Origin of the sequence: Azonexus hydrophilus (assembly GCF_905120355.1) — a bacterium.
Lineage (GTDB): Bacteria > Pseudomonadota > Gammaproteobacteria > Burkholderiales > Rhodocyclaceae > Azonexus.
Genome location: NZ_CAJHOB010000016.1, coordinates 1 through 57671 on the forward strand (window position 1 = coordinate 1; position 57671 = coordinate 57671).

53 protein-coding genes and 1 tRNA gene (1 of these 54 running past the window's edge) are annotated in these 57671 nt (G+C 61.6%); 28 read left to right on the forward strand and 26 right to left on the reverse strand.

The features are described 5' to 3' along the window. Nucleotides 1-26 precede the first annotated feature (26 nt). Genes JYJ39_RS11925 through JYJ39_RS11940 form a run of 4 tightly spaced genes read left to right on the forward strand, consistent with a single transcriptional unit; the run spans nt 27 to nt 2440 of the window. The gene (locus tag JYJ39_RS11925) at nt 27-182 is read left to right on the forward strand and encodes a hypothetical protein (RefSeq protein WP_205204595.1); all 156 of its coding nucleotides are present in this window, start codon (nt 27-29) and stop codon (nt 180-182) included. A 58-nt stretch (nt 183-240) separates the two neighbouring features. Beyond that, nucleotides 241-684 carry a DUF2924 domain-containing protein gene (locus tag JYJ39_RS11930; RefSeq protein WP_205204597.1) on the forward strand — a complete coding sequence of 148 codons (444 nt, stop codon included), beginning with the start codon at nt 241-243 and terminating at the stop codon, nt 682-684. After that, nucleotides 681-2024: a recombinase family protein gene (locus JYJ39_RS11935; RefSeq protein WP_205204599.1), complete on the forward strand. Its 1344-nt coding sequence runs from the start codon at nt 681-683 to the stop codon at nt 2022-2024. The genes JYJ39_RS11930 and JYJ39_RS11935 overlap by 4 nt, the downstream gene beginning before the upstream one ends. Then, a complete protein-coding gene (locus JYJ39_RS11940) occupies nt 2021-2440 on the forward strand; it encodes a site-specific recombinase resolvase (protein WP_205204601.1) in 420 nt (139 codons plus the stop codon). The genes JYJ39_RS11935 and JYJ39_RS11940 overlap by 4 nt, the downstream gene beginning before the upstream one ends. 249 nt (nt 2441-2689) lie before the next feature. Here the strand turns inward: JYJ39_RS11940 and JYJ39_RS11945 are convergent. The 8 genes from JYJ39_RS11945 to JYJ39_RS11980 form a co-directional block, all read right to left on the reverse strand. Continuing rightward, nucleotides 2690-2765 (reverse strand) — tRNA-Lys (locus JYJ39_RS11945). A gap of 77 nt (nt 2766-2842) precedes the next feature. Further along, on the reverse strand, nt 2843-3781 hold the full coding sequence (locus tag JYJ39_RS11950; protein ID WP_205204603.1) for a carbohydrate kinase family protein: 939 nt from the start codon (nt 3779-3781) through the stop codon (nt 2843-2845). After that, the gene (locus JYJ39_RS11955; protein ID WP_205204683.1) at nt 3778-4830 is read right to left on the reverse strand and encodes a DUF3426 domain-containing protein; all 1053 of its coding nucleotides are present in this window, start codon (nt 4828-4830) and stop codon (nt 3778-3780) included. Before JYJ39_RS11955 ends, JYJ39_RS11950 begins: the two co-directional genes overlap by 4 nt. After that, nucleotides 4830-5723, reverse strand: coding sequence for a 50S ribosomal protein L11 methyltransferase (prmA, locus tag JYJ39_RS11960; protein WP_205204605.1), 894 nt, complete (start codon nt 5721-5723; stop codon nt 4830-4832). The genes JYJ39_RS11955 and prmA overlap by 1 nt, the downstream gene beginning before the upstream one ends. 1 nt (nt 5724) lies before the next feature. Further along, complete coding sequence (gene accC, locus JYJ39_RS11965) at nt 5725-7083, reverse strand: acetyl-CoA carboxylase biotin carboxylase subunit (RefSeq protein ID WP_205204607.1); 1359 nt, start codon at nt 7081-7083, stop codon at nt 5725-5727. A 9-nt stretch (nt 7084-7092) separates the two neighbouring features. Continuing rightward, a complete protein-coding gene (gene accB / locus JYJ39_RS11970) occupies nt 7093-7548 on the reverse strand; it encodes an acetyl-CoA carboxylase biotin carboxyl carrier protein (RefSeq protein WP_205204609.1) in 456 nt (151 codons plus the stop codon). Nucleotides 7549-7611: 63 nt separating this feature from the next. Then, nucleotides 7612-8091: a type II 3-dehydroquinate dehydratase gene (aroQ, locus tag JYJ39_RS11975; protein ID WP_205204611.1), complete on the reverse strand. Its 480-nt coding sequence runs from the start codon at nt 8089-8091 to the stop codon at nt 7612-7614. A 62-nt stretch (nt 8092-8153) separates the two neighbouring features. Then, the gene (locus JYJ39_RS11980) at nt 8154-9140 is read right to left on the reverse strand and encodes a LysR family transcriptional regulator (protein WP_205204613.1); all 987 of its coding nucleotides are present in this window, start codon (nt 9138-9140) and stop codon (nt 8154-8156) included. 295 nt (nt 9141-9435) lie between these two features. Here JYJ39_RS11980 and dtd point away from each other — a divergent pair, with 295 nt between their 5' ends. Continuing rightward, nucleotides 9436-9888 carry a D-aminoacyl-tRNA deacylase gene (gene dtd / locus JYJ39_RS11985; protein WP_205204615.1) on the forward strand — a complete coding sequence of 151 codons (453 nt, stop codon included), beginning with the start codon at nt 9436-9438 and terminating at the stop codon, nt 9886-9888. Nucleotides 9889-9892: 4 nt separating this feature from the next. On the opposite strand, the gene gshB is transcribed toward dtd, so the two are convergent. From gshB to gshA, 4 genes are read right to left on the reverse strand one after another with little or no spacing between them, the layout of a single operon-like run. After that, the gene (gshB, locus tag JYJ39_RS11990; RefSeq protein ID WP_240189648.1) at nt 9893-10903 is read right to left on the reverse strand and encodes a glutathione synthase; all 1011 of its coding nucleotides are present in this window, start codon (nt 10901-10903) and stop codon (nt 9893-9895) included. Between the two features lie 11 nt (nt 10904-10914). Next, on the reverse strand, nt 10915-11436 hold the full coding sequence (locus tag JYJ39_RS11995) for a gamma-glutamylcyclotransferase family protein (protein ID WP_205204617.1): 522 nt from the start codon (nt 11434-11436) through the stop codon (nt 10915-10917). A gap of 4 nt (nt 11437-11440) precedes the next feature. Further along, nucleotides 11441-13807, reverse strand: coding sequence for a hypothetical protein (locus JYJ39_RS12000; RefSeq protein WP_205204619.1), 2367 nt, complete (start codon nt 13805-13807; stop codon nt 11441-11443). Next, nucleotides 13804-15087, reverse strand: a complete 1284-nt coding sequence (gene gshA, locus JYJ39_RS12005; protein WP_205204685.1) for a glutamate--cysteine ligase — start codon at nt 15085-15087, stop codon at nt 13804-13806. The genes JYJ39_RS12000 and gshA overlap by 4 nt, the downstream gene beginning before the upstream one ends. Nucleotides 15088-15195: 108 nt before the next feature. On the opposite strand from gshA, the gene JYJ39_RS12010 reads away from it, so the two are divergent. Continuing rightward, nucleotides 15196-16821, forward strand: a complete 1626-nt coding sequence (locus JYJ39_RS12010; protein ID WP_205204621.1) for an ABC-F family ATPase — start codon at nt 15196-15198, stop codon at nt 16819-16821. Between the two features lie 19 nt (nt 16822-16840). Here JYJ39_RS12010 and JYJ39_RS12015 read toward each other — a convergent pair whose 3' ends face one another. From JYJ39_RS12015 to JYJ39_RS12025, 3 genes are all read right to left on the reverse strand, one after another. Then, on the reverse strand, nt 16841-17356 hold the full coding sequence (locus JYJ39_RS12015) for a hemerythrin domain-containing protein (RefSeq protein ID WP_205204623.1): 516 nt from the start codon (nt 17354-17356) through the stop codon (nt 16841-16843). A 93-nt stretch (nt 17357-17449) separates the two neighbouring features. Beyond that, complete coding sequence (locus tag JYJ39_RS12020; RefSeq protein ID WP_205204625.1) at nt 17450-18310, reverse strand: GGDEF domain-containing protein; 861 nt, start codon at nt 18308-18310, stop codon at nt 17450-17452. Nucleotides 18311-18355: 45 nt separating this feature from the next. Further along, the gene (locus tag JYJ39_RS12025) at nt 18356-18823 is read right to left on the reverse strand and encodes an SRPBCC family protein (protein ID WP_205204627.1); all 468 of its coding nucleotides are present in this window, start codon (nt 18821-18823) and stop codon (nt 18356-18358) included. A gap of 22 nt (nt 18824-18845) precedes the next feature. On the opposite strand from JYJ39_RS12025, the gene JYJ39_RS12030 reads away from it, so the two are divergent. Further along, the gene (locus tag JYJ39_RS12030) at nt 18846-19550 is read left to right on the forward strand and encodes a pseudouridine synthase (RefSeq protein ID WP_205204629.1); all 705 of its coding nucleotides are present in this window, start codon (nt 18846-18848) and stop codon (nt 19548-19550) included. Then, complete coding sequence (locus JYJ39_RS12035) at nt 19550-20467, forward strand: hydrogen peroxide-inducible genes activator (protein ID WP_205204631.1); 918 nt, start codon at nt 19550-19552, stop codon at nt 20465-20467. Before JYJ39_RS12030 ends, JYJ39_RS12035 begins: the two co-directional genes overlap by 1 nt. Before the next feature lie 37 nt (nt 20468-20504). Here the strand turns inward: JYJ39_RS12035 and JYJ39_RS12040 are convergent, their stop codons facing one another. The 4 genes from JYJ39_RS12040 to JYJ39_RS12055 all read right to left on the reverse strand — a co-directional run bounded on the left by JYJ39_RS12040 (nt 20505) and on the right by JYJ39_RS12055 (nt 26507). Then, a complete protein-coding gene (locus tag JYJ39_RS12040) occupies nt 20505-21629 on the reverse strand; it encodes an acyltransferase family protein (protein ID WP_205204633.1) in 1125 nt (374 codons plus the stop codon). 125 nt (nt 21630-21754) lie between these two features. After that, nucleotides 21755-24277, reverse strand: a complete 2523-nt coding sequence (locus tag JYJ39_RS12045) for a DNA topoisomerase III (protein ID WP_205204635.1) — start codon at nt 24275-24277, stop codon at nt 21755-21757. 95 nt (nt 24278-24372) lie between these two features. After that, nucleotides 24373-25473 carry a DNA-processing protein DprA gene (gene dprA, locus JYJ39_RS12050; RefSeq protein WP_205204686.1) on the reverse strand — a complete coding sequence of 367 codons (1101 nt, stop codon included), beginning with the start codon at nt 25471-25473 and terminating at the stop codon, nt 24373-24375. A gap of 2 nt (nt 25474-25475) precedes the next feature. Beyond that, nucleotides 25476-26507: a LysM peptidoglycan-binding domain-containing protein gene (locus tag JYJ39_RS12055; RefSeq protein WP_205204637.1), complete on the reverse strand. Its 1032-nt coding sequence runs from the start codon at nt 26505-26507 to the stop codon at nt 25476-25478. A gap of 160 nt (nt 26508-26667) precedes the next feature. Between JYJ39_RS12055 and def the strand changes: the two genes are divergently transcribed. Both def and fmt read left to right on the forward strand, forming a co-directional pair. After that, nucleotides 26668-27171, forward strand: coding sequence for a peptide deformylase (def, locus tag JYJ39_RS12060; protein WP_205204639.1), 504 nt, complete (start codon nt 26668-26670; stop codon nt 27169-27171). 10 nt (nt 27172-27181) lie between these two features. Further along, nucleotides 27182-28102 (forward strand): methionyl-tRNA formyltransferase, encoded by a 921-nt coding sequence (gene fmt / locus JYJ39_RS12065; RefSeq protein ID WP_205204641.1) that lies wholly within the window; start codon nt 27182-27184, stop codon nt 28100-28102. 20 nt (nt 28103-28122) lie between these two features. On the opposite strand, the gene JYJ39_RS12070 is transcribed toward fmt, so the two are convergent. Next, nucleotides 28123-29007, reverse strand: coding sequence for a S1/P1 nuclease (locus JYJ39_RS12070; RefSeq protein WP_205204643.1), 885 nt, complete (start codon nt 29005-29007; stop codon nt 28123-28125). Nucleotides 29008-29040: 33 nt separating this feature from the next. Here JYJ39_RS12070 and rsmB point away from each other — a divergent pair, with 33 nt between their 5' ends. The 6 genes from rsmB (at nt 29041) to JYJ39_RS12100 (ending at nt 37364) form a co-directional block, all read left to right on the forward strand. Beyond that, nucleotides 29041-30318 carry a 16S rRNA (cytosine(967)-C(5))-methyltransferase RsmB gene (gene rsmB / locus JYJ39_RS12075; protein WP_240189649.1) on the forward strand — a complete coding sequence of 426 codons (1278 nt, stop codon included), beginning with the start codon at nt 29041-29043 and terminating at the stop codon, nt 30316-30318. A 3-nt stretch (nt 30319-30321) separates the two neighbouring features. Beyond that, nucleotides 30322-30915, forward strand: coding sequence for a DUF4390 domain-containing protein (locus tag JYJ39_RS12080; protein WP_205204645.1), 594 nt, complete (start codon nt 30322-30324; stop codon nt 30913-30915). Between the two features lie 106 nt (nt 30916-31021). Further along, a complete protein-coding gene (locus JYJ39_RS12085) occupies nt 31022-33190 on the forward strand; it encodes a sensor histidine kinase (protein ID WP_205204647.1) in 2169 nt (722 codons plus the stop codon). Continuing rightward, on the forward strand, nt 33168-34433 hold the full coding sequence (locus JYJ39_RS12090) for a sigma-54-dependent transcriptional regulator (RefSeq protein ID WP_205204649.1): 1266 nt from the start codon (nt 33168-33170) through the stop codon (nt 34431-34433). Before JYJ39_RS12085 ends, JYJ39_RS12090 begins: the two co-directional genes overlap by 23 nt. 35 nt (nt 34434-34468) lie before the next feature. Further along, on the forward strand, nt 34469-35902 hold the full coding sequence (trkA, locus tag JYJ39_RS12095; RefSeq protein WP_205204651.1) for a Trk system potassium transporter TrkA: 1434 nt from the start codon (nt 34469-34471) through the stop codon (nt 35900-35902). 7 nt (nt 35903-35909) lie between these two features. After that, nucleotides 35910-37364, forward strand: coding sequence for a TrkH family potassium uptake protein (locus JYJ39_RS12100; protein ID WP_205204653.1), 1455 nt, complete (start codon nt 35910-35912; stop codon nt 37362-37364). Nucleotides 37365-37398: 34 nt separating this feature from the next. Here JYJ39_RS12100 and JYJ39_RS12105 read toward each other — a convergent pair whose 3' ends face one another. The 5 genes from JYJ39_RS12105 to JYJ39_RS12125 all read right to left on the reverse strand — a co-directional run bounded on the left by JYJ39_RS12105 (nt 37399) and on the right by JYJ39_RS12125 (nt 42613). Beyond that, nucleotides 37399-37860, reverse strand: a complete 462-nt coding sequence (locus tag JYJ39_RS12105; protein WP_205204655.1) for a nitrate reductase cytochrome c-type subunit — start codon at nt 37858-37860, stop codon at nt 37399-37401. A 44-nt stretch (nt 37861-37904) separates the two neighbouring features. Then, complete coding sequence (gene napH / locus JYJ39_RS12110) at nt 37905-38795, reverse strand: quinol dehydrogenase ferredoxin subunit NapH (protein WP_205204656.1); 891 nt, start codon at nt 38793-38795, stop codon at nt 37905-37907. Next, nucleotides 38792-39646, reverse strand: a complete 855-nt coding sequence (napG, locus tag JYJ39_RS12115; RefSeq protein ID WP_205204657.1) for a ferredoxin-type protein NapG — start codon at nt 39644-39646, stop codon at nt 38792-38794. The genes napH and napG overlap by 4 nt, the downstream gene beginning before the upstream one ends. Before the next feature lie 110 nt (nt 39647-39756). Then, on the reverse strand, nt 39757-42309 hold the full coding sequence (gene napA, locus JYJ39_RS12120) for a nitrate reductase catalytic subunit NapA (protein ID WP_205204658.1): 2553 nt from the start codon (nt 42307-42309) through the stop codon (nt 39757-39759). A gap of 43 nt (nt 42310-42352) precedes the next feature. Next, a complete protein-coding gene (locus tag JYJ39_RS12125; RefSeq protein WP_205204659.1) occupies nt 42353-42613 on the reverse strand; it encodes a chaperone NapD in 261 nt (86 codons plus the stop codon). A gap of 263 nt (nt 42614-42876) precedes the next feature. Between JYJ39_RS12125 and JYJ39_RS12130 the strand changes: the two genes are divergently transcribed. The 12 genes from JYJ39_RS12130 (at nt 42877) to JYJ39_RS12185 (ending at nt 56708) form a co-directional block, all read left to right on the forward strand. Further along, a complete protein-coding gene (locus JYJ39_RS12130) occupies nt 42877-44754 on the forward strand; it encodes a histidine kinase (protein WP_205204660.1) in 1878 nt (625 codons plus the stop codon). Beyond that, a complete protein-coding gene (gene narL, locus JYJ39_RS12135) occupies nt 44751-45395 on the forward strand; it encodes a two-component system response regulator NarL (protein WP_205204661.1) in 645 nt (214 codons plus the stop codon). The genes JYJ39_RS12130 and narL overlap by 4 nt, the downstream gene beginning before the upstream one ends. A 94-nt stretch (nt 45396-45489) precedes the next feature. Next, nucleotides 45490-45867: a winged helix-turn-helix domain-containing protein gene (locus JYJ39_RS12140; protein WP_205204662.1), complete on the forward strand. Its 378-nt coding sequence runs from the start codon at nt 45490-45492 to the stop codon at nt 45865-45867. A gap of 172 nt (nt 45868-46039) precedes the next feature. Further along, a complete protein-coding gene (locus JYJ39_RS12145) occupies nt 46040-48016 on the forward strand; it encodes a TonB-dependent receptor plug domain-containing protein (protein ID WP_205204663.1) in 1977 nt (658 codons plus the stop codon). 193 nt (nt 48017-48209) lie between these two features. Further along, the gene (locus JYJ39_RS12150) at nt 48210-49031 is read left to right on the forward strand and encodes an ABC transporter substrate-binding protein (RefSeq protein ID WP_205204664.1); all 822 of its coding nucleotides are present in this window, start codon (nt 48210-48212) and stop codon (nt 49029-49031) included. Next, a complete protein-coding gene (locus JYJ39_RS12155) occupies nt 49028-50032 on the forward strand; it encodes a FecCD family ABC transporter permease (protein ID WP_205204665.1) in 1005 nt (334 codons plus the stop codon). The genes JYJ39_RS12150 and JYJ39_RS12155 overlap by 4 nt, the downstream gene beginning before the upstream one ends. A 142-nt stretch (nt 50033-50174) precedes the next feature. Then, a complete protein-coding gene (locus JYJ39_RS12160) occupies nt 50175-50930 on the forward strand; it encodes an ABC transporter ATP-binding protein (RefSeq protein WP_240189650.1) in 756 nt (251 codons plus the stop codon). A gap of 8 nt (nt 50931-50938) precedes the next feature. Then, the gene (locus JYJ39_RS12165) at nt 50939-51469 is read left to right on the forward strand and encodes a nucleoside-triphosphatase (RefSeq protein ID WP_205204667.1); all 531 of its coding nucleotides are present in this window, start codon (nt 50939-50941) and stop codon (nt 51467-51469) included. 23 nt (nt 51470-51492) lie between these two features. Then, nucleotides 51493-52110: a molybdenum cofactor guanylyltransferase MobA gene (gene mobA / locus JYJ39_RS12170; protein WP_205204668.1), complete on the forward strand. Its 618-nt coding sequence runs from the start codon at nt 51493-51495 to the stop codon at nt 52108-52110. Nucleotides 52111-52358: 248 nt separating this feature from the next. Continuing rightward, nucleotides 52359-53426, forward strand: coding sequence for a uroporphyrinogen decarboxylase (gene hemE, locus JYJ39_RS12175; RefSeq protein ID WP_205204669.1), 1068 nt, complete (start codon nt 52359-52361; stop codon nt 53424-53426). A gap of 249 nt (nt 53427-53675) precedes the next feature. Beyond that, nucleotides 53676-55658 (forward strand): primosomal protein N', encoded by a 1983-nt coding sequence (locus JYJ39_RS12180; protein ID WP_205204671.1) that lies wholly within the window; start codon nt 53676-53678, stop codon nt 55656-55658. Nucleotides 55659-55709: 51 nt separating this feature from the next. Beyond that, complete coding sequence (locus tag JYJ39_RS12185; protein WP_205204673.1) at nt 55710-56708, forward strand: hypothetical protein; 999 nt, start codon at nt 55710-55712, stop codon at nt 56706-56708. On the opposite strand, the gene JYJ39_RS12190 is transcribed toward JYJ39_RS12185, so the two are convergent. Then, a protein-coding gene (locus tag JYJ39_RS12190) for an MFS transporter (RefSeq protein ID WP_205204675.1) crosses the window boundary here: on the reverse strand, nt 56643-57671 show its 3' portion. The gene runs 216 nt beyond the window's last position; 1029 of the gene's 1245 nt are visible here — the last part of the coding sequence; its start codon lies off the right edge, out of view; the stop codon is at nt 56643-56645. The genes JYJ39_RS12185 and JYJ39_RS12190 overlap by 66 nt on opposite strands.

A 57671-nucleotide genomic window follows, 5' to 3' on the forward strand; every position in this document is an offset into this window, starting at 1 on the left:
TGCAAAACAGATAGCCGCTTAACCCGTTGGACTCTACGGTTGACGACCTACCTCAGAATGGCGAGGTCTACATCCTCGGTGTGAAAGACCGGCGCACCGGCAGGAAGCAAACCTTGCTGGGTGAGGCGGCGGCCACGAATGCCAATGCTGCGACCGATACCAGCGAACAGCGCGAGTTATGACTTGGCTTCCGCCCGCCACAGCGCCTTCATACAACTCCCTCAACACCAGGAGTTTCCGATGAGCAGCAAATCTCCCACCCTCGCCGCGCAACTGGCGGCCTTGCCCCAACTCCCGCAGGATCGCCTGTGGGCGTTGTGGGACGAGCATTTCCCGCGCCGGCCCAAGCGCGTCCATCGACGCTATCTCGAAGCGCGTCTCGCCTACCGCTTGCAGGAGATTGCTCTAGGCGGTTTGCCGCCGGCGGTCAAGGCGCATCTGGCCGACTGCGGTGAGCAGCACTCCAAGATCAAGGTCGGGCGCGGCCCCGAGGTGCGGATGATGCCGGGCACCACGCTGATCCGCGAAAGGGATCAGCGCGAATACCGCGTCACCGTTTTGCCTGATGGCCTCTATGAACTGAATGGCCAGCGCTACAAAAGCCTGTCAGCGGCGGCACGCGCCATCACCGGCACGCATTGGTCTGGGCCGGCCTTCTTCGGCGTGAAGGGAGGGCGGAAATGAATCTTGTTGCTCCGAAGCGCTGTGCCGTCTATTGCCGCGTCTCCAGCGACGAACGACTCGACCAATCCTTCAATTCCCTCGATGCACAGAAGGATGCCGGGCTGGCCTACGTCGCCAGCCAGCGTACCGAGGGTTGGATTCCGGTGCCAGACGATTACATCGATCCCGGCTTCTCCGGCGGCAATATGGAACGGCCGGGCCTCAAACGCCTGATGGCCGACATCGAGGCTGGCAAGGTCGATATCGTGGTGGTGTACAAAATCGACCGCCTGACGCGCAGTCTCGGCGACTTCTCCCGACTGATCGAAGTCTTTGAGCGGCACACGGTTTCGTTCGTATCGGTCACACAGCAGTTCAACACCACGACGTCGATGGGCCGACTCATGCTCAACGTCCTGCTGTCCTTTGCCCAGTTCGAGCGGGAGGTTACCGGCGAGCGTATCCGCGACAAGATCGCCGCCTCCAAGGCCAAGGGAATGTGGATGGGTGGCCACCCGCCGCTCGGCTACCGGGTCGAGGATCGACGGCTGGTGGTGGTCGAGACGGAAGCCGACTTGGTCAGGCGCATCTTCACGGATTTCGTGGCCTGCCGGTCAACCACGGATCTGGTGCGGCAACTGGCCGCCGATGGCAAGACCAACAAGCAGGGCAAGCCCTTCAGCAAGCAGATGATCTACAAGCTGCTGCACAATCGTGTCTATCGGGGCGAGATTCCCCACAAGGGGCAGTTCCATCCGGGGACGCACGAGGCGATCATCGATCAGGGATTGTGGGACGCCGCCCACGCCATCCTCGCGCAGAACAATCGCCAGCGCACGTCAGAGACCTGGCAGCGGCGCCAGCCGGAGGCCTTGCTGCTCGGTCTGTTCTACACCGCTGACGGCGAGAAGTATCAGCCGGCCTTCACGAAGAAGCCCACCGGCAAGCGCTACCGCTACTACGTGCCCAATCGCAAGGTGCGCTTCGGGGCCGATGCCAGCCTGGCCGGCCGGGTGCCGGCGGAACCTATCGAACAGATGGTGCTGGCGCAAATCCACGCCGCGCTGATGTCGCCGGAGATGGTGCAATCGGTGTGGGACGTGGCCCGGGAGAAATACCCGGCATTCACCGAACCCGAGGTGGTGCTGCCGCTGCGGCAGATGGGCCAGGTCTGGGCGCAGTTGTTTCCCGCCGAACGCCAGCGCATCGTCCAGTTGCTGATTGAGCGCGTGACACTGCGGGAGGAAGGCATCGAGATCACCTGGCGGGAGTCCGGCTGGCACACCCTGGCCAGTGAAATGCGGCCGAACACGATTGGGGCGGAATTGCTGGAACTTGAGCAAGAGGAGGCAATGGTATGACACGGATCATCCAGACCGGCGCAGCCGTCAATCGGTCAGGCGCGAAACTGACGACCTTCATTCCGGTGCGCATCAAGCGCCACGGTGGGCGCAAGGTAGTGATTCCGGCGGCGGGCGGCGATAAGATGCCGGAACACGATGCGCCGATCCTGACGGCGCTGTCCAAGGCGTTTCATTGGCAGCGCCTGATCGACGAGGGCATCGTCAGCAGCGGATCGGACATCGCCCGGCGCGAGGGGCTGCATCAGACGACCGTGAATGAGTTGCTGCGACTGACGCTGCTCTCGCCGACGCTGGTGCGCCGCATCCTCGATGGGCAGCAGCCGAAGACCTTGAGCTTGCTCTGGTTGAAGAACCATTTGCCGCCGTCGGACTGGGATGAGCAGCATCGGCTGTTCGATGGATTCGATGCGTAAAACGGGTTTGCATGGTTTCTGGTCAGAGCGGTTGACGCCCAACCATCGGCCCGAAACCCGCATGAAATCGAGGGGGCGAGCCTTGTCCAGCCACAGGTCAAATGGAGAAAAGAGAGGCGTCCGGGGCCCGGCAAGCAGGAAAATGCACCCCAGGTGGGGTGGTGAAACACCAGACCACGCCGGAAGGCGCGCCAGTGCTGGCGTTCCGGGCAAGAAAAAACCCAACCGGTCAGGGTTGGGTTTTAGAATTGGTGGGTCGGCCGAGATTCGAACTCGGGACCAACGGATTAAAAGTCCGCTGCTCTACCGACTGAGCTACCGACCCACGTACAGAAGGCAGCGATTATAGCGATGGCGGTAGGTGCTGGTCAAGAATTCCGCACGCAGACGACATCTGTACGGTTATTTGGCCCAGGGCAGGTCACCGAATGCCTGGCGGTAGCGTTCATCAATGTCGTGCCGGCTCGGCTGATGATTCTGCCCCCCGCGATGGGCGATCTTGATGGCCCCCATGACAGCAGCCAGGCGGCCAGTGGTCTGCCAGTCATAACCGTTGGCAATACCGTACAGCAGCCCGGCGCGGTAGGCGTCACCACAGCCCGTCGGATCAACGATGGCGTCTGCCGGCGCACAGGGGATGCGGATGACCTGGCCATCGGCATGAATTTCCGAACCTTCGCTACCATTGGTCACGATCAACGCTTTGACCCGAGTGGCCAGTTGTTCGATGCTGTTCCCGGTACGATCACAGGCCAGTCGGGCTTCATAGCTGTTGAAGCAGGCGTAGTCTGCCAGATCGAGGAAGTTGATGAGATCGGAGCCATCGAACATCGGCAGACCCTGGCCCGGATCAAAGATGAAAGGAATCCCGGCAGCGGCAAAATCCTGTGCATGCTGCAACATGCCATCGCGACCATCCGGTGCAACGATGCCCAGTTGCGCCCCCGTATCGGCCACTTTGTTCTGATGCGAAAAGCTCATTGCTCCCGGATGGAACGCGGTGATCTGGTTATCGTCCAGATCGGTTGTGATGAAGGCCTGCGCCGTAAAGCTGCCGGCCACCTGGCGAACATGCGTACGTGGCAGGTGCAGGGCATCCAGGCGCTCCAGATAAGGCGCACAGTCATCGCCCACTGTTGCCATGATGTACGGATCACCGCCCAACAGTTTGAGGTTGTAAGCGATGTTGCCCGCGCATCCGCCATATTCGCGGCGCATTTCCGGTACCAGGAACGAGACATTGAGCAGGTGAATCTGCTCCGGCAGGATGTGGTTCCGGAAACGATCCGGAAACACCATGATGTTGTCGTAGGCCAGCGAGCCGCAAATGAGTGTTTTCATGATTCTGGGTAGAAAAGATAAAGACGGTAACCGGCCGCACCAATATCACGTGCTTCGATCCACAGCCGCACGCCAACATCGCTGCCCGCCGCAAATGAAGGCGGATGCTGCGCCCCGAGATAATCAACAACGGAAATCGTGCGCCGCGCCACCGTGCGATCGTTGACGTCAGTCAAGGTCAGCGTCAGTTGCGGCCAGGCTTGCGCATAGGCCGCCCGGTTTTTCAGGGTGCTGTTGAGCACAAACAAGCCACGCCCCGGATCAGCCTGCAGATCGGACGCCTCAATGGAAATCAGATCAACCTCGCGGGGCAAGGGCACATCGATGCCCAGCATTTGATAGATCGGCACCAGTGCCGGCACCCGCAAGGTCAGCGGTGTGCGGTAGACATGCGCCAACTGACCTAGCAAAACGAACAACAAAATGAGCAGCAACAGTAGATACGGCCACAGCGGACGGCTCGCCGGTTCGTCGAAATCACCCAGACCGCCTGCGGAGACGGGCGCTGCCGACCAGCGGTTATAGGCCGGACTATCACCCACCTCACGGGCGGCAACCAGTCCTGCCGCACGCGCCGCTTGCAGGGTCTGCTCCAGGGTTTCTGCTGCCGGCTCAGGGCCGCTAGTAGCCGTCTCGGCCGCCGGCAGTTCGGTAGCCACTGCGGGCAGTCCGACTCCCTGCTCCACAGTGGTTTGTCTTGCCGGAAAACTTGAGTCCGTATCTGGATCGGGCTGCACCGCTGCAAGCCCCTCCGCTCCCGGCTCTTCCGCCGGCGGGGGAGCAATTGGCTCTGCCGTCCGGGCTGGCGCTATAGCCGGAGCGATTGCCCCTGCGGACCGTGCCGCTTTAGGAGGATCCGGTAGCGGAGCGATTGAGGGCATGGGCATGATGGTGGGCGGATTATCCTGCCCACCGGCACCGACCAGGAGCTGGTCAAAAGCGTTGAACACCGTGCGGCACTGACCGCAACGCACCTTGCCAGCTTTCAAACGCAGCTGTTCGGAGGTGACCCGGAAAACCGTGCCACACTCCGGACAGCGGCTACGCATCAGATTTTGCGGCCGCTCAGACATACCCAGTCCTCACCCACGTCAGCCACCGTCAGCGCAATCCACGGTGCGTATACCGCAATGATCTCGTCAGCTTGCTCACGCAGGATGCCGGATAACGCAAGCTGACCACCAGCAGGGCGCACCAGCGCACAGATGGCCGGGGCCAGAACGCGCAACGGATTGGACAGTATATTGGCGACAACAACGTCGTACATGCCGTCAATTGGCTGCGAACCATCAACAAAATCCGCCATCACCGCATTGCGTTCGGCATTCGCCCTGGCGGCCTCGACCGCCTGCGGATCAATATCCAACCCACGCACCTCGCGGGCACCCAGCTTGCCGGCGGCAATTGCCAGAATGCCGGAGCCGCAGCCGTAATCAAATACGCTGCAGCCGGGTGTCACGGTTTTTTCCAGCCACTCGAGACAGAGCCGGGTCGTCGGATGGGAGCCAGTACCAAAAGCCATGCCGGGATCGAGCACCAGATTGATCGCCGATGGATCAGGGCTCTCGTGCCAGGAGGGTACGATCCACAACCGCCCTGAAATCTGGATCGGATCAAACTGAGCCTGTGTCAGTTGCACCCAGTTCTGCTCCGCCAGCGCCGTCACGCTGAAGTCACGGATTGGCGGCACGCCCAACTGCTGGCAGGCCGCCTGCAGCAGTTCGCTGACGTTCGTATCCGATTCACACAGCGCCAGCACCCGCGAACGCTGCCAACCCGGCGTGGTCGGCGTTCCCGGCTCGCCAAACTGCGGCTGCTCGTCCGCCGTCCCGGCGTCGGCATCCTCGATACTGGCGGACAACGCCCCCAGCTCGATCAACGCGTCGCACAGGGGCTCGGCACTTGCCGCATCGGTCAGGAAGCTGACGTTTTGCCAGGCCATGTCAGCGCTTGACCTCATCCTTCTGGGCCAGCTTTTGTTCCAGATAATGAATCGCCGTGCCACCTTCGTTGAAACGCGCATCAAACATCAGTTCCTGATGCAGCGCGATATTGGTCTTGATGCCCTGAATGCTCATTTCCGAAAGGGCGATCCGCATGCGGCGGATGGCCTGGTCGCGCGTATCGCCATAGGCAATGACCTTGGCCACCATCGAGTCGTAATGCGACGGCACGCGATAACCCTGGTAAATGTGCGAATCAACCCGGATGCCGGGACCACCGGGCGGGTGATAAAACTCGATCATCCCGGGAGATGGCACGAACGTGAAGGGATCTTCGGCGTTAATGCGGCATTCGATAGCATGCCCCCTGAACTCGATATCTCGCTGGCGGAACCGCAATTTCTCGCCAGCAGCGATACGAATCTGCTCCTGCACGATATCAATCCCGGTGATCATCTCGGTCACCGGATGCTCAACCTGCACGCGGGTGTTCATTTCGATGAAGTAGAACTCGCCGTTTTCATAGAGGAATTCGAAGGTACCCGCGCCACGATAGCCGATCTTGCGGCAGGCTTCGGCACAGCGTTCGCCGATGCGTGCAATCAGGCGGGGCGGAATGTGCGGCGCCGGCGCCTCTTCAATCACCTTCTGGTGGCGCCGCTGCATCGAACAGTCGCGTTCGCCCAAATAGACGGCGTTACGATGCTGGTCGGCAAGAATCTGGATTTCCACGTGGCGTGGGTTTTCCAGGAATTTCTCCATATACACGGCCGAGTTGCCAAAGAAAGTACCGGCTTCCTGACTGGTCGTGGCCACCGCATTCAGTAGCGCCGCTTCGGTATGCACGACACGCATGCCGCGGCCACCGCCGCCACCGGCCGCCTTGATGATTACCGGATAGCCGACTTTGCGCGCAATACTCAGAATTTCCTGCGGATCTTCCGGCAGGGCGCCATCTGAACCGGGAACACACGGCACACCCGCCGCCTTCATGGCATCCTTGGCGGACACCTTGTCGCCCATCAGACGAATGGTCTCGGCGCGCGGCCCGATGAAAACAAAGCCGGAAGTTTCGACACGTTCGGCGAAATCGGCGTTCTCCGACAGAAAACCATAGCCCGGGTGAATGGCCTGAGCGTCGGTCACCTCAGCAGCCGAGATGATCGCCGGCACATTCAGATAGCTCTGCGCCGAAGAAGCCGGCCCGATACAGACCGATTCATCGGCGAGCTTGACATATTTCGCCTCGCGATCCGCTTCCGAGTGCACCACCACGGTCTTGATGCCCATTTCCCGACAGGCGCGCTGCACACGCAGGGCGATTTCCCCGCGATTGGCGATGAGGATTTTTTCGAACATCGCCATGGCTCAGCCAATCACGAAAAGCGGCTCACCAAATTCAACCGGTTCGCCGTTATCGACCAGAATCGCCTTGATCGTGCCATCGGCGTCAGCCTCGATTTCATTGAGCAATTTCATGGCCTCAATGATGCACAGCGTGTCACCTTTCTTGACCACGCTCCCCACCTGGGTAAACGCATCGGCGCCCGGCGAGGGCGAACGATAAAAGGTACCCACCATCGGCGACTTGACGATATGGCCAGCAGGCAGATCGTCTTCTTCATCCAGATTGACGGACGACGTCGCGCCCGCTGCCGGTGCCATCTGCGGCGCAGCTGCGGGCAAGGCGTATTGCATGGGCGCCGCAGCGACACCGACGTGTTTGGCGATACGGACCTTTTCTTCGCCTTCCGTAACTTCCAGTTCGGAAATGCCGGATTCCTGAACGAGGTCGATCAGTTTCTTGAGTTTACGCAGATCCATATATGACTCCAAATGAGCGCAATTGTGCGCAATTGTTCGTGAATTAGCGGCAATTAGCCGCTTTTAGTCGAGATTGATTCGATTGAGCAGGTACTCGAGGGCCAGCCGATAGCCCTCATGACCCAAGCCGCAGATGACACCAATGGCCAGGTCGGAAAAGTACGAGTGCTGGCGGAAGGGCTCCCGCGCATGCACATTCGAGAGATGCACCTCGATGAAAGGAATGCCGACGCCTGCCAGGGCATCGCGCAGCGCCACACTGGTATGGGTGTACGCCGCAGGATTGATGATGATCGCCCGCACACCCTGCTCACGCGCCGCGTGGATGCGCTCGATCAGCGCACCCTCGTGATTGCTTTGAAAGGTTTCCAGCTCAACGCCTGATTTTTCCGCAAATTCAACCAGGCCAAGATTGATATCAGCCAGGGTCAAACGCCCGTAGTGCTCGGGCTCGCGGGTACCAAGCAGGTTCAGGTTGGGGCCGTGCATTACCAGAATACGGCACTTTTCCGTTGGCTTGGACGCAGTTTTTCGCTTCGTCATGGCAGCAAGTTTGCCGTAATTACGGGAAGTCTGTCCAGTTTACTGCAAACTTCCACACGTTTTCAGTCATTGAGCGGAATGCAGGCAATGTGCTGATTACCGCGCCGACGCTGCGGCGGCAGGTAAACATCGAATTCTTCAGAAAGCGCATAGACCGTTTCATTGAGCAGGAAATTGCGAAACTTGGCTGTTGCCGGCATCAAGCGTTTGGTTGCCATATGCGTGATGTACCAGGTACGTTCTATGGGCGTTCCCTGCATATCGAGACACTTCAAAACCCCCGTACGCAATTCCAGCGACAGGGTATGCAGGGAAATCAGGCCAACCCCCATGCCCGCCATCACGGCCTGCTTGATCGTTTCATTGCTCCCCAGACTCAGGGTGCGCGCAGGGATGAACAGGTGGTTCTTGAACATGTCCTCGGCCACCCGCCGCGAACCAGAGCCTTCTTCGCGCAACAGGAAGGTATCTGCACGCAATTCGTGCATTTCGAAGCTTTTAGCGCCCACCAGGGGGTGGCTGGGCGGCGCAATCAGAACATAGGGATGGCTGGCCAGCGGCTCGGCATGGGTATCTATTTCCTGCGGCAGTCGCCCCATGATGGCCAGATCGATGGTTTTGTCCTGCAGTTTCTGCAACAGCGAGGCTCGGTTACCGACGGTGAACTGCACATCGACCCCCGGATGTGCCTGCGCGAACTTTGCCAGCAGACGTGGCATGAAATACTTGGCAGTACTGACCAGACCCACCGTGATCTGCCCGCTTTCGGCCCCATTCAGGGCTTGCAGGCTGGCTTCCGCGTCCTTGATCTCGCCCAGTATGCGCAGCGCGTGATGCACCAGCAGCTCTCCCGCGCCGGTCAGCGCAACCCCCCGCCCCAGGCGATCGAACAGCGGCAAACCCACGTTATCTTCCAGCTGTTTCAGCTGCATCGATACCGCCGGGGGCGTCAGGTGCAATTCCTCGGCTGCACGCGCATAGCTGAGGTGGCGTGCGGCAACGACGAATATCTGCAATTGCCGCAGGGTGAGATTGCGGACGAAGTTCATGTTTTCCTGACTTTAGCCGGGTGATGAAAAGGGCAACTGAATTTATAGAGCCACGCACCGCGCGTCAAATCAATCCTCGGCACGGCCCATTCCAGCCGCCGGCCACCACTCGCCAGGCGGCCCACAGGCTTTGCTCTACCCTGCCCCTGGTTTATGCTCGCCGGCCGATCACTTCCCGCTAGCCCAAGGAAATTCGCATGCCTTTTTTCGTTGACGATTCGCCTCCCGGCAGCTGCATCTTCTGCCGCCTGATTGCCGGCGAGATTCCCATTGCCCGCCTAAGGAGCACTTTGTCATGCGCGTGATCCTGCAACGAGTGAGTCAGGCCGCCGTGCATGTCGATGGGGTAACGGTCGGCGAAATCGGACCCGGACTGTTGTTGCTGGCTGGTTTCGAAGCCAGCGACAACACCGCCGACCTCGACTGGATGGCCGGCAAGATTGTCAGGATGCGCCTGTTCCCGGACCAGGTCGGCGTGATGAACCGCAGTGTGCAGGACATCCACGGCGACATCCTCGCCGTGTCGCAATTCACCCTCTACGCCTCGATCAAGAAAGGTAACCGCCCCGGCTGGAGCCGGGCCGCACCCGGCGAAATCTCATCGCCGCTGTTCGAGGAATTTGTGCGCAAATTAAGCGAACTTACCGGCAAATCAGTACCCACAGGCGTGTTCGGCGCCGATATGCAGATCACCCTGATCAATGACGGCCCGGTCAGCCTGTTCATCGATTCACGCCAGCCCGAATAAATCATCAGGTCAGTCCGCAGACCCGCTCGATGGCGCTGATCGTTGCCCCCGCCGCGTCAAACCCGCTCTGCTGACGCAGCTCGACCATGCCACCAGGGTGACTGACGTTGATCCCGGTCAGGTAATCACCGATCACATCCAGCCCGACCAGTAGCAGGCCGCGCTTGAGCAGCTGCGGGGCCAGGGTTTCGGCGATTTCGCGATCACGCGGCGACAGCTCCTGCGCCACCCCGGTGCCGCCAGCAGCCAGACTCCCTCGTGTTTCTCCGGCGCGCGGAATACGGGCCAGACACCAGGGGACCACCTTGCCGGCGATGAGCAGGATGCGTTTGTCCCCCTGATCGATTTCCGGCAGATAACGCTGCGCGATGATGGTGCGGCGCCCATCATCGGTCAGCGCCTCGGCGATGGCGTTACGGTTGCGGTCGTTGCGATGCACGCGAAACACCCGCACCTTTTCCCCTCCGTCAACCGGCTTCAGGATCACATCCCGTTCGCTATCGATGAATTCGCGTAACTGCCGCAAGTGCCGGGTGATCAGCGTTGTTGGCGTAAATTGCGCAAACTCGGCGGTGGCAATTTTTTCCGAGTGTTCGCGCAGCGCCCGCGGCCGGTTGAATACACGCAGCCCGTCCGCCTCGGCACGCTCCAGCAGCCAGGTGGCAGTAAAAAACTCGGCATCTGCCGGCGGGTCGATGCATACGAGCACCGCATCGAGAAAACGTAACGGCCGCCATTCACGCGCCACTTCGCGATACCAGTCGTGGTCGTCCGGCCGCAGGTGCATCTGCAAGACCTCGCCAAACACCCCGCCCGCATGCCCAGGCTCCGGCCGCCGCCAGCTCAGGCTTGGCGTCTGGATGGCAAAAACCTCATGCCCATGGCTCTGCGCCGCCCGCATCAGGGCCACTGCGGGATCGTTGTAGGCCCGCCGACTCCCGAGGGGGTCGGTCACGAACCCCAGCTTCAGGCTGACGCTGCGTCCGGCAATTTCCTTGTCAAAATTCAGCTGCACGATGCCCCCGCTCAGGTATGGGATTTTTGCTCTGGATCGACAAAGCCATAGTTGCCCGCCACCCAGCCCGCTGGCTCAGGCAAGGCTGCGCGGTAGGCGGTGGCGAATGAGGCCGGCAGCTGTTTCAGGCCGGCTTCAATCTTGCTCAGGTAAGCTCTCGGAGCAGGCGGAAAAATACGCGGCGTGGGGCGTTCATCAACGAAAGTAACTGCGGATGACCACTGGCCTGTTTCCGTCCGGCACTGGACGTGATGCACGCTGTACCCCTTCTCCCGCGCACACAGTCTGGCAAATTCGGCCGCGTCGATCACCAGCAATGCCCCGAGCGCCCGCGCCCCTGCCTGCGGACGAAGATTGAGAAAGCTGGCAGCAAGCTCGCCCACGCCCTCCACGGCGATACGGTGAATCGATGTCCAGCAGAGCGCGTAATCGGGCAATTCGGCCCCAATCAGATCAGCCCCGGTAAACGACCGGTGCAGCGCCCGCTCGGCACTTTCGGGGTTGAGTAGCGATCCGTAGGCAAACAGCAACATGGCTTCAAGCCAGCAGCGCCATGCCGAGCACGGCATCGCGCAGACAGGCAGATGCATCGTCACCCTGCACGGCAGCGGCCAGAATTTCCGCTTCGCGCCGCTCGGAGGCGAACGCCGTCGCTTCACGTAGCAGCGCCCCGCTATCCTGGCCCAGCAAAGCGAGCGCAAGAGCGTTTTCCAGACAAAGCGCAAACCGCTTCTTGCTCGACGCTATCCGTTCCAACACCGCCAACCCTTCGGCACTGGCGGCCTGAGCGGCTTCTCCCGCCTGCTGCGGACTTTCTCCCCCCAGCCAGCCACGGCACAGGTGAATCAGCGCGAGGTTGTGCAAGGCGACCGGCAACTCGTCCACATCGGCGATGCGCCGCTTCAATCTGACGGCCAGATGCGCATATTCAAGCGCTTCTGCCAGTGTGGACTGAGCTTCGGCGACAGCGCCCTGCGCCAGTTGACTCAACGCCTGCTTACGACTGACATATGCCATATTAGTCAGCGAACCGCTATACAACTTCTGCTGCAGCCCGGGAATGGCAAGTGCCTGGCGGTTGGCCGCAATTGCTTCGGCATAGCGCTGGGCAGCATCAAGATACAGCGCCCGATAGTTATGTAGCCGCCAGTATTCGTGCGCGCTTCCCGGGCTACGCTCAAGCTCGCTACCCGCCTGCTCCAGCCAGTGCTGCCCTTCACCCAGACCTGAGGCTGGCTGCGCGCAATAGCACAGCCAGGCCGCTTCAAGTAGCGCCGCAATATGCAGTTCGGAACGCCGGGCCAGCTGGCTGGAAGCCAGCAGGTGGCGGATATCGGCATAAGCACCGGCAGCGTCACCCAGCCTTTCCTTGAGGCGAGCCAAACGCACAGTGGCCAACAGAGGATCAAGGCCAAACAATTTCTGCCAGATCGCTGCAGCAGGCGCATACAAACCCACGGTTTCAAGCATCCGCGCCAGACAGCGCAGGGTCGCATCATCGAAAGCATTGAAACGGGTCAGGACAAGAAGGCTCTGTGCAGCTCCCGAGCTGGCATCTTCCTCGGCAATGACCCGCGGCAGGTAGTGGGCAATCGCACCGCCTGCCGCACCAGGAGCATCAGGCGCGAATTCCCGCTGCGCAATATAGGCGAACAAGGGGTAGTGCTCACCCGTTTCCAGCTGGTGCAGGGCCTCACTGATGAGCTGCCGTAACTGCCGACGCAGTGCGAATTGCAACTGCGGATCAACGGCGCTCGTGTCGTGCAGAACTGCCAATTGGTTGATGGTGCACAAGGTGGCCAGTGGGTCGGCATCATGTAACAGGCGCCGGCTGTTGCTGATCAGCAACTGGCGGCTGTGTCGGGCAAGATGCTGTGTCGCATGCAGATGCAGCGCGGTGTCTGGTGGCAACTGCAATTGTTCGATCCGTTCCGCGTTCCGCACAAGATAGCCATAGTCGTTGCGGCAACGGGCCAGAAAACGGTAAATCGCATCCTGTTCGAGACGCTCGGCAAAATGCCGCGCCAATTTCAGGAATGCGTTTTCGGAAAACACCAGCGGCCCGACAGCCGCCTCGAATGGACTGCTGGTCAGCGCGTGCAGGGGAAAGCTGGCAATTTGCGCCAACGTCAGTAATTTGCGCTCGGCGGCGGACAGGATGCTCAGCGGCGTCAGTCGCTCTCCCGCCAGCCCGGCCGTTGTGCCACGAGTGGCAGCAACTTCGACGCTGTCACCCCCCTCCAGGCGCAGACGGGGCTGCCCCGCGACGGCGCCAGCGATCACATGCAGCTCATCGCTACGCACATGTAGATACAAGCAACTGCCACCAGGCAGCTGCGCTACGCACAGCGGCAGGAGCACATCCCAGAAAGCGCGCACCCCGCCAGCATCGGGCCGCCCCGGATTCCACACCGCGACCTCCTGCGCTTGCGGCAACCCGCAATGCCGCCCCCAGGCACGGGCCAGGCGCATCAGGCGAGCCGGGCGGAGGTGAAAGCGCTGGGTCATGTCGCGAAAACTGTCGATCATGCCGCCAAGCTCCTGCGACAAGAGGCTCATCCGCTGCGAACTTGCCGCCAGCGCAGCCAGCACGACGTAGAGCAACAGCGCTCCGGCCAGAACGGCCAATTGACGAGGGGCCGGCTCGACTTCCATGAACAGATCGTAGAGCCCATTACCCAGCACCGCAAACACACCAACCGGCAACAGCAACATCAGCACTGCCAGTGTCGTCCCCGACCAACCAACCAAGCGGGCATTTGGTTGTGCCGCCAGTGTCTCGGCCAAGCGCTCTGCCGCCGCGTCATCCGGCAGCGAGATCGTCCATTGCTGCCCGGCAATATTCAGGAATGTGGCGGGCGGCGGCGATGTACGCCAGTCATCGAGGAGCCGGACTTCAATCATTGTCCCGGGGCAGTATTGGCCAGTTCGATCGCCGCCGCCAGACAGGCCAGGCGAGCAACCACACCATAGGCATAGAAGCGGTTGGGCGGCGAGTCGGGGTTGCCGCAGCGGTAATCCGGCAAATTACACCCCGTCTCAAAGGCCAGGGGCTCGAAATGCATGCCCGGCGCGTTCAGGTTTTCGTCCTTGCCGCGTCCGGTATGCACACGATAAAAGCCCCCCACGACATAGCGGTCGATCATGTAAACCACCGGTTCCGCCACCGCCTCATTGACCGTTTCGCAGGAATGCACACCTTCCTGAATCAGCACCTCGGAGACTTCCAGACCTTCCTTGCCAACGCTCATCTTGTTGCGCTGCTTGCGGTTGAGCGCAATGACTTCGTCGGCGTCATGCACCGTCATCACGCTCATGCCGTAGGTGCCGGCATCGGCCTTGACCACGACGTAGGGCCGTTCGCTGATGCCGTACTCACGGTACTTCTCGCGCACGATGTCGAGCACGCCTGCCACATTGGCTGCCAGGCATTCCTCACCTTGGCGCTCGTGAAAATTGACCGCACGACACAGAGAAAACGTCGGATTGATGCGCCAGGGGTCAATCCCGATAGCCTTGGCAAACCCATTGGCCACCTCATCGTAGGCCGTGAAGTGGTTGGATTTGCGGCGCACCGCCCAGCCGGCATGCAACGGTGGCAGGATGAACTGTTCCTCGATCCCCTGCAGCAACGGGGGAATACCCGCCGACAAGTCATTGTTGAGCAGAATGGCACACGGTTCGAAACCCTCCACACCGAGACGGTTGTCCTGCCGGATCAGCGGTTCGAGCAGGAGGCTGTGGCCGCTGTCGAGGCGAATCGTTGTCGGTGCAGTGACTTCCGGCGACAGCGACCCGAGCCGGACTTCCAGCCCCGTCTGACGCAGCATGTAGACGATCTGCGCCACATTCTGCAGGTAGAACTGGTTGCGCGTGTGGTTTTCCGGAATGAGCAGGAGGCGCTTGGCCTGCGGGCAGAATTTTTCGATCGCGCTCATCGCCGCCTGTATACACAGCGGCAGAAACGCCGGGTTGAGGTTATTGAACCCCCCCGGAAAAAGATTGGTGTCCACCGGCGCCAGCTTGAAACCGGCATTGCGCAGATCAACCGAAGAATAGAAAGGCGGCGTGTAAACCTGCCACTGCTCGCGCAACCAGTGCTCGATCTGTGGACTGGCGTCCAGGAAACGTCGCTCCAGGTCGAGTAATGGGCCGCTCAGGGCCGTGGTGAGATGGGGGACCATGGCATCCATTCTTCAATGCAAAAATGATGCGCGATGTTACACCGCGTCCGCCCCGGGTAAAAAGGGTAAAATGCGCGGTTCTTCGTTTTCTGCCGGAGCCTGACTGCCGTGCTCGTCGCTGCCAACATCACCATGCAATTCGGGGCCAAGCCCCTCTTTGAGAACGTCAACGTCAAGTTTGGCGAAGGTTACCGCTACGGTCTGATTGGCGCCAACGGGGCCGGTAAATCAACCTTCATGAAAATCCTGTGCGGGGCGCTGGAGCCCTCCGCCGGCAACGTGTCGAAAGAAACCACCGAGCGCATGGCCTACCTGCGTCAGGATCAGTTCGCCTACGAAGACATGCGCGTACTGGATGTGGTGATGATGGGGCACGAGGAATTGTGGACCGCCATCCAGGAACGCGACGCGATTTACGCCAACCCGGAGGCGACCGAGGACGACTACATGCGCGCCGCCGAACTTGAAGGCAAGGTTGGCGAATACGACGGCTACACCGCCGAGTCGCGCGCCGGCGAGCTGCTGCTCGGCGTAGGCATCCCGACCAGCCAGCACAACGGCCCGATGAGCGAGGTCGCACCGGGCTGGAAGCTGCGCGTGCTGCTCTGCCAGGCGCTGTTCGCCGACCCAGACATCCTGCTCCTCGACGAACCGACCAACAACCTCGACATCAACACCATCCGCTGGCTGGAAGAAGTGCTCAACAATCGTGACTCGACGATGATCATCATCTCCCACGATCGCCACTTCCTGAACCAGGTCTGCACCCACATGGCCGACCTCGACTACGGCAAGATCCAGATCTACCCCGGCAACTACGACGATTTCATGGAAGCCGCACAGCAGGCCCGCGAGCGCCAATCGCAGGCGAACGCCAAGGCCAAGGAACGGATCGCCGAACTGCAAACCTTCGTCCGCCGCTTCTCGGCCAACGCCTCCAAGGCCAAGCAGGCGACCAGCCGTTTGAAGCTGATCGACAAGCTCAAGCCAGAAGACGTCAAGCCGTCGTCGCGCCAGTATCCGTGGATCCGCTTCGACTACGACGAGAAGCAGAAGCTGCACCGTCAAGCGGTCGAGATCGAGAACCTGACCTTCGCCTACCCGGGTAGTGAGCGCAAGATTTTCGACAAACTGTCGCTGACCATCAACGGCGGTGAAAAAATTGCCGTCATCGGCGAAAACGGTGTCGGCAAAACAACTTTCCTCAAGCTCCTGATGGGCGAACTGCAGGCCAGCGCCGGCACTTTGAAATGGGCGGACAAAGCCAGTATCGGCTATTACGCCCAGGATCACTCAGCGGAATTTGCCGGCAACCAGAGCCTGACCGAATGGATTGCCGGTTATGCCCGCGCCAGCATCGAGGAGGGCGGCGACCTTGAAACCCTGGTGCGCGGCACGCTGGGCCGGCTGCTATTCTCCGGCGACGAGCAGAAGAAGCCGGTCAATGTCATTTCCGGCGGCGAGCAGGGGCGCATGTTGTTCGGCCGTCTGATGCTGGAGCGGCGCAACGTGCTGGTGCTGGATGAGCCGACCAACCACCTCGACATGGAATCCATCGAAGCCCTGAATGCCGGCCTCGATAAATTCCCGGGCACGCTGATCTTCGTGTCGCACGACCGCGAATTCGTGTCCACGCTCGCCACGCGCGTCCTCGAGGTCAAGGGCGACGGTCGTATCGTCGATTACCTGGGCGGCTACGAGGATTATCTCGACAGCTGCCTGGCGCAGGGCTGAGCAGCCTCGGCACCAGCCCTCAGTAGTAAGGCAGATAGAGCGGGTAAAGCACCCGCTCTTCTTTTTCGATCCGCTCGGTCAACACCTGTCCGATGGTCGCAAAATCCTTGGCGAAGGCCCCTGCCAGCTCCTTGTCGACACCGATCGTGTCGTATTTCTTCAAGAAATTCATCGCCACCCGGGCAATGGCGTCCATTTCACGGCGAAATTCGTGGATCAATTCAGAATTGATCTCATCATTGGCGAGGCTATGACTGAGATAGATGTACAGGCGCACATTTTCGGTCAGTAAATGCGCCTGCAGGCTGCTGCGGAAGTGCACCAGCTTTTTCGCCACCTCTTCATAGTCGCCACCTTCGAACGCAGTCTTGATGCCGAGGTAAATGCTGATCAGATTCTGATGGTCGGCCTTCAGCTGTGGCACCAGCTCCGGCTGGAAACGAATTTCCGTCCCGGGTGCGGCCTGGTATTGCGGCGGCGGAATCACCGGGGCCTCTGGCTCGGTGAATTTTTTTCTGCGGAAAAAACCAAACATCAGACTCCCCCGGCAACAAGATGGAGCGAATGTAAACGCCCGCCACCACATATGCAAGTCGCAAGCTCCTGCATAGCCGGTCTGTTCCGCTAATCAGCCCGCGTCGTAGGACTGGCAGCGGATACCATCGCGCCCGCCGTTCTTGACCTCGTACATCAGCCGGTCAGCTTCGCACAGCATGTCCGTCAGCTCTGTCGGTGGCTGCGCATAACTTGCCACGCCAATACTAAAGGTCACCGGCCAGTTCGATTCCTGCATCGCCGCCAGCAAGCGGAGCCGCAATTTCTCTGCGTATTCGGCAGCTGCCGCGGCCCCCGCCCCGGGCAGCAGAAGAACGAACTCATCGCCCCCCAGACGCCCGGCCAGGTCGCTGGCACGCAGTTGTTTCTGCAACACTTCGGCAACCCGCCGCAGCAAACGGTCGCCAGTGTCATGACCAGACTCATCATTGACCCGTTTGAAATGATCCAGATCGATGAACAAGATACTGATCGGGGTTCCCTGACGCCGCGCCAGGCTCAACAGCAGCTCGCCATCCTGCAGGAAACCGAAACGGTTGGGCAGATGTGTCAGGGCATCATTGCGCGCCATCCGCGTTTCGCGCTGCAGGATTTCGCGGATCTTGCCCAGCAACCAGATGCTGCTGAAGGGTATGGCGATACGGACCAGGGTATTGAACAGCAGCGGCCACTGGCTGATGTTTTCCCCGCCCAGCTGGCGGTCGGTCATGTGCCAGAGCAAGATGGTGATGCCGGCCAGCAGATAGGCACGCGGCAAGCTGACATACCAGGCAATCACCATTGCCGGCAGGATGAAGAAAATGTGCAGCTCGTAGGCAGGACCGCTCCACACATTGAGGTAACTGATCAGGCCTACCGCAAACAACGAAGACAGCCACAAGGCAATCTTGCCGCGACGATCGGGTTGGTAGAGAGCGAATTGGCGCAGGTTCATGCGGGGCATCATCGGAGAATCGGGCGGGCAGCGCAACTACTGCAGTCAGTGCAACTGACCCGTGGCAAGCAACTCACGGATGGTACGCACGCATTCAATATCGGAATCGAGGTAGGCCGACTTGACGTAATCAACATACGCGGCATCTTCACCACCGTTTTCGGCCAGGTTCGTGTGATAGGTGAAGCGCAGGAAGAGCACCTCCGGCGCAGGTTCTTCGATCCGGATGCAAAGGCTGCCGCCGGCATGTCCGGCCCCTGTCTCAACCACGAATTCGACCTCCTGGCCGGTTTGAAGACGCACGCGATCAACAATCCGCGCCGCTCCGAAATCGAGTTCGCGCCGGGCATGCACCTCGCTGCGCTCCAGCAGGGTGAAGCTCTGCAGACCGGGGAGGAAAGGCAAGGGGTTATCGACCCGCTGCAGCAACCCATGCCACAGCTGAGCACGTGTCAGTGGCTCCAGCAGGGGATTGGCCGGGTCGTTGATGGTAATCAGGTGTTCGAATTTCATGTGGCGATGGTAGCATCCCGCCATGCAACTCGAACGTATCCTACAGTCTCAGGGGTTCGGCTCCCGCAAGGAATGCCGCGCCATGATCCGGCACCATCTGGTGACAGTGAATGGCGAAGCTTGCGCCAACCCCTTCGCCGAATTTTCCACTACTGGTCTGCACTTTTCCGTCGCTGACGAAGCCTGGCAATTTCAGGCCCACGCCACACTGGTCCTGCACAAACCGGCAGGTTACGAATGTTCGCGCCAGCCGCAGCACCATCGCTCGATCTTCGAACTGATCCCCACCCCTTTGCGCAACCGTGGCGTGCAACCGATCGGCCGGCTTGATGCCGACACGACCGGAATTCTGCTGCTGACCGACAACGGCCAGCTGAATCACCGCCTGTCCTCCGGCAAGCGCAACATTCCGAAGGTGTATCGGGTCGGCACACGCCATCCCTTGACACCGGAAAGTATCGCCAATCTGCTCGCCGGCGTGCAGTTGCACGATGAACCGGCGCCGGTCAGAGCGGTGGCAGCCGAGCAGATCGACAGCACCACCTTGCGCCTGACCGTGACCGAAGGCAAATACCATCAGGTCAAACGCATGCTCGCGGCAACCGGCAACCGGGTCGAAACCCTGCACCGCGAACAGTTCGCCGGCATGCTCTTGCCGGCCAATCTGGCGGTGGGCAGCTGGCGCTGGCTGTCCCCGGATGAGTTGAAGCCACTGGAGCAGCAGTAATGACCCTGACCGAAATGCGTTACATCGTGGCCCTGGCCCGCGAGCGACATTTCGGGCGGGCAGCGGAAGCGTGCCATGTCAGCCAGCCCACCCTGTCGGTGGCCCTGAAAAAGGTGGAAGGCCAGGTCGGCGCAGCACTTTTCGAACGTACCGCCAGCGACGTGCGCATCACGGCGCTCGGCGAACGGATTGTCGAGCAGGCGCAACGCGTGCTGGCGGAAGCCGTCAAGCTTGATGAAATCGCGCTCACCTCGGGGGATCCCTTGAGCGGCCAGTTGCGTGTCGGCATCATCTACACCATCGCCCCCTATCTGTTGCCGCAACTGATCCCGGCGTTGTCGCGGCAAGCCCCCAGAATGCCGCTGTTCATCAAGGAAGATTTCACGGCGAATCTGGTGCCGGCGCTGAAAGCAGGCGAACTGGACGTGATCATCATCGCCCTGCCGTTCACCGAGGCGGGACTGGTCGCGCAAGCAGTCTATGACGAAGCCTTTCGCGTCATCGTTCCCGCCACCCATGCCTGGTCGGAGCGGCAGAGCGTGCAGAGCGACGAACTGGATGGCGAGCACCTGCTACTGCTCGGGCACGGCAACTGCTTCCGCGATCAGGTACTGGAGTCCTGTCCGCGCCTCAATGCACCGGACGCCCTGGAGCATGCCCTGGAAGGCAGCTCACTGGAAACCATCCGCTACATGGTGGCCAGCGGCGCAGGCATTGCGGTCATGCCCAGCTCGGCAGCCGATCCACTGATCGAACGTGAGCCCATGGTGCGTGTCCTACCTTTTGCCGCCCCCTCGCCGACACGTACTGTCGGCCTGGTCTGGCGCGTCACTTACCCACGCAGCGCTGCCATTGATGCCGTCAGAACGGCCTTGCTGGCCTGCCAGCTGCCGGGCAGTACTCCATGTCGCACTTGACCAAGGTGAAATCAGTGCCAGTGCAGGATCCAGCACATCACCTGCTGTCGGCCAGTGCCAATGCTGACTGGCGCCAGGTGCGACCAATCTGGCGCGCTGCGCGGGCCGAGGGCGCTTCGATCCAACGATAGAAAATACCTGCCAGCGCCAGGCTGGTGAAAAACGCAACGACCAGTCCCAGGGTGGCAAGCGGTGGCGAGATCCATTCCAAGTGTGACCACAGCGCGGCAACGAATACCAGCACCGGAAAATGCACCAGGAACAAGCTGTAGGAAACCCTGCCCAGCCAGAGCAGTGCCGCCTGCCTTGGCCAGCGCGCGGCAAAGCCGCTTTCCAGCGACCAGACCAACAGAGCACCTACAACCATCGCCACCCCGAGGCGCCAGCGCCATTCGAACAGCATCGCGAGTGAAAAGAGCGCTTGATAGGCATAGAACTCGAGTTTTTGCCGGCCATGCACCCGCCGCCAGACAATCACCCCCATGAAAAAGTAGGGGAAGAAGTACACCGCCCACACATCCCAACCCGGTGCAAGGTTGGCGTAGAACAGGGAGAACGCAGCCAATGCCCAGCCACCCAACCCAATGACGTCCAGGTGCCGCCCCAGGCTGCTGTCGCGCACACAAATCAGGAGTGCGAACAAGATGCACAGCTGGATGTTGATGCAGACAAACCACAGGCCGGCGGACAACGCTTCATAGCCGAGGATATCCTGCAGAAAGAAAAGGTGTGCGATGAATTGTGGCCAACTGACCGGACTGCCCAGCACCGACGCCGGCACCCAGTTACGGGCAAAAGCATAAACCGGCAGCACCAGCGCAATCACCGCCAGATAGGGCAGTCCCAGCCGGCAGTAACGGCGCAGCAGGAACAGCAGCAGCCCTCCCAGCTGCCAGCGACGCGTGACCAGAGTCTGCGCCAGCACGAAACCCGCGAGCACGAAAAATACCTGGGTCGAGCGTGCATGCACCTCAAACCAGGTCAGCACGTCGCCCAGCAGCGGACGGGTCCAGTCATTCAAAGGGGGATACAGCGCAAAGTGATGCCAGACGATCACCACTGCGGCAACTGCGCGCAGAGCGACAATGAAATTGAGCTGCTGGCTTTTGGTATCTCTACTGGCAGCGGCCGAAACCACCGGCGAAACAGAATCTTTATTCAATGCAATCACCATAAAAACTTACGCCCCCAGCGGAACCGGGGGCGTAATCTAATGGGGATGATTATAGGATAGTTCAGCGCATTTTTCCGTGCAGAAACATCCGGTTGAATTTAGAAATAATCGAATCAACCCGCTTTCTTTACTTTGGCGGGCGCCTTCTTGGCTGCCGGCGCTTTTTTCTCGAACTCAAATCCGACTTTGCCTGACTCAATCACCAGATACGCTGAAAATTTGCGCCGAGTACGATTGGAAATGAATTCCCGGAGTAGATCGGTCTTGCCCGTTGCCAGCATTTTCTGCATCTGGGCATGTTCGATCGGTTGCTGCAGGATGATCTTGCCGGAGCGGAAATCACAGCTTTTCTCACTCCCGACCGATTTTTCGCAAACATAGGCATTGCCATTGTCGTACACCCCGGCAGCGCACTTTGGACATGCACCAAGACTTTCCTGGCCGGAGAAATCAACTGGCTCGCTGCTTTCATCGCCGGCCTTGTCCTGACCAAAATCAAATTCCGGCAGTTTGTCGGCATTGAGTTTGATGGCGGCGGCAAAACTGCGGCCCATCTTGTTACGGAAACCCGTGAGTGGTCCAACCTGGCCCTCGCGCAGCAGCGTTTCGACTTCCACCGGCTCATACTGACGACCCGCCACAATCTTCCACAGCGCATAATCACAACCGCTGCACTGGAACTTCTTGTAGGTTTCGCGAATCTGCCCGCCGCACTTCGGACACGGCTCGGTCAGTACGCCAAAATCACCGGGAATGGTGTCGTTGTCGTAGCTTTTTGCGCGCTCGACCATGTGCCGCGTCATCTCGGCGATCTCGCGCATGAACTCGTCGCGCGTGAAATCGCCCTTCTCGATGCGGCCCAGCTTCCATTCCCAGTCGCCGGTCAGTTCCGGCTGGGTCAGTTCCTTGATGCCGAGGCCGTTCAACAGCGTCATCAGGTTGAAGGCCTTGGCCGTCGGGATCAGTTCACGGCCTTCGCGCAGCATGTACTGCTCGCCGATCAGGTTTTCGATGATCTGGGCGCGCGTGGCCGGGGTGCCGAGGCCGCGGCCGGCCATCGCCGCCTTCAGTTCCTCGTCGTCGACCATCTTGCCGGCACCTTCCATGGCCGACAGCAGGGTGGCTTCCGAATAGCGCGGCGGCGGTTTGGTGGCGCTGGCCTTGACCGTGACTTCCTCGGTCTTGACCTTTTCGTCCTTGTCGACCGCGACCAAGTTGCCTTCGTCGCCGGTCTGGCCTTCCTTGCCATGGACGGCAAGCCAGCCCGGATTGACCAGGACCTTGCCTTCGGTCTTGAACGGATGCCCCTCGACCCGGGTGATACGGGTCGTCACCATGTACTCGGCTGCCGGGAAGAACACCGACAGGAAGCGGCGGACGACGAAGTCGTACAGTTTCTGCTCGGCTTCGTTGAGGTTCTTCGGCGCCTGCGGCGTGGGGATGATGGCGAAGTGATCGCTCACCTTCGCGTTATTGAAGATGCGCTTGTTCGGCAGCACCCAGTTGCGCGCCAGGACCTGGTGCGCAAACGGTGCGTAACGGGCGAGCAGGACTTCGTCGTGACCCTTGCCGGCACCTTCGCCGGTGAGCACGCGCATCGTTTCCTTGACCGTGGCGAGGTAGTCCTCGGGCAGACAGCGCGAATCGGTCCGCGGGTAAGTCAGCACCTTGTGCTTTTCGTAGAGCGCCTGGGCCAGGCCGAGCGTTGTTTTGGCCGAGAACCCGAAACGGGCGTTGGCCTCGCGCTGCAAGCTGGTCAGGTCAAACAGCAGCGGCGACAGGCGGGTTTCCGGTTTGGCTTCCTCGCTGACGATGCCGGGCTTGCCCGAAGTCGCCGCCTTGATCGCCTCGGCACGGGCGACTTCCCACAGACGGTCGGCGCGGGCATGCTCGTCCTCCTGCTTGCCCTTGAAGCCTTCGTCGAACCATTTGCCGGTGTAATTGCCGGCCTTGGCGGCAAATTCAGCTTCGACTTCCCAGTAATCGCGCGGCTTGAAGTCACGAATCTTGCGCTCGCGCTCGACGACGATGGCCAGCGTCGGCGTCTGTACGCGACCGACCGTGGTCAGGTGGAAGCCGCCGGTCTTCGAATTGAAGGCGGTCATCGCCCGGGTGCCGTTGATGCCGACCAGCCAGTCGGATTCGGAACGGCAGACGGCGGCGTCGGCCAGCCCCTGCATTTCGCTACCTGGGCGCAGCCGCGCGAAACCATCGCGAATCGCCTGCGGCGTCATCGACTGCAGCCACAGCCGCTGCACCGGTTTGCCAACCTTGGCATGCTGGACAATGTAATTGAAGATCAGCTCACCCTCGCGTCCCGCGTCACATGCGTTAATCAGGCCATCAACGTCCTTGCGCTTGATCAGTTTGTTGACCACACGCAGACGGGCTGCGCTTTTTTCAATGGGGTTGAGTGCAAAATGGGGCGGAATGACCGGCAAATGGGCGAACGACCATTTGCCGCGTTTAACTTCAAACTCTTCCGGGCAGGCCAGTTCGAGCAAGTGGCCGACAGCCGAAGACAGCACGTAGCTTTCGGATTCGAAATAGTCGTCGTGTTTGGTAAACCCGCCCAGTGCCTTGGCGATGTCGCTGGCAACAGAGGGTTTTTCGGCAATGATCAGTTTTTTGCTCATGGGGTCGCCCTGTAAGGTGCCGGGGATGATAAGTGGGGTGTTGGGCGCTTGCAAGGGCTGAATTTGCAGCCCGCCAGATTCACAGTGCCGCCAGATCAAACCAGACGCTGGTAGCGATTCCCCGGCAGGGAGGCAATCTGACCATTCAGTTCGAAATCAAGCAGGGTTGCCAGTATCTCGTCAGTATTGAGGCCCGTACTGGCCACTAGTTCATCAAGGCTGACCGGTTCGTGTCCGAGCAAAGCCATGAGCGGCGATTCATCGATGCCTGCTGCCGTTGCTGGCGGCTCGACAGCAGTCAGTCCGGATGCTGACGGCAGGGCAGCGCCAAGCACCGGGCGCAATTCTTCCTCGACATGCGCAGCGGTTTCCACCAGCTTGGCGCCTTCGCGGATCAAGCGATGGCAGCCACGTGCCTGCGGTGAATGGATGGAACCAGGGATGGCAAATACCTCACGCCCGACCTCTCCTGCCAGCCGGGCTGTAATCAGCGAACCGCTCTCCACCGCTGCCTCAATCACCAGCACTCCACGCGACATGCCGGCAATGATGCGGTTGCGCCGAGGAAAGTTGCCGGCAATTGCCGGTGTCCCCAATGGAAATTCGGAAATGATTGCCCCCCGGGAAGCGATATGTTGCGCCAGTTCATGATTTCGCGCCGGGTAAACACGGTCGATGCCCGTACCAATGACCGCTAGCGTGCAACCACCAGCAGCCAGCGCACCTTGATGGGCTGCGGTATCGATTCCCAGCGCCAGGCCGGAAACGATGTGCCAGCCTCGTTGCGCCAACGCCCCGGAAAACTCCCGGGCATTGCGCAGCCCCTGCGGTGTCGCATTTCGACTCCCCACCACGGCAAGGCAGTGCCGGTTCAACAAGGCGGGGTCACCCAGAACGTACAGTACCGTCGGCGGGTCGGGGGTATCGAGCAGGATTTGCGGATAATTCGCGTCGATCAGCGTCAGAATGTGATGGCCGGGTTCTGCTGCCCAGGCCAGGGCGCGCTCGACCGCCGCCTGCGGCGGGTCAGCCAGCAACTGGCTGGCGCGCTGGCCGATCACCGCATGCAAGCTGGCTGCACTGCTGGCAAAAATGGCTTCTGGTAAACCACACGCGGCGAGCAGCCGTCTCTGGCTCTCGCCGCCGATACCCGGCGTCAGGGTCAGCCGCAACCAAGCAGCCAGCCCTGCGTCCAGATTCACGGATTCTGCACTCCGTCACCAATCACCACGGATTTCGAGCCTTCCACGATCAGCGCATAGGCCACATGATCGAACGAACGGAACACGAATGCCAGACCATAGCGCTCATCAGGAATGTCGGTCGTCAAGCGCTTCACGTCATCATCCATATAGGCCGCCGTGCGCTTGCGGTACAGCGCAATCACATGGCCATTTTCCAGGCCATCGGCCTCACCGCGGTTGATGCTGACGATGGAGCCCGGACCGCCAGTGTTGATCGCACCGTAGATGGACATGATCTGACCACGGATTTCCTTCTCCGGCGCACGCGGCACGTAGGCCAGGATGGTCGGCGGCGGTGCGGGTTTCAGCCAGTCACCATAGTGGATGTCTTCCTTGGCCAGGGTGACGGTCATGGTTGCCGGATCACCCGGGCGGGTCAATTTGGCATTACCCAGGAAATGCGCTTCATAGCCGAGAACCTGTTTGGTTTCCGGATCGGTCAGCGCCTTGCCCGGACGGAAGACATGCCACTGAATCACGTCACTGCCTTCGATGCCCTTGACGTAGGCCATATCGCCGCCGCCGATCAGCACCCGGTCTTCTTCCGTCGCCACAATGCGCGGCGCGGTTTTTTCTTCACCCGCCTCGATGATCAGTGGCTGCGACAGGAAGGGCTCGATGACATTGGGCGGAATGCTGGGAATGCTCTGGGCAATCAGGGTTTCATAAACTTTGGGTTGCGGCTTGCCCTGGCCCGCCACTGGCTTGCCCAGGCGCAGACGCGGGCTACCGTCGGACAGATCGAGCCAGACGATGTCGCCTGGATAGATCAGGTGCGGGTTCTTGATCTGATCCTTGTTCAGGCGCCAGATTTCAGGCCAGCGCCAGGGTTTTTGCAAGAATTTTCCGGAAATATCCCACAGGGTGTCGCCCTTCACGACCACATGACGATCAGGGGGATTATCGACCAGTTCCAGCGGCGCAGCAGCGCTGGCCAAAGTGACTGTCGCCGCCAGGAAGAGGCCGGATATAATGCTGCGGATCATGAGTGATTCCTTTGCGGTTAAGCGAAACGCCCAGGAGCGAATGGCATTCCCGTACGCCATGTACGATGTACACCGCTCGTGAGCGTATTTAAAATCTCGAAAATCGCTTTAGATTCTGCATGTAATCCTTTCTGCAAGCAAGCTTTTATTCCTGTCTGACATGGCCCTATTACCCATTTTGCGTTTCCCGGACCCACGCCTGCAAAAAATCGCCCGGCCTGTGGACAAAATTGACGACAGCATTCGCCAGCTGGCTACGGACATGGCGGAAACCATGTACGAGGCCCCCGGTATCGGTCTCGCTGCAACACAGGTCGATGTACATCTGCGCGTGGTCGTGATCGATGTTTCGGAAGAGCGCAACGCGCTGCGTGTTTTCATCAATCCGGAAATCCTCAGTTGCGACGGTCTGGCGCTCGGCGAAGAAGGCTGTCTGTCGGTGCCGGGCATTTACGATAAGGTGGAGCGGGCCGAGCGGGTCACCGTGCGTTATCTCGACCAGTCCGGTCAGGAACAGCGACTGGAAGCGGAAGGTCTACTGGCAGTCTGCATTCAGCACGAAATCGACCATCTGAACGGCAAGGTATTCGTCGACCACCTGTCACAACTGAAACAGACCCGGATCCGGACCAAGCTTGCCAAGCAGGCCCGGGTCACTGCCTGAAAGCCCCAGCATGCGACTGATTTTCGCCGGCACACCGGAATTTGCCGCCCAGGCACTACACGCATTGATTGCGGCCGGGCACGACATTCCCCTAGTGCTCACCCAGCCTGACCGGCCTGCCGGTCGCGGCATGGCGTTGCAACCATCAGCCGTCAAACAGGTGGCCGTCGCGCATGGCATCGAGGTTTTCCAGCCAGACAACCTGAAATCCGCCGAAGCTCAGTCTCGTCTGGCCGCAGTCAACGCCGAAGTCATGGTGGTGGCCGCCTATGGTTTGCTCCTGCCGCAGACGGTACTGGATCTGCCGCAGTTCGGCTGCCTCAACATCCACGCTTCACTGCTGCCACGCTGGCGCGGTGCAGCCCCCCTGCAACGGGCTCTGCTCGCAGGCGACCGCGAAAGCGGCGTCTGCATCATGCAGATGGAAGCCGGACTGGATACCGGCCCGATCCTGCTGCAGGAAGCTGTAATCATCGATGCCAGCGAAACCACGGCCAGTCTGCACGATAAACTTGCTCACTGTGGTGCCGAACTGATCGTGCGCGCGCTGGCACGCCTGCCTTTGCCGGCAGTGCCACAGCCCAGCGCAGGCATCACCTATGCCCACAAGATCGACAAGGCTGAAGCCAGCATCGACTGGCAGCAAAGCGCCACGCACATCGACCGTCAAATCCGTGCGTTCAACCCGTTTCCCGGCGCCCAGACCACGCTCGCCGGCCAGCGCCTCAAGCTGTGGCAGGCGCGTCCGCATGCCGGCCAGGGAGAGCCCGGCCGCATCCTCGCCATCGAGCGCGACGCCATCATCGTCGCCTGTGGCGAGGGAGCCCTCGCCCTCAGTGAATTGCAGAAAGCCGGCGGCAAACGCCTGCCTGCCCGTGAATTTCTCGCGGGTCACCCCCTGCAGCCGGGCGACCGTCTGGGCGAGGCCTGAACCTCATCCATAACCGCAGCTCAGCAGGCTGGCTGCAGCCGGCGCGTTTCACGTGAAACGCAAATAGCGTCGAGCAGATATCCCAGGCGATAGCCCGCCGCAGCCAGACGTTGACTGGCGATCTGCTGCGCTCGTGCCACATAACGCTCGCTCAGAATGAAACTGACGCTCCCCAGCGTCGCCGGATAAACCTCCGGCAGCAACTGCTGACTTTCCTGCAGCCAGCTTTGCGGCGTTCCCTGATCCGGCCGCTTCTGTTCCTGCAGGTAGGCGACAGCTCGCCGCAGCTTCTTGCCACGCAGGCCGCTGGGGCCAGGCAGATCATCCCAATAAGCGTGCAGCTTGACGAACGGCTGGCGGGGATTGCCCGGGTTCTCAACCAGTACGCCGTTACCCCCACGATCTTCGCTATAGCCGGTATGCAACGGCTGATGTACATCGCCCACCAGATGCAGCACCCAGGGTAAAGCCCAGGCCAGCTCGGCCGCATCGCGGCTGTTTTCAAGGGTGGCCACCAGCTTGGCAAGCTGGACATCGATCTGACCCGCGCGCCGCCGCCCTTGCCGGTCAATATTCACGTAATGCCAGTCACCATGTGCGGCCATGTCGGGAAAACCAGGCAAGGGCGCCGTCGTGCCCCCCGCACGGAAGCGCGGATCATGACGAATGCTGTCTGCCCAGGTGGACGCTTCGGCAAACAACAGATCTGCTGCGCCAGCTCCCGCTTTCTCCCGCCAACGACCAACGTCCGGATGCTGCCGCAGCACGCCATGCACGAAGCTACGCGTTGCCGGACGCATGCCATCCCAAGCCAGCAGGGCTGACTGGCGGTGGCCGGCTGCATTCCAGGCATGGGCCGGCACGCTCAGACAAAGAAAAATGAACAGGAAGAAGGCGAGGCGCATGGCCGCATTATGCCTCGTGCGATAATCCGCACCATGTCACCCACGATGCCCCCGTCCCACCTGCCACCTGCTGCGCTTGCCCATGCCTTCTGGCAGGCCGCCGATCTGGTGGCACGTGTCATGGCTGGACACAGCCTGGCAGACAATGCCCTGCAGCGCGTTCCCGGCATCGCCCGGCCGGCGGTCCAGGACCTCGTGTACACCACCCTGCGCGCTTACGGGCGCGGAGACTTCCTGCTGTCGCGCCAGCTCGAGCGGCCGTTGCAGGTCCCGGTGGTCCATGCCTTGTTGCTGGTCGCTCTGCAACGCCTGGAGCATCATCCGCAGCAAGCGCATACCATCGTCGATCAGGCCGTACTGGCAGCCGGTGAGCTGGCCCGTGGTCGTTTGCGCGGTCTGGTCAATGCCGTGCTGCGCAATTTCCTGCGCCGGCGCGACGAATTACTGGCCGCAGCGGACCGCGACCCGCTGGCCCATGGACAGCACCCGCTGTGGTGGCAGGATGTCCTGCAGACAGCCTGGCCCGAACACGCCGCTGCCATCCTGGCAGCGGGTAACCAGCCGCCGCCGATGGCCCTGCGCGTCAATCAGCAACGCACCAGCCGCAAAGCGTATCAGGAAGAATTGCAGGCAGCAGGCATCGATGCCTCACCCGTTGGCGACGCGGGACTAACGCTTGCCCACCCTGTGCCGGTCGACCGACTACCGGGTTTTTTTGACGGCAAGGTATCGGTGCAGGACCCCGGCGCACAGCGGGCAGGCGAAATCCTGCGCCCCGCGGCCGGTTCCCGTGTCCTTGACGCCTGCGCCGCCCCCGGCGGCAAAACGGCACACCTGCTCGAAAATGCACCGCTGGAGCTGCTCGCCCTCGACCTCAAACCGGTACGCTGCCGCCGCGTCGAAGAGGGACTGGCGCGCCTGCACCTGACGGCACAAGTGCGCACCGCCGATTGCAGCACACCTGCCCGCTGGTGGGATGGCCGCCCCTTTGATGCCATTCTTGCCGACGTGCCGTGCACCGCCAGTGGCGTCGTCCGCCGCCACCCGGACGCCAAATGGTTGCGCCGGGATAGCGATATCGCCAGTTTTGCCAGCACCCAGCACCGCATCCTCAACGCGTTGTGGCCACTGCTGCGCCCGGGCGGCGAGTTTTTGTACGCCACCTGCTCCCTGTTTCCGGCAGAAAACCAGGCGCAGATCGCCAGTTTCCTGCACCGTCACCACGACGCAGAACGCCTGCACGAGGAGCAGATTTTCCCACAGGCAGCGCACGATGGTTTTTTCTACTGCCTGCTGCGCAAACGGACCTGAGCGATGTCCCGCCATCCACTCTGGCTACCCCTCCTCTGCTGGCTCTGGCTGTTCTGCTGCCCGCCCGTGCAGGCAGCAGAAATCGGGGTAAACAACCCGCGCCTGGAATGGTCAGACGACGGCTACGTCCTCAGCGCCGATTTCAACTTTGATTTGAATCCGCGCCTGGAAGACGCTGTCAATCGTGGCTTGATGCTGACTTTCGTTGCCGACTTTCAGCTGGAACGCGAACGCTGGTACTGGCTGGACGAAAAAATTGCCCGACGCAGCCTGACCTACCGCCTTTCCTATCACGCACTGACCCGCCAATACCGCCTGAGCCGGGGCGTCCTGCATCAAAGCTTCGACAACCTGAGTGCTGCCCTGGCCGTCCTGCGCCGCCTCCGCAACTGGCTGGTGATCGAGCACAAGGAAGATGATGTCACCCCGGGCGCCAGGTACCAGGCCATGCTGCGCCTGCGGCTGGACACCACCCAACTCCCTCGCCCGTTCCAGATCAGCGCCCTGGGCAACAAGGAATGGACCCTCGGCAGCGACTGGCACACCTGGACCCTGGTGTTGCCGGAAGCTGCAGTGGCAGGAGATGCGCCACAATGAATACGCTCATTGCCCCCCATTCCTGCCAGCCAGACATGACAGCGCACAGTGCACCGCGAGGCAAGCCGCCCGCCCCGGCATTTCATTTGCAACCGGACCAGGCAGAATGAAACGTTTCGTTGCCGCTGCCGGTGCCTTCGCCGGCGCCCTCGGAGCCATTGTCTGGGTCCTGTTGCTGTTGAGCACCGCAGCCGACACCGTGGTCTTCTCGCGCAATTACCCGGCCCTGATTGGTCTCAACCTGCTGCTGGCAGCGGGCATGCTGCTGCTGGTCGGCTGGCAGCTGCGCAGTTTGTGGCGCGATTACCGCATGCAGGTCTTCGGTGCCCGGCTCAAGCTGCGCCTGATGTTCATGTTCGGCATCATAGCCGTACTGCCCGGCGCGCTGGTCTATGGCGTTTCAGTTCAATTCGTCACCCGCTCCATCGAAAGCTGGTTCGATGTGCGCGTCGAAAAGGCGCTTGAATCAGGCCTGCATCTGGGGCGCTCGGCCCTCGACTCACTGCTTGCAGAACTGGCGCAGAAGGGCGAAAGCATGACCAACGAGCTGGCCGACGTGCCGGAGGCCGGTCGCCGTTCTGCCTTGCTCCGCCTGCGTGAAGAAAAAAACGTCCATAGCGCCGCCCTCTTCGCTCTCAACGGACAGTTGCTCGCCAGTGCCAGCAGCGATCCCAACAGCCACTTCCAGCGCAACCTGCCGACGCCGGACGCCAGCCATCTCAAACAGGCGCGCAACACCAACGGGACACAGGATGTCATCGGCGAAGGCGAAGACATGCTGCTGCGCGTCCTCCTGCCGGTGGGCTCGCGCCGCATCTTCGACGAGCCGCGGATTTTGCAGCTGAGCCAACCGGTTCCCGCCGGTCTGGCGCTCGATGCCGAGGCCGTCCAGGGGGTGTACCGCGATTATCAGGAGTTGCAGCTGGCGCGCCAGGGACTGACCCGCATCTACGCCCTGACCCTGACCTTGACCGTTCTGGTTGCCCTCTTTGCCGCCTTTGCCCTCGCCTACTGGATGGCACGCCGGCTGGTCGCACCGCTGCACATGCTGGCCGAGGGCACCGAAGCCGTCGCCCAGGGCGATTTCTCGCCGCGCCGCGCCATCGACAGCAGTGACGAGCTGGGTATTCTCACCCGCTCCTTCAGCCAGATGACTCGTCAACTGGAAGAAGCGCGCCATGATTCCGAGCGCCACCGCGGCGAAGTCGAAACCGCACGCGCCTATCTGGAATCGATCCTGGCCAACCTGTCCGCCGGGGTGCTCGTATTTGACCGCAAATTCATCCTGCGTACCGTGAATGAAGGCGCCCTGACCATCCTTGCCGATGACTTTTCCGGCCTGATCGGTCTGGCACCGGAACAGTGGCCCCGGCAACAGCAACTGGGCAGCTTCATCCGCGACCGTTTCGCCGCCAGTGAAGACAGCGAATGGCAGGCGCAAGTTGAACTCGAACGCGACAAGGGTCTGCCGCAGGTGCTGCTGCTTCGCGCGTCACGCCTGCCGGAAGTGAGCGGCGGCGGCGATGTGGTGGTCTTCGATGATGTCACCCAACTGATTGCTGCCCAGCGCAGCGCCGCCTGGGGCGAAGTTGCACGCCGACTGGCGCACGAAATCAAGAACCCGCTGACACCGATCCAGCTGTCGGCTGAACGCCTGCAATTCAAGCTCACCGACAAGCTTGGCAATGGGGATGCCGAGATGCTGGCACGCGGTACGCAGACCATCATCAACCAGGTGCAGGCCATGAAGCGCATGGTCGACGACTTCCGCGATTACGCCCGCACCCCGGCACCCCAGCTGGCGGCGGTGGATCTCAATGGCCTGGTGCAGGAAGTCCTCGGTCTGTACGAAGGCAGCACGGCAAAAATTTCGCTCCAGCTGGCCGCCAGCCTGCCACCGGTACATGGCGACGCGACGCAATTGCGCCAGATCATCCACAATCTGCTGCGCAATGCCGAGGATGCTCTGGAAGGTCGCAGCGACGGTCGCATCGAAATTTTCAGCAAAACCGCCGGCAGCCGCTGCGCACGGCTGCGCATCACGGATAATGGCCCCGGTTTTCCAGGGGAACTGCTGCCGCGCATCTTCGAGCCGTATGTCACAACCAAGGCGCGCGGCACCGGCCTGGGGTTGCCCATCGTGAAAAAAATCATTGATGAGCACCAGGGCAGCATAGAAATCAGCAACGCGGCAAACGGCGGCGCAACGGTGGATATCCGCCTGCCGCTTGTACGCCACAAGGAGGGTATGCATGGCAATCATTCTGGTCGTTGACGACGAGGTCGGCATTCGTGAGCTGTTGTCGGAAATCCTGATTGATGAGGGTTACGACGTACGGCTGGCGGAAAACGCCCAGGCGGCGCGCAAAGCTCGTCAGGAAATGCGCCCGGATCTGGTCCTGCTCGACATCTGGATGCCCGACACCGACGGCATTTCGCTGCTCAAGGAATGGCACAGCAGTGGCCAGCTGAGCATGCCGGTCGTCATGATGTCCGGCCACGGCACCATCGACACAGCGGTCGAGGCCACCCGTTTCGGCGCCTGCGATTTCCTGGAAAAACCGGTATCGCTGCAGAAATTGCTTGGCACCGTGCAAAAAGCACTCAAGTTCGACGCCCCGCAGGCGAGCACGCCGCTCACACTGGATGCTTTCGCCCGCCTCGCTTTCGTCAAGGAATTCCGCCGCCGTCTGGAACAGACTGCCAGCCGGACGTCGATCCTTCTCCTGCGTGGCGCCACCGGCAACATTGCCGAACTTGCCGCGCGCACCTTGCATGTCGCCCGCACACCGTGGCTCGACCTGGCCAGCCTGAGCAGCCCGCTGACCCAGGAGCAGCTGGAAAAGTGCGCCGGCGGCATCCTCTTCGTACCTGATCTGGCCGCCTTGAGCAAAATGCAGCAGATGGGGCTGGCGTTCGCCTGTGAGCGGGTGGAAAAACTCAATGTCCGCCTTTTCGCTGCCACCGCCAGCACACCAGCGCAGCTCCTTGAACAGGGCTGGGACAGCAAACTCATCAACCGCTTGAGCGAGGTCTGGCTGAGCCTGCCCGGGTTGTCCAATCAGGTCGACGACCTGCCGGAAATTGCCAGAGTCCTGCTCGAGCATCTGGTTGACCGCCGTGAGGTACCTCCACGACGCTGGTCCGCCGCCGCGCTCAACACCCTGCACAACCTGTCCTGGAAACGCCTCGGCGACAACAGCTGGAATGTCCTCTACAACCTGGTGAAAAACCTGGCCCTGTCGGCATTGGAAGAAGAAATCAGCGCCGAGGACGTCAACCGGGTCATGCCCAGCGAGAATGCGGCGGAAGAAGTGCAGCTCTCCCTGTTGCCCCTGTTTGAACAACCGCTGCGGGAAGCGCGTGATGCCTTTGAAAAACTGTATTTCGAATTCCACCTGCGCCAGGAGCAGGGCAACATGACGCGCCTGGCAGAACGCTCCGGCCTGGAACGAACCCACCTCTACCGCAAACTGAAACAGTTGGATGTCCGCCTGGGACGGCGTGGCGAGGAATGAACAAAGCCTAGCAGCGCAGCAGGAACGGTAAAACCATGAAAATCATCATCGTCGGTGCCGGCCAGGTCGGCACCAGTGTCGCTGAAGGCCTGGTCAATGAAGAAAACGACATCACCGTCGTCGACCAGGATGGGCCACGCCTGCAATTCCTGCAGAATCGCTACGATCTACGCACCGTATGCGGCAATGCCACCACGCCCAGCACCCTGCGCGACGCCGGAGCGGAAGACGCCGACATGATCATCGCCCTGACGCAAAGCGACCCGTCCAATCTGGTCATCAGCAAGATTGCCCATTCCCTGTTCAACACCCCGACCCGTATTGCCCGCCTGCGCTCGCGGGATTTTCTCGAAGACGAGAATCTGCTGGCGGAGCACAATTTCGCCGTCGATTTCGCACTCTGCCCGGAACAGGTCATCACCGACTACATCCAGCGCCTGGTGGAATTCCCGCGCGCCCTGCAGGTCCTCAACTTCGCGCATGGCCGGGTCGCACTGGTCGCCGTGCACGCCTACGAAGGCGGCCTGCTCGTCGGCAAACCGATCAAGACCATGCCACAGTTGCTACCGCATGAGATTGACGCGCGCATCGCCGCCATCTTCCGTGACAACCAGCCCCTGATCCCGGAAGGCGATACGGTGGTGCGCGTCGGCGACGAAGTATTCCTGCTCGCGGCGGCAGAACACATCCACACCGTGCTGAAGCAGCTGCGCCGCGCCGAACAGCGGGTCCAGCGGGTGATGATCGCCGGTGGCGGCAACATTGGCCTGCGCCTGGCAAAAGCCCTGGAAGAGCGCTATGAAGTCAAGCTGATCGAAAAGAGCGAAACCCGTGCCGCGCTGCTCGCCAACGAACTGAACGATGCCCTGGTGCTGTCCGGCGACGCGACCGACGAGGAATTGCTGGAACAGGAAAACATCACCGAGATGGATCTGTTCCTTGCCGTCACCAACGACGACGAGAACAACATCATGGCCGGCAGTCTGGCCAAACGTCTGGGTTGCCGGCGCGTGGTCGCCCTGGTCAACCGCCGCGCCTACGCTGAAATGATCGAGGGCGGGCCGATCGACATTGCCATTTCCCCGGCCCAGGTCTCGATCGGCACCTTGCTCGCCTATGTCCGCCAGGCCGATGTGGCCGTGGTGCACTCGCTGCGGCGCGGCGCGGCGGAAGCCCTGGAAATCATTGCCCACGGCGACCGCAACACGTCCAAGGTCGTCGGCCGGACCATCGGCGAGATTCCCTGGCCGCGCGGCGTGACCGTTGCCGCAGTAGTCCGTAATTTCGACAAGCCGGTCATCGTCGGCCATACCGACGAATGGACCGCCATCACCCGCTATGGCGAAGTCCATATCGCGCACCACGACACGCTGATCCAGGCGGGAGACCACGTGATCATCTTCTGCACCCAGAAAAAACTGGTGCGCAAGGTGGAAAAACTGTTCCAGGTCGGTTTCCACTTCCTGTGAGGCAAGCATGAGCCGTTTTGCTCCGGTTTACCGCGCCCTGGGGATGATCCTCATGCTGTTCGGCCTGACGCTGCTGGCGCCGTTCGGCCTCTCTTTCGCCATGGACGACGGCGCCACCCGCATGTTCTTCCTGATGTTCCTGCTGGTGCTCTCCTGCGGTTGCCTGCTCTGGTACCACTACCGCCGCGGCCGGCGCGAACTCAACGTCCGTGATGGCGTGCTGCTGGTAGTGCTGGTGTGGGTTGTATTGCCAGCGTTTTCCGCCCTGCCCTTCATGATTCACCTGGGCATGACCCACACCGATGCCTATTTCGAAGCCACTTCCGGTCTCACTGCCACCGGCGCCACCATCATCAGCGGCATCGATCAGCTACCGCATTCGATCAATCTCTGGCGACACCTGCTGCACTGGTTTGGCGGCATGGGCCTGATCGTGCTGGCGGTGGCCATCCTGCCCATGCTGGGCATCGGTGGCCGGCAGATGCTGGCCGCCGAGGTTCCGGGACCGATGAAGGAAAGCCGCCTGACGCCGCGCGTCACCGAGACGGCCAAAGGGCTCTGGCTGATCTATATCGCCATCACCATCCTCTGCATCCTTGCCTATGCCTGGGGCGGCATGGGCTGGTTCGATGCCGTCTGCCACGCCTTCTCGACGGTCGCCCTGGGCGGCTTTTCCACGCACGATGCCAGCTTCGGTTATTTCAATTCGCCTCGCCTGGAATGGATTGCAGTGGGATTCATGGTCTTTTCCGGCATCAACTACGCAACCCATTTCCTGTTCATCCGCAGCCGCTCGCCCATGCACTACGTTCGCGACCCGGAAGCAGGCTGGTTCATCGGCGTACTGCTGGTCAGCATACTGATTCTGGCCAACTATCTGTGGAAGGACGGTGTGTTCAGCAGCATGGACGATGCCATGCGACACACGATTTTCCACGTGGTCTCGGTCGCGACCACCTCCGGTTTTTCGACCATGGACTATGGCCAGTGGCCGATGTTCGTCGGCCTGTGGTTGCTGTTTCTATGCAGTTTCGCCACCAGCGCCGGGTCGACCGGCGGCGGCATCAAGATGATGCGGGCGCTGTTGCTCTACAAGCAGGTCTATCGCGAACTGATCCGTGCCATGCATCCTTCCGCCGTGTACCACGTCCGCCTGGGGGGGGCCACCGCACCGATGACGGTCCTGTTTGCCGTGCTCGCCTTCGCTTTCGTCTACATGGCCTGCATCGTCATCCTCACCCTGACGCTCTCCTTCACCGGCCTGGACATCGTCACCGCCTTTTCCGCCGTCGTTGCCTGCATCAACAACACCGGGCCGGGACTCGGGCTGGTCGGCCCGGCGACCAACTACGCCGTGCTGGAGGATTTCCAGACCTGGGTCTGCATTTTTGCCATGCTCCTGGGGCGGCTGGAAATCTTCACCCTGCTCGTTGTCCTCACGCCCGCCTTCTGGCGGAAGTGACCGATAAGCAATATCCTTATCCGCCGTAACACCCTCAGCGCTTAGTCACTCCGTTAAAAACGTTATCGACCAAAGGCTTAGCATCCACCTGCGGGACGTGGCAGGTGTCGCACTGGTAGCGGGACATTTCCACGGCCGGATTGCCGTCCTCGTCCAGCACCGTTTTCGAGAAGTGGCTCGCGCCCATCTTGGGCAGTTTCTTGCCGCGCAGCTCGTCGGTGATGTGACATTCCAGGCAGCCGTTGTCGTCGTAGGTGATGGGGACGTATTTTTCAATGGCGTGCGGCACCAGCGGCGGCTGCGTGAGGAAGGTGCGGGTAATCAGGCGCTGGTCGCCGACGCCGGGCGTCTTTTCCGAGTAGCTCTTGCTGACCGGGGCGTGGTCGGGGAGCTCGACGCCGTCGCCGCGCATGGAGACGAGTTGCGATGTGGAATTGCAGCCAATGAAACCAGCCAGGAGCGCAGCCAAAGTCACGCCAATCAGAGTTTTTTTCATGTTGATCTCCTGCCACGGAAGAAAATAAATATCGGGTTGAAAAATCAGGGAGCTACGCCGGAACCGGAGCAGACCGGCGCTGCCGCTGTGGCACCTAGGCCAAAACGGAATACTTCTTTCGAGCACACGTCGATGCAGCGCCCGCAGTTGGTGCAATTGGCTTCGAGAATCACCGGGCCGGCGCCACCGACAGCTTTCAGGGCCGTGCGGATCACCTGCTGCTCGGGGCAGACGGCGAAACAGTCCATGCAATCGTTGCAGGCATCCCGCTGCGGCAGGCGCACGCGCAGCAGCGCGCCCTTGCCGAGCAGGCTGTAGAACGCCCCCACCGGGCAGAAATGCCCGCACCAGCCGTGCCGCATCACGAACAGGTCAAAGAGGAAGATGCTCAGCACCACCAGCCAGGCCAGCCCCATCCCGAAAATCAGGCCGCGATGCAGCATCGAAACCGGGTTGAGCATTTCCCAGGCGATCGTGCCGATCAGCGCGCCGACCACGAAAGTCATGCCGAGAATCCAGTAGCGCACGCTGCGCGACACGTGCGGCCCGCCCTTGATGCCCAGGCGGGAGCGCAGCCAGGCCGCCGCGTCGGTCACCATGTTGAGCGGGCAGACCCAGGCACAGAAACTGCGCCCGCCGACCGCGAGGTAGAACAGGAGCACGATGGCCACGCCGATCCAGGCCAGCTTTTCCGGCCATTGCCCGGCCAGCAGGGATTGCAGCAGGACGTAGGGATCGGTAAGCGGCAGCGTGCTCAGGGTGTAACTGTAGGCAAGATTGCCCTTGACGATCCACCAGCCGAACCAGGGGCCGACCAGGAACAGCGCGAGAATGCCGAGCTGGCTGAAACGGCGCAGCAGCAGCCACTTGTGGGCGGCCAGCCAGCCTTTTCCCTGCACGGCTTCGGCGCCGGGACGCAGCAATGAGCGGCTCATAGCTGATCCTCCTGGAAAGCGCGCGGCACAGCGTCGCCCGCTTCGCCGCCAGCCGGCGGCGCCTGCTGCAACCCCTTGCCCAGTTCGTAGTGCATGCCTTCCGGCATGTTGAAATGGTGTTCGATGTCCGGCGCGACCAGACTGTGGCCCGCCTTTTCCTTCTCCACCCAGCCCAGGCGGTAATGCTCGGACAACTGGCCTTTCGCCATGTAGCGCGGGAATACCTTGATCGAGGCCACTTCCGTCGGGCAGGCCTTTTCGCACTTGCCGCAACCGGTGCAGTAATCGGAATGCACGACCGGAATGAACAGGGTGTGATGACCGGTACGCTGGTTGGTCTGTGGGTCGAGGGTGATGGCCTTGTCCAGCACCGGGCAGACACGGTAGCAGATGTCGCAGCGCATCCCCAGATAGTTGAGGCAGGTTTCCTGATCGACCAGCACCGCCAGCCCCATCTGCGCCTTGTTGATGTCGGTCAGACTATGGTCGAGCGCCCCAGTGGGGCAGGCCACGACGCAGGGAATGTCCTCGCACATCTCGCACGGACGCTGGCGGGCCACGAAATACGGGGTGCCAGTCGCCATCGGTTCTTCCGGTCTGGCGAGATGCAGGATGTCAAAGGGGCAATCGCGCACGCACAGGCCGCAGCGGATGCAGGCCGCGGCAAGCTCGCTTTCCGGCAGTGCGCCGGGGGGGCGCAGGGCGGCCGGCGGCAGAGCCTTGGCGTGTTCGGCATAGAACCCCATGCCGACGCCCAACAGGCCGACGCCACACGCCAGCCGGGCCGAATCGACCAGGAACTGGCGGCGCTTGCCGCTCGCTACGGTTGTCGTTTGTGCTTTGTCACTCATGACAAGACTCCCCCGGGCAGTTTTCCCCAACTGCCCGGTTGCATTCCCCTGAGTTGAACGATGATTGAAAAGTCAGCGCCAGGCCTTTGTCAGCACCTAGCCAGCCGGCATCACGCCTTGGTCACCTTGGCCGCGCACTTCTTAAAGTCCGTTTCCTTGGAGATCGGGCAGGTTGCATCCAGCGTCAGCTTGTTGACCAGGCGGTGCTCGTCGAAGAACGGCACGAAGATCAGGCCTTCCGGCACCTTGTTGCGGCCCTTGGTATCCAGGCGTAGCTCGATCTCGCCGCGCCTGCTCGCCACTTTGACCACGTCGCCGCGCTTCAGGCCGCGTTTTTCAGCATCTTTCGGATGCATCCACACCACGGCATCAGGGAATGACTTGTACAACTCGGGCACACGGCGAGTCATCGAACCAGTGTGCCAATGTTCCAGCACACGCCCAGTACACAACCACAGATCGTAATCCTGATCCGGCATTTCCGCCGCCGGCTGGTAGGGCAGCGCGAAAATCTTCGCCTTGCCGTCCGGGTAGCCGTAAAAGCGCACGCCTTCACCCACCTTGACGTAGGGGTCGTAGCCTTCGCGGAAGCGCCACAGGGTTTCCTTGCCATTGACCACCGGCCAGCGCATGCCGCGCACCTTGTGATAGGTCTCGAACGGCGCCAGATCGTGCGCATGGCCGCGCCCGAAGGCGGCGTATTCCTCGAACAACCCTTTCTGCACGTAGAAGCCGAAATGTTCCGACTCGTCGTTGGTGTAACCCGGCCAGGCGTGGGCGTTGACCGTGGCGGTTTCGGCCTGCGGGAACTTGTTCACCTGGCCGTTGGCGTAGAGCACGTCATAGAGCGTCTTGCCGGCAAACTCCGGTTTCTTGGCGATCAGTTCCGCCGGCCACACTTCTTCCACCTTGAAGCGCTTGGCAAATTCCATGTACTGCCACAAATCAGAGCGCGCCTGCCCCGGTGCTTTCACCTGCTGGCGCCACATCTGGCCGCGGCGCTCGGCGTTGCCGAACATGCCTTCCTTCTCCATCCACATGGCGCAGGGCAGGATCAGGTCGGCCGACATGGCCGACACCGTCGGATACACGTCGGACACCACGGTGAAGCATTTCGGGTTGCGCCAGCCGGGGTAGGTTTCGCCGTTGATGTTGGGACCGGCCTGCATGTTGTTGGTGGTCGAGGTCCACAGGAAGCCGACCTTGCCGTCCTTCGCCATGCGCGATTGCAGCACGGCGTGGTAGCCCACCCAGTCCGGAATGGTGCCGGCCGGCAATTTCCAGATGCCTTCGGAAATTTCGCGATGCTTGGGGTTGGCCACCACCATATCGGCAGGCAGGCGGTGGGCAAAAGTTCCGACTTCGCGCGCTGTACCACAGGCCGATGGTTGCCCGGTCAGCGAGAAGGGGCTGTTGCCCGGTTCGGAAATCTTGCCCACCAGAAGGTGCACGTTGTAGATCATGTTATTGACCCAGGTACCGCGCGTGTGCTGATTGAAGCCCATCGTCCAGAAGGACGTGACCTTGACCTTGGGATCGGCGTAGGCCTTGGCCAGCGACTCCAGGCGATCCTTCGGCACGCCGGAAATCTCGTGCGCCTTGTCGAGGGTGTATTCGGAGACGAACTTGGCGAATTCCTCGAAGGTGATCGGAGAGTGCTTGTTCGGGTCGCCCTTGGGCTTGCCGTCCGGACCGGGATAGCCGTTGTTACCAGCGGCCTGCTCCAGCGGGTGATTGGGGCGCAGTCCGTAGCCGATGTCGGTGACACCCTTGAAGAAGCCGACGTTCTTCTTGACGAAGGCTTCATTCACCGCCTTGTTCTGGATGATGTAGTTACAGATGTAGTTGAGAATGGCGAGATCGGACTGCGGCTTGAAGATCAACTCGTTGTCCGCCAGTTCGCAGGAACGGTGGCTGAAGGTGGACAGTACGTGAATCTTGACGTGCTTGGCTGTCAGGCGGCGGTTAGTGATGCGCGACCAGAGGATCGGGTGCATTTCCGCCATGTTCGATCCCCACAGCGCGAACACGTCGGCGTTCTCGATGTCGTCGTAGCAGCCCATCGGCTCGTCGATACCGAAGGTGCGCATGAAGCCAGTCACGGCTGAGGCCATGCAGTGACGGGCGTTGGGGTCGATGCTGTTGGTTCGCAGCCCGGCCTTCCACAGCTTGGCGGCGGCGTAACCTTCCCACACTGTCCACTGACCAGAACCGAACATGCAGACGCCACGCGGCCCCTGATTGGGGTCTTTCAACGTGGCCTTGACCTTTTCGGCCATGATGTCGAAGGCTTTTTCCCAGGAAATCGGCGCGAATTCCCCGTTCTTGTCGAACTTTCCGCCCTTCATGCGCAGCATGGGTTGGGTGAGGCGATCCTTGCCGTACTGGACTTTGGCGAGGAAGTAACCCTTGACGCAGTTCAGCCCCTTGTTCACCGGCGCGTCCGGGTCGCCCTGAGTGGCAACGATGCGCCCGTCGCGGGTGCCGACCAGCACGCCGCAGCCGGTGCCGCAGTAGCGGCACGCGCCCTTGTCCCAGCGGATGCCGTCGCCACCGCGCTCCTGCGCCAGCAGGGTGCCGGGGGCCGCCACGCCGGCGCTTACCGCAGCAGCAGCCACCGCATTGCTCTTGATGAAATCACGCCGCGTCAGTTTGACTTCCATTTTTCTCTCCTGATTTCTGAAACTTTCAGTTTTGGCGCAACAGTCAGGCCGTCACGGTAATTTCGCTTTCCGGTTCATCTTCCTGCTGGTGGAATACCATCGCCGCCGACATCACGTCGTCGAGCTTGCTGACGATTTCGTAGCTGTGCACGGTTTCGGCGTCGGTCTGCGTTTCGATGGTGATGATGATTTTCCCCTCCGGTGACACCAGCGCCACTTCGACGCCAGGCAATTGTTCAAGGGCTTCGCACACCAGATGCACGCGCTCGGGACGCGGAATGACGACAACGCTGGACAGGTTCATGAATCACCTCGGCAAGGCTTCCCCGGCAAAGCCGGAAAAAACCACAGTTAGCGGATGACGGGCATCCTAGTCAGCGCGCACCACCCTGCATACCCCCAGATTGCACATGGGTAAACTACATAACTACCCATTAAGGGGTAGATCGCCTTTCCGATAGATTTTTCCTTTCTTAATAAAATCAAACTCATGCACAATCTCCCACCTTGCGCCCCCACACTTGGCGCTACACCTATTTAGATCGCAACTACGCCGTAATTTCCGCCATGCCCCGCCCGCGCCCCGCGCCTTCTCCCCGCCTTTTTCCGGCGCTGCGCCATTCGGTGCTGCTACGCATCGGCGCGCTGATGGGGTTTCTCGCGCTGCTCTCCATCGTCTCCATCCTGATTTCCACCATGATCGCCGAGGACATCAGCGGCCGCGCGCGCGCGGTCAACGTCTCCGGCTCGCTGCGCATGCTGAGTTTTCGCACCCTGAGTGAATTGCAGCAGCCGGAAAAGCGCGCCCAGGCGCTAGAAACCATCCTCAAGGTGGAACGGCGCCTGCACTGGCTGGAGCGTTTCGCCGCCAACAAATCCGCACCCGACGCCCTCTCCGCCCGCGCCTTGAAAAACCTGGTCCAGCGCTGGGAAAACCAGATCCGACCGCTGGAAATGGCGATTGCCAACGGCCACGCCGCATCGCTCTTCAGCGCCACCCGTGAAATTCCCGATTTCGTCGATGACATCGACGAAATCGTGCGCCTGATCGAAGACGAACTGGAAAGCCGCGCCAAGCTCCTGCGCGCCATTCAGCTCGGGCTGCTGGCGGTGATCGTGCTCATCAGCAGCATCACCATCTGGCTGTTGCATCACCATCTGGTGCAGCCGCTGGCGCAGCTTCTGCAAGCCGCCAAAACGGTATCGCGCGGCTCCTTCAGCGCCCGCGTGCAGCACGTTTCGGCCGACGAACTCGGCCAGCTCGGGCGCGCCTTCAACGCGATGATCGGCGAAATCGCCGGCATGTACGCCCATCTGGAAGAAAAGGTGACGGAAAAGACACAGGCCCTGACGCAGAGCAAGCAATCCCTGGAACTCCTCTACCGCGTCAGCCAGCAACTCTCGGCCAGCGACCTCACCCTCGACCAGATCGAATCCATCCTCGCCGAAGTGGGCGAGGCGCTCGCCATCGGCAGCGCCATGATCTGCATCAGCGAACACGGCCACTTTCCGGCGCGCACCGTGGTCGGCGATTTCAACGAGGATGAAGCCGGGCACTGCTGCCGCCAGATGGATTGCCGCAACTGCTTCGTCCGTTCGCATCAACCGCTCAGTGAGCAGGCGGCGCGGCATTCGCTGGTGGTGCTGCCGATCGGCGACAGCAGCGGCCAGCTTGGTGCCCTGCCCATCCTGCTGCCGCCCGGCACCGAACTGCCGCCGGAAAAGGCGCGCATCGTCGAAACCGTCGGCCATCACGTTTCCAACGCCCTGCTCAACATGCGCCGCACCGAGGAAAAACACCGTCTGGCGGTGCTCGAGGAGCGCAACGTGATCGCCCGCGAATTGCACGACTCCATCGCCCAGTCCCTGAGCTACCTGAAAATCCAGGTTACCCGCCTGGAAAAATGCATCGCCGAGGACTGCAATCCGCAGGACATCCTGAACGAACTAAAAACCGGCCTGAACAGCGCTTACCGCGAGTTGCGCGAACTCATCACCACCTTCCGGCTGCGTATCGACGCGGGCGGTTTCCAGGCGGCGCTGGAAAGCACCATCGCCGAGTTCTCGAAAAAGATCGGCACGCCGCTGGAAGTCAGCAACGCCATGCCGGGGCTGGTGTTTTCCGCCAACGAGGAGATGCACATCATCCGCATCATCCGCGAGGCACTCTCCAATATCGAGCGCCATGCCAGGGCGCAGCGGGCCGGGGTGGATATCCGGGTCGACGACACCCGGCGCGTTACAATCCACATCTTCGACGACGGGCGCGGTTTCGATCCCGGCGCCGTGCCGAGCAACCATTTCGGCACCGCCATCATGCGTGACCGGGCGCACATCCTGGGCGGCGTCCTGGATGTGGATTCGCTGCCCGGCCAGGGCTGTCGCATCCAATTGCAATTCACCCCGCAACACTACCGCCAGAGCGAACCGGAGCACCAAACATGACCGATCCGACCCGCGTCCTCATCATCGACGACCACCCGCTTTTCCGCCGCGGCCTCAGCCAGTTGCTCGAACTGGCGCGCAGCTTCGCCCTGGTCGGCGAAGCCGCCAGCGGCCAGGAAGGCATCGAGCTAGCGCGCCGGCTCGATCCCGACCTGATCCTGCTCGACCTCAACATGACGGGCATGAGCGGCGTGGAAACCCTGAGCACGCTACGCGACCTGGGCATCGAATCGCGCATCATCCTGGTCACCGTCTCCAATGCGCCGGAAGATCTGGTTGCCGCCATCCGCGCCGGGGCCGACGGCTACATCCTGAAAGACAACGAACCGGACGAAATGCTCGCCCTGATCGACGCCGCCATGCACGGGCGCACCGCCATCAGCCCGGAGCTGACCAGCCTGCTCGCCACGGCGCTGCGCGAGGAGCGCATCGTCGAGCAGCGCAGCCAGGTCGCCCTGACCGAGCGCGAAACCGCCATCCTCAAGTATCTGGCGGCAGGCATGTCGAACAAGCTGATCGCCCGCGAACTCGACATCATGGAAGGCACGGTCAAGGTGCACATCCGCAACCTGTTGAAAAAGCTGAAATTCCGCTCGCGCGTCGAAGCGGCGGTGTGGGCCGTGGCGAACGGACTCAGTTAGGGCGGGAAACGAAGGGCATCGGCAATCGAGAGAAAAACCGCGGTGCGGTAACATCTTTCGGCTTCGGTTCTGCCATTTCCAGGATACGCCCTTCATGAAGCCCACTTCGACCGAGCCGCAAGCCATGCTGCTGCGTCCCCGCGTATACATCGGGGAATCGATTGACATCGGCCCCGGAAAGATCGACCTGCTGCGGCAAGTCGCTGCCGGTCGTTCGATCAGTGCCGCAGCGCGGGCCATGGGAATGTCCTACAAACGAGCCTGGCTGCTGATCGATACGCTCAACCAGGGATTCGGCAACCCCGTCGTCGAGACCTCGGCGGGAGGCAGGGGCGGCGGCGGCGCAGCCCTCACACCGCTGGGCGAAGCGCTCGTGGCGCATTTCACGGCGCTGGAAAAGAAACTAAACCGGGCGGCCCAGGCGGAACTTGCGGCACTGCGCGAACTGGTTTCCGGCATTTCCGGCAAGTGAGGCAGGCGGTCAGCCGCTGATCGCCCGGACCGGTCGATACCGGGCGCGCCGATAAAAATTCAGTTTTCGTATCATGTCGACATGGTTCTTGACAGAGAGCGTTATGGCATTTATGTTACAGCGAGCATCAATTATTTTATTCTTAATATAAATCAAATTTATCCGGGGTCTCATGAAACGCGTCTCGCTAGGCCTGTTTTTTCTTTCGGTACCGTTTCTTTCGCTCGCCGACGGCGGCATGTTTGACCTCGGAACCGTCATCGTCATCGGCCAACGACCGCAGCTCGGAGAGGTGGCGTCCGAACAGGTTTCCTCGATCGTGACCCGCGAAGACATCCAGACCCACAACCGGGAAACCGTCGGCAACGCGGTCAACCTGCTCTCTGGCGTGGCCGTCTCCACCAACTCCCTCAACGAGCAGACCGTGTTTCTGCGCGGCTACGATCCGCGCCAGGCACCCTTGTTCATCGACGGCATTCCCGTATATATCCCCTATGACGGCTACGTCGATTTCGGTCGCTTCGGTACCGCTGACCTGGCGGCCATCCAGGTTGCCAAGGGCTTCAGTTCCGTGGCCTACGGCCCCAATACCCTGGGTGGCGCCATCAACCTGATCTCGCGCAAGCCGGCAAGGATCTTCGAGGGTGACGTCAGGGCCGGCTTCGGTCAGGAAGGTAGCCGCCACGCAGAAGCCAACGTTGGCACTAACCAGGGCAAATGGTATCTGCAACTCGGGGCGTCCACCCGCAGGGCGGACGGCTTCCGTATGTCATCCGATTTCAAGCCCACCGCGACCGAGGATGGCGGGCGCCGCAATAACTCGTACTACAAGGATGACAAAGCTTCCCTTAAATTCGGCATCACGCCCGGCGGCAATGACGAATACGCGCTGACCTACATCAAGCAGAACGGCGAAAAGGGCCAGCCGCCCTCCACCGATCCGGCGTTTGTACGCTACTGGAAATGGCCGCTCTGGGACAAGGAGAGCCTCTACTTCGTCTCGCGTACCGCCCTGGGCGCCCGTGAAACGCTGAAGCTGCGCCTCTACGTCGACAAGTTCGACAACTCGGTGACCAGCTACACCGACGGCTCCTATACCACCCTCAAGACCAGCGGCTCCGGCAGCATCTCCACCGGTCGCAGCATTTACCACGACAAGACCTACGGCGGTGCGGTGGAACTCGAATCCCGGCGCTTCGACGGCCATCTTCTGCGCCTCGTCGCCCAGATGAAGAACGACCGGCACGAGGAGCGTGACGGCAACGGTGCGCTGGGCGCGGATTTCGAGGACACCCTGCGCTCGTTGTCGATCGAGGACGGTATCTCGCTCGGCGACAGGACGCTGCTGTCCATCGGTCTGGCGCATCACGAACTCAGACCGGAAAAGGTGTTCAGCAGTGGCGGCAGTTTCACTCTTCCGGACAGCCAGAGCACCACCGATGCGCAGATCGGCCTGTTTCACGATCTGAATCTCGACGCACGCCTGTATGCCACCGTGGCGCAGAAGACCCGCCTGCCGACTCTGAAGGATCGCTACTCGATCCGTCTGGGCCGCTACATCGAGAATCCCGGCATACGGCCCGAGGAGGCCGTCAATTATGAAATCGGATACCAAGGCCGCCTCTGGGGCAAAGCCCAGGCCGAGGCTGCGCTGTTCTGGAACGATATCAAGGACAAGATCCAGAGTGTCAATCTGAATGGCGCAGCCGATTGCAGCAACGTCAACCAGTGCCAGATGCAAAACGTCGGCAAGGCCCGCATCAAGGGCGTCGAGCTTGGTCTGAAAATGCCGCTCGGCACACAATGGGAAATCGGCGGCAACGCCACCTGGATGGACGTGAAAAACATCAGCGATCCCACCGTCAGGCTCACCGGCATCCCCAAGACCAAGATCCTGCTGCATGCCCTCTGGCGGCCCGTCGCCAGCGTGAACCTGGTTGCCTTCGCCGAACGCAACGGCAGCCGCTGGGGATCGAACACGGTCAAGCTGAACGGCTTCACGACGCTCAATCTCAAGGCGGTCTGGCACCTGCAGGCTCTGGCGGCGGAAATCGGCGTCAATAACGCGACCGACAAGAACTACGAACTGAACGACGGTTTTCCGACCCCGGGGCGGATGTGGTTCGCCAACCTGAGCTACCGGTTCTGATGCTGCGATGAAACGGCGCGACTTTCTCGCCCTGGCGGCGGCACTTCCCTGGCTGCCCGCTCAAGCGGTCGACGCGCCGGCCAGGAGCCTCCACATATTCGGAACCCTGCCGGCGCCGGACAAGGTGCGGCGTGTGTTCGCCGCAGGCGCGCCGGCGGCCGTTCTCGTCTATGCGGTGGCACCGGACAAGCTGATGGGCTGGCCGTGGCTGATGTCGAACGAGGCGCATGCGCTGCTTGCGCCGGGACGGCGCGAACTGCCGATGCTCGGTCGCCTGGCCGGGCGCGGCAGCACCATGCCGCTGGAAAAACTCGTCGCCCTGAAGCCCGACATCGTCATCAATGCCGGCACGCTGGATGCGACCCACCTCTCCACCGCCGAACGCACGCACCGGCAAACCGGCATCCCCTACCTGCTCATCGATGGCCGGCTGGCCGACAGCGCCCGCCAGCTGCGCGACTGTGGCCGCCTGCTCGGAGCCGCCGAGCGCGGCGAACAACTCGCGCGTCATGCCGAGGCGACGCTGCTCGCCTGCCGCGACCTCCGTCCACAGGGCCAACCGCAAGTGTATCTGGCACGCGGCGCCGACGGCCTGGAAACGGCGCTGCCCGGTTCGCTCAACGGCGAGTGCATCGAAGCTGCCTGCGCCGTCAATGCCGCCGCAGGCAGCGGCGGTCTGGCGCGGGTGTCGCGCGAACAACTGCTGGCCTGGGCGCCGGATGTCATCGTCACGCAGTATCCGGAGTTCTTCGCACTGGCGCGGCAGGATGCCTTCTGGCAGCGGCTGCCGGCCGTGAAAAGAGGACACCTCGCGCTCGCGCCGAGCCAGCCCTTCGGCTGGCTCGACGGCCCAGTCGGCATAAACCGGCTGATCGGCGTGCGCTGGCTGTTCGAACGTCTGCACGGCGATACCGCGAGATCTGACTGGACCGACCATGCGCAGGCGTTCCATCGCCTGTTCTACGGCCATGCGCCGTCACGGGAGGATCTGTTTCGCATGGCGGGACTGGCATGAAACTGGCCCGCTGGCCTGCCGGGCCACGCCTCCTTGTCCTGTCGGTACCAACGCTTGCGGCGCTGCTGGCAGCGTTCACCTTCGGCCCCTATTCGCTGACGCCGGGAGAGGTGCTCGCCGCGCTGCTGGCCGGCCCGGCGGCGACGGGTGACGCTGCCACGGTGGTGTGGAACCTGCGCCTGCCGCGCATCGCCGCCGGGCTGCTGGTGGGCATGGCACTCGCCGCCGCCGGCGCGGCCTATCAGGGCATGTTCCGCAATCCGCTGGCCTCGCCGGACATCCTCGGCGTCTCCGCCGGCGCCGGGCTTGGCGCATCGCTCGCCATCCTTTATGGACTGCCGCTTGCCGCCGTGCAGGGGGCCGCCTTCTGCGGCGGCCTGCTCGCAGTCGGCAGCGTCTATTTCGTCGCCGGTCGGGTACGACGTCACGACCCGGTGCTGATCCTGGTGCTGGCCGGCGTTGCGGTGGGCACCCTGTTCGGGGCCGGGATCTCGCTGGTGAAAGTACTGGCCGACCCGAGCGCGCAACTGCCGAGCATCACTTTCTGGCTTCTGGGCGGACTGAACGCCGCAGCCCCGACCGACCTGGCGTTGGCAGCCCCCCTGGTCGCGATCGGTCTCGTGCCCATGCTGCTGCTGCGCTGGCAAGTCAACCTGCTCGCCCTCTCCGACGAGGAAGCCGCCGCCATGGGCGTAAACGTGACGCGCCTGCGGCTGGTGCTGATCTCCTCCGCGACGCTGATAGCGGCGACCGCCGTGTCCATCGCCGGCATCATTGGCTGGGTCGGCCTAGTGGTGCCGCACGCGGCGCGGCTGTTGGTCGGACCGGAGTTCTCACGGCTGCTGCCAGCCGTGCTTCTGCTGGGCGGCGGTTTCCTCGTCGCCGCCGACACGCTGGCGCGTTCGGTAACCGTCATTGAGTTGCCACTCGGCATCCTGACGGCATTCGTCGGCGCTCCAGTATTCCTGTGGCTGTTGGCAAGGACAGGCAGGCGAGGATGAGAACAGGCACGGTTCAGGAAGATTTGATTGCTGCTGCCGGGGAAGCCGACATGTCGATTGTGAACAGCACGGCCCCAATCACCACCGGCACTACGCTCATCAACGGCCCCCTGGACAGCCCGTCCACGTGCGGGGAAAGACCGTGATTGCCCTGGAGGCACGCGGTTTGGCCATCGGCTATCGCCACCATACGGTAGGCGAGGAGATCGACCTGACGCTCGCCAACGGGGAGGTTCTGTGCCTGCTCGGTCCGAACGGCAGCGGCAAGACCACTCTATTCCGAACACTGCTCGGCATTCTGCCCGCTTTGCGCGGCGAGGTGCGGGTCGCCGGGCGGCGGATCGGCGAATGGCACAGGAGGTATCTGGCGCACCAGCTGGCCTACGTCCCACAGAGCCATGCCGGCCTGTTCGCCTTTACCGTCGAGGAGGTGGTTCTGATGGGGCGGACGGTGCGCATCGACCGCTTCGCCACCCCCTCGGCCCGCGACCGGGAAGTCGCACACCAAGCCCTCGACGCGCTCGGCATCGGTCCTCTGGCAGAGCGCGTCTATACGGAAATTTCGGGCGGCGAGCGGCAACTGGCGCTGATCGCCCGGGCGCTGGCGCAGGAGGCGACCATCCTGATCCTCGACGAACCGACCGCCAACCTCGATTTCGGCAACCAGTTGCGGGTGCTGGAACATATCGAGGGCCTCAAGACCCGGGGGCTCGCCGTCCTCATGTCCACCCATCAGCCCGAACACGCGCTGCGCGTGGCCGACCGCATCGCCTTTCTGAGAACGGGCCGCATCGTTGCTCAGGGCGGGCGCAATATCGCCAGCGCGCGGAGCCTCGCCGATCTGTACGGTGTCGACGAGCGACTGGTGGCTACAAGCCTGCCCCAGAGCGTGTCATGAGTCCGTTCATGCTCACGCCGCATGCCGCACTCGATCGCTGCCGAGAAGGCGGCACGAGGCAACTCGTCCTCCTTTCGGGCGAACGCGGAGCCGGCAAGACCACTTGGTGTCGAAGCCTGGCCGACCTGGCGCAGGAGCAGGGCCTGATAGTCGCTGGGCTGGCATCACCGGCGGTTTTTTGCGATGGCCGCAAGACGGCCATCGACCTGCTGGATCTGAGCTGCGGCGAGACCCGCCGGCTGGCCGAACGCGCCGGCTTCGGCACACTGGAAACCGCTGGATTGGGGTGGCGTTTCGATCCGGCGACCCTGGCCTGGGGAAACGCTCTGATCAAGAGCGCAGGCGCATGCGATCTACTGATGATCGATGAAATGGGACCGCTGGAATTCTCGGGCCGGGACGGTTTCACCGCCGGCTTCGCCGTCATCGATGCATGCCGCTATCGCCTGGCCGTGATCGTCGTGCGACCAAAACTCATGCCGATCGCACTGCAAAACTGGCCGCAGGCACAAATCGTTGAACCGACCGACACCGTATGAGTGAACACCGTGGGAACCATGCAATGACAACGGATACCCACATCCACAACACTATCAGAGACAGCACCAGCGCCGTCATTCTGGCGGGCGGCCAAGCCCGGCGCATGGGCGGCGTGGACAAAGGCTTGCAACTGCTGGCGGGGCGACCACTCATTGCACACACGCTGGCCCGCCTGGCGCCGCAGGTCGGCCCTATCGTCATCAGCGCCAACCGCTGTCTGCCTGAGTACATGGCTTACGGTCATCCAGTGTTGCCGGACGCATTGCCTGGTTTTATCGGTCCTTTGGCCGGTCTGCACGCCGCTTTGTGTGCTACCGGTACGCCTTATCTAGCCTGCCTGCCCTGCGATTCACCTTATTTTCCGATGGATCTGATTGCTCGTTTGTTCTCGGCGCTGACGGATCAGGACGCCGAGGTCGCCGTCATCCGCCAAGGCGAGCGCGTGCACCCTGTGTTCAGTCTATACCGGCGCAGCGTTCTGCCACAGCTAACGGCTTATCTTGAGCGCGGCGAGCGACGTTTCATGACCTGGTTGCAGGAAATCGACAGTGTTTATGTTGACCTCCCGGTCGATACAACTGAATTTGCCAATTTCAACACACTTGACGAGCTGCAACGTGCCTCATCCATTTCAACCTGAGCTCTGCCATACCTTGCTATTCCTGCATCCTGTTCGACCTCAACGACACCCTAATCGAAACTTTCAAGCAAGCTACGACTCCACCAGCTATCAGGCCAGCGCACCACTGACGGTATTGTTTCCCATATTCGCCTTCGCTTTCGTCTACATGAATCTCTCGTTGTCCTCACCCCAGCTTTCTGGCGGAAGTGACCGATCAGCAATAAAGACGGATAATCCCCCTCTTTCGACTTTTGGCGGAGTAGACCGTGAGCCGACCCAAGAATGATGCCTTCCTGCGTGCGCTGTTGAAGGAACCCACCGACTTTACCCCGCTGTGGATGATGCGCCAGGCCGGGCGCTATCTGCCCGAGTACTGCGCCACCCGCAAACGGGCAGGCAATTTCCTCAACCTGTGCAAATCGCCGTCCATGGCCTGCGAAGTGACTTTGCAACCACTCGCCCGCTACGATCTTGACGCCGCCATCCTCTTTTCCGACATCCTCACCGTCCCCGACGCGATGGGCCTGGGCCTGTATTTTGCCGAAGGCGAAGGCCCAAAATTCGAGCGGCCGCTGCGCGAGGAATGGGCCATCAACAGCCTGAGCGCCCCCGATCCCTACGATCATCTCGGCTATGTCATGGATGCCGTCAGCGAAATTCGCCGGGCCCTGAACAATTCGGTACCGCTGATCGGCTTTTCCGGCAGCCCTTACACCCTTGCCTGTTACATGATCGAAGGCCAAGGCTCCTCCGATTTCCGCCACATCAAGGGCATGCTCTACAGCCGTCCTGATCTGCTGCACAAGATCCTCGATGTCACCACGCAGGCGGTCATCAGCTACCTCAACGCCCAGATCGATTCCGGCGCCCAGGCCGTGATGATTTTCGATACCTGGGGCGGATCCCTGTCGGCTTCGGCCTACAAGGAATTCTCACTGGCTTACATGCAGCGCATCGTGGCCGGTCTGAAGAAAGAAAAGGACGGGCAGCGCATCCCCAACATCGTGTTCACCAAGAATGGTGGCCTGTGGCTGGAGGACATTGCAGCCATCGGCTGCGACGGTGTCGGCCTCGACTGGGGCATTGATATTGGCAGCGCGCGCCGCCGGGTGGGCGACAAAGTTGCCCTGCAAGGCAACATCGATCCCAACGTGTTGTTCGGCACGCCGGAAACCATCGCCGCTGAAGCAAAAAAAGTGCTCGACAGCTTCGGTCCGGGCAATACCGGCCATGTATTCAATCTCGGCCATGGCATTTCGCAGTACACCCCGCCGGAAAACGTCACCGTGCTGGTCGAAACCGTCCATGCCCATAGCCGGACGCTGCGTAAGTAAGGACTAACTGAAGTGCCGGGGCTTGACTTATGCACAAGTTTTCGCCCCCGGCCCTTCAAACATCTTTCGCTGAGTGCTTGACAGCCGAAAAAATACCCAAGTTCATGATTTATATAGATTTGGGGTTTTTGCTCATGCTTTCAGCAAAATAACAAATTCCTTAAGAAACGCCGACTTAGCGTTTCTACCCCGTGATAACTCACAGACTTATCCACAGCTTTTGTGGACAAGTACCACCCCTCTCTCACCATGCCGATAGTGCGCGTTGCGCTCGATGTCCCGCTGCATCGTCTGTTTGATTACCAGCTGGCCGATGCCTGTCCGGCAGACGTGGGACGGCGTGTGCGTGTCCCATTTGGCCGCGGCGAGAAGATCGGCGTTGTCGTCGCCACTGCCGAGAGCAGTGAATGGCCGCTGGCTCAGCTGAAAACCGCCCGCCGTATCGAAGACGATCTGCCGCCGCTACCGCCCGATTTTTTCCAGTTGCTGGAGTTCGCAAGCACTTACTATCAAGCCCCCCTCGGTGAAACCATAATGGCGGCACTACCGGCTGGCTTGAAACGTCTGACACCACCGCAGCGACGCTCTGGCCGCACGCAACGACCGCCGACAGCGCAACCCCGGCCACAGCTGACCGCCGAACAGGCGGCAGTGATCGACGCCATCGACATCGACGGCGGCTTCGTGCCCCACCTGCTGTTCGGCGTGACCGGCAGCGGCAAGACCGAGGTCTATCTGCGTCTGATCGAACGCGCCCTCGCACTCGGCCAGCAAACCCTGCTGCTGGTGCCGGAAATCAACCTCACCCCACAACTGGAAGCCCGGGTACGGGCGCGCTTTCCGGAGCAGACGATTGTTGCCCTGCACAGCGAACTCGCCGAAGCCGCCCGTGAACGCCACTGGCTACAGGCCCTGCGCGGCGAAGCTGATGTCGTCCTCGGCACCCGCCTCTCCATATTCACGCCGCTGCCACGCCTCGGACTGCTTCTGGTCGATGAAGAACACGATGCCTCCTTCAAGCAGCAGGACGGCATGCGTTACTCCGCGCGCGATCTGGCCATCGTACGCGCCCGCCAGCAGAACATTCCCATCTTGTTCGGCTCGGCCACGCCAGCCCTGGAAAGCTGGGCCAATGCGGAGAACGGCCGCTACCGGCGACATTTCCTGTTGCAGCGGGCCAATCCACAGGCACAACTGCCCCCGGTACGGATCCTCGACACCCGCCAGATCAAGTTGCAGGAAGGCGTAGCCGAGCCGCTGCTGGCCGCCATCCGCAACCGTCTGGAGCGAGGAGAGCAAAGTCTGGTTTTCCTTAACCGGCGCGGCTACGCCCCCGTCCTTGCCTGCCCGGCCTGTGGCTGGATCTCGCACTGCCAGCGGTGTGCCGCCAATCTGGTCGTGCATCGCGCTGACCACTGCCTGCGCTGCCATCACTGCGGTTTTGAAGCAAGGATTCCCCGCGCCTGCCCGACCTGCGGCAATCAGGACATCCAGGCCTTCGGGCGCGGCACCCAGCGGCTGGAAAGCTGGCTGCAGGAACAATTTCCCGCAGCACGCATCCTGCGCGTCGACCGCGATGCGGTGAAAAGCCGCAAGCAATGGGAAGAAATGCTCAGCCGCATTCATGGTGGTGAAGCCGACATCCTGGTCGGCACCCAGATGCTGGCCAAGGGGCACGATTTTCCCCGACTCACCCTGGTCGGCGTACTCGGTGCCGATGCGGCATTGTTTGCCGCTGACTGGCGCGCCCCCGAGCGCCTGTTTGCCCAGTTGATGCAAGTCGCCGGGCGGGCCGGACGAGCCGAATTGCCGGGCGAAGTCATCGTGCAGACGCAATATCCCGACCACCCCCTGTTTGCCGCCCTGGTCGCCCAGGATTACCCCAGTTTCGCCAGCAACCAGCTGCAGGAGCGCGCCCAGGCCGGTTTCCCCCCCTACACGTTCCAGGCCATCCTGCGCGCCGAAGCACCACAAATGGCAGACGCTCTGGCTTTCCTGCAAGCTGCCGTCACCTTGCCGGAAGCCGCAGGGCAGGACAGCATCAGCATCTACGACCCAGTACCGATGCGCATGGCGCGCCTGGCCAATCTCGAGCGCGCCCAATTGCTGGTCGAATCGCCCTCCCGCCCGGCGCTGCAGCAATTTCTGCCGCGCTGGCGCGAAGCCCTGGAACAACTGCGCACCCCGCGCCAATTACGCTGGCACATCGAGGTCGACCCGCTCGAATGCTGATCGGCACGGCCCTTGCTTGATGTTCTCTCCGAACACAGTCAAGGAGCCATCATGAAAATCGAAGCCTCTGCCCTCCAGCTCTCCGCCAGCCACGAAGCCAGCCAGAGCCGCAGTCTGAGTGCCGAATCGCGCATCACCTTCCGCCAGATGCTGGGCGGATTGGCGGAAGAGAAAACGGAAACCGATCTACATGAACGCGTCCGCAAGCTCCTGGAAAGTCTGATCGAGCGCATCATCGCGGCCCTGGAAGGACGGACCGTGCGCGAACAAAACCCGCTGTTCGACACGGCAGCAACCACCCCGTCAGAAACACCGGTCGGCCCCGGCAAAGATAGTGGCGGCCGGGAAATTCACTGGCAGACATCGGTGTGTGAAACGGTCAGTGAGTTCGAGCGGACCACCGTCTGCGGCACAGGTTGGGTCCGGACCAGTGACGGTCGTGAAATCGGCCTCGATTACGCGCTCAACATGGAGCGCAGTTTCCACTCGGTGAGTTACAGCGAAACGAGCGGCAGTGTCGTGCTCAAGGATCCACTCATGCTGTCCTTTGATGGCATGGCGTGCGAACTCACCAACCAGCGCATCAACTTCGATCTTGCCGCCGATGGCTCGGCACAATGGATTCCACAGCCAGGCGGCAACAGCTGTTTCCTGGTCTGGGACCGCAACGGCAACGGCCGCGCCGACGATGGCCGCGAACTATTCGGCGCTCAGAGTGGTAACGGCTTTGCCGATCTGCAGCAACTCGATCACGACCGCAATGGCTGGATCGACGAAGCCGATCCAGCCTTCAACGAACTCGGCCTGTGGTTTGCCGATCGGTACACGACCCTGGCCACGGCCGGTATCGGCGCCTTGTTCACAGGGTCTGTCGCCGCACCGTTTGCGCTCAAGGACAGCGACAACAGCATGCTCGGTTACATCCGCGATGCTGGCCTGTTCCTGTTCGAAGACGGCCGCAGCGGAGCGCTGCAACAGGTGGATCTAGCGGTCAGTCGTAGCGCGCCGGGGAAACATGAACCAGACGAGCGCCAGCAACTGACAACCTAGCAACAGGACAAAGGCGGCACGGTAAGCCTCGGCACTGCTCAGGCCAGCCGCATGCAAGGCATCGACCAAGCCGCCGATACCCCATTGCAGGCCAAAGGCGCCGGCAAACACCAACAGATTGAATGCCGTGCTGGCCCGTCCCGACCAGTGCGGCGGAAACGCCTGCGCCACCAGCGAATAGGCAATGTTGGCCAGAGAGAAGCAGCCCCCCAGCATGGGCCACAGCAGCGCGCCCGCAAATTGCGGCCACAGGCAGATCATGCCCAGCGCCACCGCCGCCAGCACCATCGCCCATTGATACAGCTGCGCCAGTGACAGGCCACGCTGCACCAGCCGGGTAGCAAAAAAACCAATCCCGAGAAAACCCGCCAGCATGGTGATGCCCATCCAGGTCAGGCGGGCCGCCACAGCGGCAGCATCAAGATTTTCCAGCACCGCCATCCAGCGTGAGGCCCACAGCCCCTGTACCGCCATGAAACCACCGATGAAGGCGAAACCCATCGGCGCATAGCGCTGGAAATGCGCATCTGCAAAAATTGCCCGCAACTCCCGCAGCTGCTGCCGCAACGGCACCACCGCCGCATGACTCTCCTTATCTGGTACCACCCGCCAGAGCAACAAAGCCACCAGCAGAGTCAGCAGCGCCAGAGCCAGCACGATGCCACGCCAGTGGGTAACCGTCAGCGCCATCTCCAGAGGCTTTGCCGCCACCAACGCCCCCAGCCCCCCTGCGGCCATGATCCAGCCCGTCATGGCGGTCAGACGCTCGGCGGAAAACCACTGGGTGAACGCTTTCATCGATGCCATCAGACAGGCCGAGACCCCCAGCCCGATCAAGGCCCGGCCCAGGGTCAGCCCGAGCAGGCCCTCCGCCAGCGCAAAAACAACCGCACCGCTCGCAGCCACCGTCAGTAGAAAGGCTTCCACACGGCGGGGACCGTAGCGATCAAGCAGCAGCCCCAG

Coding starts and splice junctions, on each gene's coding strand:
- JYJ39_RS12125 (WP_205204659.1), bottom strand. CDS start 42,613: ATGAACCTGTCCAGCGTTGTCGTCATTCCGCGTCCCGAGCGCGTGCAT.
- JYJ39_RS12030 (WP_205204629.1), top strand. CDS start 18,846: ATGCAACTCGAACGTATCCTACAGTCTCAGGGGTTCGGCTCCCGCAAG.
- JYJ39_RS12055 (WP_205204637.1), bottom strand. CDS start 26,507: ATGATCCGCAGCATTATATCCGGCCTCTTCCTGGCGGCGACAGTCACT.
- fmt (WP_205204641.1), top strand. CDS start 27,182: ATGCGACTGATTTTCGCCGGCACACCGGAATTTGCCGCCCAGGCACTA.
- JYJ39_RS11980 (WP_205204613.1), bottom strand. CDS start 9,140: ATGAACTTCGTCCGCAATCTCACCCTGCGGCAATTGCAGATATTCGTC.
- JYJ39_RS12085 (WP_205204647.1), top strand. CDS start 31,022: ATGAAACGTTTCGTTGCCGCTGCCGGTGCCTTCGCCGGCGCCCTCGGA.
- JYJ39_RS11955 (WP_205204683.1), bottom strand. CDS start 4,830: ATGCGTAGCCGCTGTCCGGAGTGTGGCACGGTTTTCCGGGTCACCTCC.
- JYJ39_RS12185 (WP_205204673.1), top strand. CDS start 55,710: ATGAAAATCGAAGCCTCTGCCCTCCAGCTCTCCGCCAGCCACGAAGCC.
- JYJ39_RS11950 (WP_205204603.1), bottom strand. CDS start 3,781: ATGAAAACACTCATTTGCGGCTCGCTGGCCTACGACAACATCATGGTG.
- JYJ39_RS11995 (WP_205204617.1), bottom strand. CDS start 11,436: ATGTTGCTGTTTGCCTACGGATCGCTACTCAACCCCGAAAGTGCCGAG.
- JYJ39_RS12105 (WP_205204655.1), bottom strand. CDS start 37,860: ATGAAAAAAACTCTGATTGGCGTGACTTTGGCTGCGCTCCTGGCTGGT.
- JYJ39_RS12145 (WP_205204663.1), top strand. CDS start 46,040: ATGAAACGCGTCTCGCTAGGCCTGTTTTTTCTTTCGGTACCGTTTCTT.
- JYJ39_RS12035 (WP_205204631.1), top strand. CDS start 19,550: ATGACCCTGACCGAAATGCGTTACATCGTGGCCCTGGCCCGCGAGCGA.
- prmA (WP_205204605.1), bottom strand. CDS start 5,723: ATGGCCTGGCAAAACGTCAGCTTCCTGACCGATGCGGCAAGTGCCGAG.
- JYJ39_RS12025 (WP_205204627.1), bottom strand. CDS start 18,823: ATGAAATTCGAACACCTGATTACCATCAACGACCCGGCCAATCCCCTG.
- JYJ39_RS12100 (WP_205204653.1), top strand. CDS start 35,910: ATGAGCCGTTTTGCTCCGGTTTACCGCGCCCTGGGGATGATCCTCATG.
- accC (WP_205204607.1), bottom strand. CDS start 7,083: ATGTTCGAAAAAATCCTCATCGCCAATCGCGGGGAAATCGCCCTGCGT.
- JYJ39_RS12045 (WP_205204635.1), bottom strand. CDS start 24,277: ATGAGCAAAAAACTGATCATTGCCGAAAAACCCTCTGTTGCCAGCGAC.
- JYJ39_RS12140 (WP_205204662.1), top strand. CDS start 45,490: ATGAAGCCCACTTCGACCGAGCCGCAAGCCATGCTGCTGCGTCCCCGC.
- napG (WP_205204657.1), bottom strand. CDS start 39,646: ATGAGTGACAAAGCACAAACGACAACCGTAGCGAGCGGCAAGCGCCGC.
- JYJ39_RS12155 (WP_205204665.1), top strand. CDS start 49,028: ATGAAACTGGCCCGCTGGCCTGCCGGGCCACGCCTCCTTGTCCTGTCG.
- JYJ39_RS12150 (WP_205204664.1), top strand. CDS start 48,210: ATGGGCTGGCCGTGGCTGATGTCGAACGAGGCGCATGCGCTGCTTGCG.
- napH (WP_205204656.1), bottom strand. CDS start 38,795: ATGAGCCGCTCATTGCTGCGTCCCGGCGCCGAAGCCGTGCAGGGAAAA.
- JYJ39_RS11935 (WP_205204599.1), top strand. CDS start 681: ATGAATCTTGTTGCTCCGAAGCGCTGTGCCGTCTATTGCCGCGTCTCC.
- gshA (WP_205204685.1), bottom strand. CDS start 15,087: ATGGTCCCCCATCTCACCACGGCCCTGAGCGGCCCATTACTCGACCTG.
- napA (WP_205204658.1), bottom strand. CDS start 42,309: ATGGAAGTCAAACTGACGCGGCGTGATTTCATCAAGAGCAATGCGGTG.
- aroQ (WP_205204611.1), bottom strand. CDS start 8,091: ATGACGAAGCGAAAAACTGCGTCCAAGCCAACGGAAAAGTGCCGTATT.
- JYJ39_RS12015 (WP_205204623.1), bottom strand. CDS start 17,356: ATGTTTGGTTTTTTCCGCAGAAAAAAATTCACCGAGCCAGAGGCCCCG.
- dtd (WP_205204615.1), top strand. CDS start 9,436: ATGCGCGTGATCCTGCAACGAGTGAGTCAGGCCGCCGTGCATGTCGAT.
- JYJ39_RS12165 (WP_205204667.1), top strand. CDS start 50,939: ATGCTCACGCCGCATGCCGCACTCGATCGCTGCCGAGAAGGCGGCACG.
- JYJ39_RS12020 (WP_205204625.1), bottom strand. CDS start 18,310: ATGAACCTGCGCCAATTCGCTCTCTACCAACCCGATCGTCGCGGCAAG.
- JYJ39_RS12180 (WP_205204671.1), top strand. CDS start 53,676: ATGCCGATAGTGCGCGTTGCGCTCGATGTCCCGCTGCATCGTCTGTTT.
- accB (WP_205204609.1), bottom strand. CDS start 7,548: ATGGATCTGCGTAAACTCAAGAAACTGATCGACCTCGTTCAGGAATCC.
- mobA (WP_205204668.1), top strand. CDS start 51,493: ATGACAACGGATACCCACATCCACAACACTATCAGAGACAGCACCAGC.
- narL (WP_205204661.1), top strand. CDS start 44,751: ATGACCGATCCGACCCGCGTCCTCATCATCGACGACCACCCGCTTTTC.
- JYJ39_RS11940 (WP_205204601.1), top strand. CDS start 2,021: ATGACACGGATCATCCAGACCGGCGCAGCCGTCAATCGGTCAGGCGCG.
- JYJ39_RS12090 (WP_205204649.1), top strand. CDS start 33,168: ATGGCAATCATTCTGGTCGTTGACGACGAGGTCGGCATTCGTGAGCTG.
- JYJ39_RS12070 (WP_205204643.1), bottom strand. CDS start 29,007: ATGCGCCTCGCCTTCTTCCTGTTCATTTTTCTTTGTCTGAGCGTGCCG.
- JYJ39_RS12080 (WP_205204645.1), top strand. CDS start 30,322: ATGTCCCGCCATCCACTCTGGCTACCCCTCCTCTGCTGGCTCTGGCTG.
- def (WP_205204639.1), top strand. CDS start 26,668: ATGGCCCTATTACCCATTTTGCGTTTCCCGGACCCACGCCTGCAAAAA.
- JYJ39_RS12130 (WP_205204660.1), top strand. CDS start 42,877: ATGCCCCGCCCGCGCCCCGCGCCTTCTCCCCGCCTTTTTCCGGCGCTG.
- rsmB (WP_240189649.1), top strand. CDS start 29,041: ATGTCACCCACGATGCCCCCGTCCCACCTGCCACCTGCTGCGCTTGCC.
- trkA (WP_205204651.1), top strand. CDS start 34,469: ATGAAAATCATCATCGTCGGTGCCGGCCAGGTCGGCACCAGTGTCGCT.
- JYJ39_RS11930 (WP_205204597.1), top strand. CDS start 241: ATGAGCAGCAAATCTCCCACCCTCGCCGCGCAACTGGCGGCCTTGCCC.
- JYJ39_RS12000 (WP_205204619.1), bottom strand. CDS start 13,807: ATGATTGAAGTCCGGCTCCTCGATGACTGGCGTACATCGCCGCCGCCC.